Origin of the sequence: Corallibacter sp. (assembly GCF_048381695.1) — a bacterium.
Lineage (GTDB): Bacteria > Bacteroidota > Bacteroidia > Flavobacteriales > Flavobacteriaceae > Corallibacter > Corallibacter vietnamensis.
The window spans coordinates 115,343-173,013 of record NZ_JBLXHI010000006.1; the positions used below are offsets into that span (position 1 = coordinate 115,343).

The 57,671-nt window shown below is 32.0% G+C and carries 47 protein-coding genes (2 of these 47 running past the window's edge); 26 read left to right on the forward strand and 21 right to left on the reverse strand.

Features of this window, described 5'->3' with window-relative positions:
* The 5 genes from ACN5J3_RS09895 to ACN5J3_RS09915 all read left to right on the forward strand — a co-directional run.
* Positions 1-159, forward strand: partial view of a tetratricopeptide repeat protein gene (locus ACN5J3_RS09895; RefSeq protein ID WP_417289706.1) — the final stretch only. It extends 1,227 nt beyond the left edge of the window; the window shows 159 of its 1,386 coding nt (coding positions 1,228-1,386); the start codon falls outside the window, past its left edge; the stop codon is at positions 157-159.
* Between the two features lie 56 nt (positions 160-215).
* A complete protein-coding gene (locus ACN5J3_RS09900; protein ID WP_418511636.1) occupies positions 216-1,229 on the forward strand; it encodes a DUF368 domain-containing protein in 1,014 nt (337 codons plus the stop codon).
* Entirely contained in the window at positions 1,229-2,248 is a 1,020-nt protein-coding gene (locus ACN5J3_RS09905) for a DUF368 domain-containing protein (RefSeq protein ID WP_418511637.1), read from the forward strand. The genes ACN5J3_RS09900 and ACN5J3_RS09905 overlap by 1 nt, the downstream gene beginning before the upstream one ends.
* Positions 2,241-2,981 (forward strand): shikimate dehydrogenase family protein, encoded by a 741-nt coding sequence (locus ACN5J3_RS09910; RefSeq protein ID WP_418511638.1) that lies wholly within the window; start codon positions 2,241-2,243, stop codon positions 2,979-2,981. The genes ACN5J3_RS09905 and ACN5J3_RS09910 overlap by 8 nt, the downstream gene beginning before the upstream one ends.
* A 107-nt stretch (positions 2,982-3,088) precedes the next feature.
* Positions 3,089-4,984, forward strand: a complete 1,896-nt coding sequence (locus tag ACN5J3_RS09915) for a DUF349 domain-containing protein (RefSeq protein ID WP_418511639.1) — start codon at positions 3,089-3,091, stop codon at positions 4,982-4,984.
* Between the two features lie 236 nt (positions 4,985-5,220).
* Here ACN5J3_RS09915 and mazG read toward each other — a convergent pair whose 3' ends face one another.
* From mazG to ruvX, 4 genes are all read right to left on the reverse strand, one after another.
* Complete coding sequence (mazG, locus tag ACN5J3_RS09920) at positions 5,221-6,000, reverse strand: nucleoside triphosphate pyrophosphohydrolase (protein ID WP_344728702.1); 780 nt, start codon at positions 5,998-6,000, stop codon at positions 5,221-5,223.
* A gap of 136 nt (positions 6,001-6,136) precedes the next feature.
* On the reverse strand, positions 6,137-6,556 hold the full coding sequence (locus ACN5J3_RS09925; protein WP_344728700.1) for a DUF5606 domain-containing protein: 420 nt from the start codon (positions 6,554-6,556) through the stop codon (positions 6,137-6,139).
* Between the two features lie 52 nt (positions 6,557-6,608).
* A complete protein-coding gene (gene def, locus ACN5J3_RS09930) occupies positions 6,609-7,199 on the reverse strand; it encodes a peptide deformylase (protein WP_344728698.1) in 591 nt (196 codons plus the stop codon).
* A 106-nt stretch (positions 7,200-7,305) separates the two neighbouring features.
* A complete protein-coding gene (gene ruvX, locus ACN5J3_RS09935; RefSeq protein WP_418509400.1) occupies positions 7,306-7,716 on the reverse strand; it encodes a Holliday junction resolvase RuvX in 411 nt (136 codons plus the stop codon).
* A 197-nt stretch (positions 7,717-7,913) separates the two neighbouring features.
* On the opposite strand from ruvX, the gene ACN5J3_RS09940 reads away from it, so the two are divergent.
* The 3 genes from ACN5J3_RS09940 to ACN5J3_RS09950 are packed head-to-tail and all read left to right on the forward strand — an operon-like array spanning position 7,914 to position 10,544.
* Positions 7,914-8,729: a 2,3,4,5-tetrahydropyridine-2,6-dicarboxylate N-succinyltransferase gene (locus tag ACN5J3_RS09940; protein WP_417289712.1), complete on the forward strand. Its 816-nt coding sequence runs from the start codon at positions 7,914-7,916 to the stop codon at positions 8,727-8,729.
* Positions 8,730-9,788, forward strand: a complete 1,059-nt coding sequence (locus ACN5J3_RS09945; RefSeq protein WP_418511640.1) for a glycosyltransferase family 9 protein — start codon at positions 8,730-8,732, stop codon at positions 9,786-9,788.
* Entirely contained in the window at positions 9,789-10,544 is a 756-nt protein-coding gene (locus ACN5J3_RS09950) for a glycosyltransferase family 2 protein (protein WP_418511641.1), read from the forward strand.
* On the opposite strand, the gene ACN5J3_RS09955 is transcribed toward ACN5J3_RS09950, so the two are convergent.
* A complete protein-coding gene (locus ACN5J3_RS09955) occupies positions 10,545-11,306 on the reverse strand; it encodes a lipopolysaccharide kinase InaA family protein (RefSeq protein ID WP_418511642.1) in 762 nt (253 codons plus the stop codon).
* A 31-nt stretch (positions 11,307-11,337) separates the two neighbouring features.
* Positions 11,338-12,216, reverse strand: a complete 879-nt coding sequence (locus ACN5J3_RS09960; protein WP_417289716.1) for an alpha-1,2-fucosyltransferase — start codon at positions 12,214-12,216, stop codon at positions 11,338-11,340.
* 118 nt (positions 12,217-12,334) lie between these two features.
* On the opposite strand from ACN5J3_RS09960, the gene ACN5J3_RS09965 reads away from it, so the two are divergent.
* The 12 genes from ACN5J3_RS09965 (at position 12,335) to uvrB (ending at position 35,653) form a co-directional block, all read left to right on the forward strand.
* On the forward strand, positions 12,335-12,895 hold the full coding sequence (locus ACN5J3_RS09965; RefSeq protein WP_418511643.1) for an L-threonylcarbamoyladenylate synthase: 561 nt from the start codon (positions 12,335-12,337) through the stop codon (positions 12,893-12,895).
* Positions 12,896-12,938: 43 nt separating this feature from the next.
* On the forward strand, positions 12,939-14,357 hold the full coding sequence (locus ACN5J3_RS09970) for a CCA tRNA nucleotidyltransferase (protein WP_417289718.1): 1,419 nt from the start codon (positions 12,939-12,941) through the stop codon (positions 14,355-14,357).
* A gap of 7 nt (positions 14,358-14,364) precedes the next feature.
* Positions 14,365-15,399, forward strand: a complete 1,035-nt coding sequence (locus tag ACN5J3_RS09975) for a COX15/CtaA family protein (protein ID WP_418511645.1) — start codon at positions 14,365-14,367, stop codon at positions 15,397-15,399.
* A gap of 25 nt (positions 15,400-15,424) precedes the next feature.
* Positions 15,425-15,943, forward strand: a complete 519-nt coding sequence (locus ACN5J3_RS09980) for an IS1096 element passenger TnpR family protein (RefSeq protein ID WP_417289720.1) — start codon at positions 15,425-15,427, stop codon at positions 15,941-15,943.
* A 148-nt stretch (positions 15,944-16,091) separates the two neighbouring features.
* Positions 16,092-16,988 carry an ABC transporter ATP-binding protein gene (locus tag ACN5J3_RS09985; RefSeq protein WP_418511646.1) on the forward strand — a complete coding sequence of 299 codons (897 nt, stop codon included), beginning with the start codon at positions 16,092-16,094 and terminating at the stop codon, positions 16,986-16,988.
* Positions 16,989-17,010: 22 nt separating this feature from the next.
* A complete protein-coding gene (locus ACN5J3_RS09990) occupies positions 17,011-17,838 on the forward strand; it encodes an ABC transporter permease (RefSeq protein ID WP_417289722.1) in 828 nt (275 codons plus the stop codon).
* Between the two features lie 29 nt (positions 17,839-17,867).
* A complete protein-coding gene (locus ACN5J3_RS09995) occupies positions 17,868-21,170 on the forward strand; it encodes a T9SS type B sorting domain-containing protein (protein WP_418511647.1) in 3,303 nt (1,100 codons plus the stop codon).
* Positions 21,171-21,274: 104 nt separating this feature from the next.
* Positions 21,275-23,062, forward strand: coding sequence for a gliding motility-associated C-terminal domain-containing protein (locus ACN5J3_RS10000; protein WP_418511648.1), 1,788 nt, complete (start codon positions 21,275-21,277; stop codon positions 23,060-23,062).
* An 84-nt stretch (positions 23,063-23,146) separates the two neighbouring features.
* On the forward strand, positions 23,147-28,006 hold the full coding sequence (locus ACN5J3_RS10005) for a choice-of-anchor L domain-containing protein (RefSeq protein ID WP_418511650.1): 4,860 nt from the start codon (positions 23,147-23,149) through the stop codon (positions 28,004-28,006).
* An 82-nt stretch (positions 28,007-28,088) separates the two neighbouring features.
* Complete coding sequence (locus ACN5J3_RS10010) at positions 28,089-30,401, forward strand: choice-of-anchor L domain-containing protein (protein WP_418511651.1); 2,313 nt, start codon at positions 28,089-28,091, stop codon at positions 30,399-30,401.
* Positions 30,402-30,471: 70 nt separating this feature from the next.
* Entirely contained in the window at positions 30,472-33,600 is a 3,129-nt protein-coding gene (locus tag ACN5J3_RS10015; RefSeq protein ID WP_418511652.1) for a T9SS type B sorting domain-containing protein, read from the forward strand.
* A gap of 46 nt (positions 33,601-33,646) precedes the next feature.
* A complete protein-coding gene (gene uvrB / locus ACN5J3_RS10020) occupies positions 33,647-35,653 on the forward strand; it encodes an excinuclease ABC subunit UvrB (RefSeq protein WP_418511653.1) in 2,007 nt (668 codons plus the stop codon).
* On the opposite strand, the gene ACN5J3_RS10025 is transcribed toward uvrB, so the two are convergent.
* Complete coding sequence (locus tag ACN5J3_RS10025) at positions 35,650-36,051, reverse strand: TerB family tellurite resistance protein (RefSeq protein WP_418511654.1); 402 nt, start codon at positions 36,049-36,051, stop codon at positions 35,650-35,652. The two genes, uvrB and ACN5J3_RS10025, sit on opposite strands and share 4 nt — an antisense overlap.
* A gap of 262 nt (positions 36,052-36,313) precedes the next feature.
* Here ACN5J3_RS10025 and ACN5J3_RS10030 point away from each other — a divergent pair, with 262 nt between their 5' ends.
* Positions 36,314-36,574, forward strand: coding sequence for a DUF1456 family protein (locus ACN5J3_RS10030; RefSeq protein ID WP_418511655.1), 261 nt, complete (start codon positions 36,314-36,316; stop codon positions 36,572-36,574).
* A 45-nt stretch (positions 36,575-36,619) separates the two neighbouring features.
* On the opposite strand, the gene ACN5J3_RS10035 is transcribed toward ACN5J3_RS10030, so the two are convergent.
* The 3 genes from ACN5J3_RS10035 to sucC form a co-directional block, all read right to left on the reverse strand.
* A complete protein-coding gene (locus tag ACN5J3_RS10035) occupies positions 36,620-38,119 on the reverse strand; it encodes a T9SS type A sorting domain-containing protein (RefSeq protein WP_418511656.1) in 1,500 nt (499 codons plus the stop codon).
* Between the two features lie 175 nt (positions 38,120-38,294).
* Positions 38,295-40,178 (reverse strand): tetratricopeptide repeat protein, encoded by a 1,884-nt coding sequence (locus tag ACN5J3_RS10040; protein ID WP_418511657.1) that lies wholly within the window; start codon positions 40,176-40,178, stop codon positions 38,295-38,297.
* 140 nt (positions 40,179-40,318) lie between these two features.
* A complete protein-coding gene (gene sucC / locus ACN5J3_RS10045; RefSeq protein ID WP_418509382.1) occupies positions 40,319-41,512 on the reverse strand; it encodes an ADP-forming succinate--CoA ligase subunit beta in 1,194 nt (397 codons plus the stop codon).
* 193 nt (positions 41,513-41,705) lie between these two features.
* Here sucC and lysA point away from each other — a divergent pair, with 193 nt between their 5' ends.
* Positions 41,706-42,914, forward strand: a complete 1,209-nt coding sequence (gene lysA / locus ACN5J3_RS10050) for a diaminopimelate decarboxylase (RefSeq protein ID WP_417289734.1) — start codon at positions 41,706-41,708, stop codon at positions 42,912-42,914.
* 79 nt (positions 42,915-42,993) lie between these two features.
* Here the strand turns inward: lysA and ACN5J3_RS10055 are convergent, their stop codons facing one another.
* A complete protein-coding gene (locus tag ACN5J3_RS10055) occupies positions 42,994-43,986 on the reverse strand; it encodes a T9SS type A sorting domain-containing protein (RefSeq protein ID WP_418511658.1) in 993 nt (330 codons plus the stop codon).
* 340 nt (positions 43,987-44,326) lie between these two features.
* Here ACN5J3_RS10055 and ACN5J3_RS10060 point away from each other — a divergent pair, with 340 nt between their 5' ends.
* From ACN5J3_RS10060 to ACN5J3_RS10070, 3 genes are all read left to right on the forward strand, one after another.
* Complete coding sequence (locus ACN5J3_RS10060; RefSeq protein WP_418511659.1) at positions 44,327-45,085, forward strand: hypothetical protein; 759 nt, start codon at positions 44,327-44,329, stop codon at positions 45,083-45,085.
* Positions 45,086-45,199: 114 nt separating this feature from the next.
* Complete coding sequence (locus ACN5J3_RS10065) at positions 45,200-46,705, forward strand: PAS domain S-box protein (protein ID WP_418511660.1); 1,506 nt, start codon at positions 45,200-45,202, stop codon at positions 46,703-46,705.
* Positions 46,692-47,102, forward strand: coding sequence for a response regulator (locus tag ACN5J3_RS10070; RefSeq protein WP_417289738.1), 411 nt, complete (start codon positions 46,692-46,694; stop codon positions 47,100-47,102). Before ACN5J3_RS10065 ends, ACN5J3_RS10070 begins: the two co-directional genes overlap by 14 nt.
* A gap of 12 nt (positions 47,103-47,114) precedes the next feature.
* Here the strand turns inward: ACN5J3_RS10070 and ACN5J3_RS10075 are convergent, their stop codons facing one another.
* From ACN5J3_RS10075 to ACN5J3_RS10120, 10 genes are all read right to left on the reverse strand, one after another.
* On the reverse strand, positions 47,115-47,684 hold the full coding sequence (locus ACN5J3_RS10075; protein WP_418511661.1) for a hypothetical protein: 570 nt from the start codon (positions 47,682-47,684) through the stop codon (positions 47,115-47,117).
* Positions 47,685-47,687: 3 nt separating this feature from the next.
* The gene (locus tag ACN5J3_RS10080; RefSeq protein WP_418509377.1) at positions 47,688-49,091 is read right to left on the reverse strand and encodes a M20/M25/M40 family metallo-hydrolase; all 1,404 of its coding nucleotides are present in this window, start codon (positions 49,089-49,091) and stop codon (positions 47,688-47,690) included.
* A 97-nt stretch (positions 49,092-49,188) separates the two neighbouring features.
* On the reverse strand, positions 49,189-50,070 hold the full coding sequence (locus tag ACN5J3_RS10085; RefSeq protein WP_344728634.1) for a PPK2 family polyphosphate kinase: 882 nt from the start codon (positions 50,068-50,070) through the stop codon (positions 49,189-49,191).
* A 10-nt stretch (positions 50,071-50,080) separates the two neighbouring features.
* The gene (locus tag ACN5J3_RS10090; protein WP_417289742.1) at positions 50,081-51,244 is read right to left on the reverse strand and encodes a sigma-54-dependent transcriptional regulator; all 1,164 of its coding nucleotides are present in this window, start codon (positions 51,242-51,244) and stop codon (positions 50,081-50,083) included.
* Position 51,245: 1 nt separating this feature from the next.
* Complete coding sequence (locus ACN5J3_RS10095; protein WP_418511662.1) at positions 51,246-52,133, reverse strand: DUF6268 family outer membrane beta-barrel protein; 888 nt, start codon at positions 52,131-52,133, stop codon at positions 51,246-51,248.
* Between the two features lie 3 nt (positions 52,134-52,136).
* Positions 52,137-53,024, reverse strand: coding sequence for a mechanosensitive ion channel family protein (locus ACN5J3_RS10100; RefSeq protein WP_418509375.1), 888 nt, complete (start codon positions 53,022-53,024; stop codon positions 52,137-52,139).
* Between the two features lie 11 nt (positions 53,025-53,035).
* On the reverse strand, positions 53,036-54,349 hold the full coding sequence (locus ACN5J3_RS10105; RefSeq protein WP_418511663.1) for an ABC transporter permease: 1,314 nt from the start codon (positions 54,347-54,349) through the stop codon (positions 53,036-53,038).
* A 2-nt stretch (positions 54,350-54,351) separates the two neighbouring features.
* A complete protein-coding gene (locus ACN5J3_RS10110; protein ID WP_418509373.1) occupies positions 54,352-55,278 on the reverse strand; it encodes an ABC transporter ATP-binding protein in 927 nt (308 codons plus the stop codon).
* Between the two features lie 289 nt (positions 55,279-55,567).
* Positions 55,568-56,695, reverse strand: a complete 1,128-nt coding sequence (dnaJ, locus tag ACN5J3_RS10115; protein ID WP_418511664.1) for a molecular chaperone DnaJ — start codon at positions 56,693-56,695, stop codon at positions 55,568-55,570.
* A 9-nt stretch (positions 56,696-56,704) separates the two neighbouring features.
* Positions 56,705-57,232 (reverse strand): nucleotide exchange factor GrpE, encoded by a 528-nt coding sequence (locus ACN5J3_RS10120; RefSeq protein WP_344728619.1) that lies wholly within the window; start codon positions 57,230-57,232, stop codon positions 56,705-56,707.
* A 165-nt stretch (positions 57,233-57,397) separates the two neighbouring features.
* Here ACN5J3_RS10120 and ACN5J3_RS10125 point away from each other — a divergent pair, with 165 nt between their 5' ends.
* Positions 57,398-57,671 carry the beginning of a YceI family protein gene (locus ACN5J3_RS10125; protein WP_417289748.1) on the forward strand. The gene runs 401 nt beyond the window's last position, so 274 of the gene's 675 nt are visible here — the first part of the coding sequence; it begins with the start codon at positions 57,398-57,400; its stop codon lies beyond the right edge, outside the window.

Consider the following 57,671-nt stretch of genomic DNA (forward strand, 5'->3'; position numbering starts at 1 on the left):
TTGGCTGGATTATACTATACGCTAAACGAAACAGAGAAAGGCTCATTTCATTTAAAAAACGGCCTACATTTTAACCCTGAATATGCTTTTATTCTAAAAGAACTTTTCCCAAAAGTTTATAACAAACAACAAGTTAAATCCTTATTAAAAACAGATTAATAAGTCTAATCGTCTAACTAAAAATACATACCTTTGATTTTCTTAAAAATCAAACTATGCAACGACGCTTTTTAGACTATACAATCATCACACTAAAAGGTTTAGCTATGGGTGCTGCCGATGCCGTTCCTGGAGTTTCTGGTGGTACTATTGCTTTTATATCTGGTATTTATGAAGAGCTCATTGCGACTATAAGTAATATAAACTTATCTCTTTTTAAAACCTTAAAACAAGAAGGTTTTGGTGCTTTTTGGAAAGCAGCAAATGGTAATTTTATCACTGCGCTTTTAATAGGTATAGTTATAAGTTTTGTGTCGTTTATGCGACTAGCTAAATACTTAATAGAATATCATCCTGTTTTAATCTGGTCATTCTTTTTTGGACTAATTGTAGCCAGCATTTATTTTGTTGGAAAACAAATACAAAAATGGAATTTAACCACTTTTTTAGGTATTATTTCTGGAGCCGTTTTAGCTTATTACATTACAACCATTCCTGCTTCTCCTGTAAATAACAGCCCTTATTTTTTATTTTTTGCTGGAGCTGTTGCTATTTGCGCCATGATTTTACCTGGTATTTCAGGATCGTTCATCTTGCTTATTCTTGGAGCATATAAAACGTTGAGCAATGCCTTTCATGACTTTGATTTAAAAAAAATATTCATATTTGCTTTAGGTGCTCTTGTAGGTTTGTTAAGCTTTAGCCATATTTTAAAATGGTTATTTAAAAAGTATCACAACCTGACATTAGCGTTACTTACAGGGTTTATTATTGGGTCACTAAACAAAGTTTGGCCTTGGAAAAAAACCATATCAGTTATGGTTGAAGAAACAGGAGAAATAGTTCCGTTTTCTAAAGTTTCAGAATTTGCAACACTATCTGTACAACAAATACAAAGTAATGATTTTGAAACCTATAAAACTATTTTAGAAAAAAGCATATCACCTATTCACTATTCTGAATTAAATAAATACGCTGCTCAAGATCAATTAGTACCAGCTATAATATTAATGATTACCGGATTTTTAACTATTTTTATATTAGAACGCCTAGGTAAAAGAAACCGATAATGCAAAGTACTAGAACACTAACAGACAAAATCTTTTTAGTATTAAAAGGATTAGGAATGGGAGCTGCCAATAAAGTTCCTGGTGTATCTGGTGGTGTTGTAGCATTTGTTGCTGGCTTTTATGAAGAATTTATCTACTCGCTTCAAAAAGTAAATGGTAAAGCCTTTAAGCTACTTATAAACGGAAGATTTAAAAGCTTTTTCAGATATATTAATGGAAGATTTTTAAGCCTGTTATTTTTTGGGATGCTTATAAGTTATTTCAGCGTTTCAAAAATATTAGATTATTTAATTATTCATTACGAGCTCTATGTTTGGAGTGTGTTTTTTGGAATGATTATAGGCTCTATTTATTACATAAGCAAAGATTTTAAAAGCTGGAATTACAAAACAGGCTTATCTTTAATTATTGGTATTGTTATAGGATTAAGCATAAGTTTTTTAGACCCAGCAAAAGAAAATGATAACCTTTGGTTTGTTTTCTTCTGTGGTATAATAAGTGTTTCGGGGATGACATTACCTGGTTTTTCAGGGTCTTTCATACTTATTTTATTAGGAAATTACGTACTACTACTCGTAGACTCCGTAAATGCTTTGTATGATACATTTGCCAATATTTTAAGTTGGGATTTCAGCTTCACAAAAGATCCTGAACGCATAAGAATGCTAAAAGTTCTGGCCGTATTTACATTAGGTTCTATTGCCGGATTAGTAACCTTTTCTCATTTATTAAATTACATTTTAAAACATTACAAAAACATAACAACGGCTTCAATTATTGGGTTTATTATTGGCTCACTTGGTGTTGTTTGGCCGTGGAAAAAAACTATTTATAAATTATCTAATTCTGGAACAATAATTCTAGACTCTTCTGGAAAAAAAATTATTGAAAATTACCAACGTTTCATTCCAGATTTACATACCGAAACTTACTATGCTGTTGGTTATATTCTTTTAGGAATAATTATTGTTTTAGCATTAGAAATTTACGGACAAAAAACACGAAAAGTTCATGACTGATTTTGGATTATTAGGAAAAAACATATCGTATTCCTTTTCTGAAAGCTATTTTAAAATAAAATTTGAAGACGAAAACATTAAAGACACCTTTTATAAAAATTTTGATATAAAATCGATTGCAGAATTTCCTTCTATATTAAAAAACAACGCTAATTTAAAAGGGCTTAATGTTACCATTCCTTATAAAGAAGCCGTTATTCCATTTTTGGATAAAATAGATAAAAAAGCTGAAAAAATAGGCGCTGTAAACACTATAAAAATCACTAAAAAAGGAAAATTAAAAGGCTATAACACCGATTTTTATGGGTTTAAAAAATCATTAAAACCATTTTTAAAATCGCATCACAAACGTGCTTTAATATTAGGCACAGGTGGCGCCAGTAAAGCTGTTGCTTTTAGCTTAAAAAGACTTGATATTCCTTACACATTTGTATCTCGAGAAGCCTCTAAAAAGAAAGCACCTCTAACCTACAATAGCCTTACTGAAGATATTTTAAGTACACATGAAATAATAATAAACTGTACACCATTAGGAACCTTTCCAGACATAAATCATTGTCCTAACATACCTTATAAGGCAATCACAGAAAAACACATCCTTTTTGATTTAATTTACAACCCTGAAGAAACCTTATTTCTAAAAAAAGGAAAACAGCAAAAGGCCACAACAATAAACGGTTACGAAATGCTAAAACTACAAGCCGAAAAATCTTGGAAAATCTGGAATTCTTAAACCCGTATTTTTAAAATCTATTAAAAAACTAGGAACCCTTTGTAAATATTTAACTTGTTAGTATCTTTAACGCTAAAGCGAATTTAAGAACCTTAAACTTTTTTAAGATGTCAGAGCAAGATAACCTGCAAGAAGCAGATGGAAACAAAGAGCAAGAAACTGTAAATGATACAGCACAAACGCCACAACCTGAAGCACCTCAAGATGATGATGCTGTTATAAATGAAATAGACGAATCTAACGCTGAAGATGCAGAAGATGAAGGTTCTAAAGACCGTCATACTATTGAAGAAAAAGAGTATGAAAAAATGTCTATGGAAGACCTTGTTGAAGAACTTGATAAGCTTGTAAAAAACGAAAAGGTTCAAGCTATAAAAACTCATGTTGAAAACATACGCACAGAATTCAAATCAAAATTCAATGCCTTTCTTGATGAGAAAAAAGAAGAATTTTTAAATGAAGGAGGCAACGAAATTGATTTTTACTTCTCAAGCCCGTTACAAAAACGCTTTAAAGACACATACAAAGACTATAGAAGTAAGCTTAATGCTCATTACAACAACATACAATCTAGTCTAAAAAACAACCTTTCTGAACGTCTTGAGATTATTGAAGAAATAAAAGGATTGATTAATGTAGAAGAAAACATTAACACAACCTACAAACATTTTAAAGAGCTACAAGACCGCTGGAAAAATGCTGGACCAATCCCTAGAGATAAGTACAATAATGCCTGGAACAGCTATCATCATCATGTTGAGATTTTTTATGACTTTTTACATTTAAATAGAGACTTACGCGATTTAGATTTTAAACACAATCTGGAGCAAAAACTAAAAATAATAGACCGCGCTGAAGAACTTGCCAAAGACGACAACTTAAATCGTGCTTTTAGAGAGCTTCAAGTTTTACATAAAATGTGGAAAGAAGAGCTTGGTCCAGTTGGAAAAGAACATCGTGAAGAAATCTGGAACCGATTTAAAGCGGCTACAAAAACCATACATGACAAGCGCCAATTATATTTTGCTGAACTTGACAAAGTTTATGAAGATAACCTTAAAGTAAAACACGCAATAATTGACAAAATTAATGTCATTGCTGAAAAAGGCGCAAACTCACACAAAGAGTGGCAAGCAGCCATAAAAGATGTTGAAGCTTTAAGAAACGAATTCTTTAACGCCGGTAAAGTTCCTATCAAAGTAAATGAGGCCACATGGGCAAAATTTAAAGATGTTGTAAGAACTTTTAATAGAAAGAAAAACGCCTTTTATAAAGACCTAAAGAAAGATCAATACGACAACCTACAAAAAAAGCTAGATTTAATAAAAATTGCTGAAGATAATAAAGACAGTGACGATTTTGAAACAGCAACACCTTTGATGAAAAAAATTCAAAGTGATTGGAAAAAAATAGGTCATGTTCCTAGAAAAAACAGTGATAAAATATGGCTGCAATTCAAAGCAGCATGTAACCATTATTTTGACCGCTTACACGCTGCTAAAAATGCAGCAAACGCTGAAGGAAATGAAGCTTATGCTAAAAAAAGTGAGTTATTAGACACTATAAAATCCATAGAACTTTCTGGTGATAAAGATGCTGATATTACACTTATAAAATCGCATATTGATACATGGAAAAACCTTGGAAATGTTCCACCTAACAAACGCTATATAGAAGGAAAATTAAATAGCGTATTAGACGAGCTGTTTAGCAAATTGAATCTAAACAAAAATGAAGCAGAGCTTATTAAGTTTGACACAAAACTAGAAATACTAAACAATGCTCAAGACTCAAGACATTTAGATAATGAACGTACTTTTATTCGTAAAAAAATAAATGAGATAAAGTCTGAAATAAATCAACTTGAAAATAACCTTCAGTTTTTCACCAATGTTGATGAGAGTAATCCACTAGTTAAAGAAGTACACAATAACATAAATCAGCATAAAGAATCGCTGAAATTATGGAAAACCAAATTGAGTAAAATAAAAGAACTCTATTAAAAAACATTCCTTATTAAATAACCAAATCCTGCTTATTGATTAATAATCTTCAAACAGGATTTCGGTTCCTAACTAAACTAACTAAACAGTTATTTTTTCCCAACAAAAAATAACTAAATGTATCAATGACACGTAAGGTAATTTTTGATTATGCTATTAATCTACTTATGAATTTGTGTCATTGTTTTATATATACGCGTTAAGTTTACGTTTGGATCTTTTTAGATTAAAAAAAATTAAAGTTTTTTTGCTTCTTCCCAAAAAACGTCCATTTCTTCTAGGGTCATGTCTTTTAAAGATTTGTTTAAACTTCTTGCTTTTGACTCTAAATATTGGAACCTTTTTGTGAATTTTTTGTTTGTTCTCTCTAATGCATTCTCTGGGTTTATTTTTAAAAACCTGGCATAGTTTACCATTGAAAATAAAACGTCTCCAAATTCATTTTCCATAGCATCGGTATTACCTTGATCAACTTCATGCTTAAATTCTGCCAACTCCTCTTCTACTTTTTCCCAAACTTGATGCGGTTGCTCCCAATCAAAACCAACTCCTGCTACCTTATCTTGAATTCTATTAGCCTTTACCAATGCAGGCAAACTCTTTGGCACGCCTTCTAAAACACTTGTTTTCCCTTTTCCTTCTTTTAGTTTTATTTGCTCCCAATTACGTTTTACATCTGCTTCATCAGTAACTTTAACATCACCATAAATATGCGGATGTCTGTGTACTAACTTATCACAGATACTATGGCAAACATCGGCTATATCAAAATCATTAGTTTCACTACCTATTTTAGAATAAAATACGATATGCAGTAGTACGTCGCCTAATTCCTTTTTTATTTCTTGTAGATCATTATCTAATATGGCATCGCCAAGCTCATAAGTTTCTTCTATGGTAAGATGTCTTAAGGTTTCCATGGTTTGTTTTTTATCCCATGGACATTGTTCCCTAAGTTCATCCATAATAGTAAGTAGACGGTCAAATGCTTTTAGTTGATTGGCTCTTGAATTCATATAGATGTTTTAAGTTATTTTTTAAAAATTAGCGTGTTGTTTATATAGTAAAAGTACAATTATTATGAAGTTAAGTATTTGCTTTAAATAAAAAAATCCAGCTTTATTGCTGGATTTTTTTTATCTAAAAAGTATTTTATTCTTCTTCATCTGTTGTTGATTCTTCAACATCAAAATCTAACATATCATGTTTATGAAGTAAGTTATACCATTGTACAACTTTTTTTATGTCACTTGCATATACTCTGTCTTCATCATAATCAGGAAGCACTTCAAAAAAGTATTCTTCTAATTTATCTTTACTGTCTTTATGACTTATAGACGTTGCATTGGCGTTTTCTTTTTCTTTTATTTTAGTAAATACATCACGTAACGGCACTTCTTCAGTAAGTGTATAAATTGCTATTTCGCTTAAAATACTCACATTGTGATGAATACCTACAGATAATTTTCTTTTATCTATTAACGACTCAGCAACAAAACCTGTTCTGGTTTGTGCTACCATTTTATATAATCCTGGTTTTCCCGCTATTGCTAATACTTTATCTAAACTCATATACTATTTTTAAGGTGGGCAAATATATATTTTTGCAACTGTTATTCAAATATTATCGTTTCTTTTTTTGATTAGGAAAACGCATTCTATAATCAATGTTTATCTTTCCTTTAGAAATATTATTTAGCTTACCTTTTATAAGACGTTTTTTTAAACTAGACAGTTTGTCTGTAAATAAAACTCCTTCTATATGATCATATTCATGTTGAATAACTCTTGCGGCTAATCCATCAAAAACTTCGGTGTGCTTTTCAAAGTTTTCATCATAGTATTCAATGGTAATTTTAGGTTGTCTAAAAACATCTTCTCTTACATCTGGTATACTCAAACACCCTTCGTTAAAAGCCCATTCGTCACCTTCTTCTTTTACTATTTTAGCATTGATAAACACACGCTTAAAATCTTTTAAAAACTCACGTGCTTCTTCCGGCATACCTTCGTCTTCAGCAAAAGGTGATGTATCAACAATAAATAAACGTATAGGCAAACCTATTTGAGGTGCAGCGAGTCCAACACCATAAGCATTGTACATAGTCTCGTTCATATTGGCTATAAGCTCATCTAGTTTTGGGTAATCTTTAGCAATATCCTTTGCTTTAACTTTTAATACGGGATCGCCATAAGCTACTATTGGTAATATCATTTTTTGTTTTTAAAGAATTGACTGCAAAAATACAACACTTCTTTAGTATTCACATAAAAACAATCAATTTATTACGTTAAAACATACTTAAAACGCAATAATCTGACTATTTATAATGTAAGTAGTTTTGAAGAATTAAAGTCGCACTAATTTCATCAACAAGTGCTTTATTTTTACGTTGCTTTTTTGACAAACCACTATCTATCATTGTTTGAAAAGCCATTTTTGAAGTAAAGCGCTCATCGACACGTTTTATAGGAATGGCAGGAATAGCTTTTTCTAGTTTTTTAAGAAAGTTTGAGATTAAAGCTTCGCTTTCTGATGGTTCATTATTCATTTGTTTTGGTTCTCCCACCAAAAACAGCTCTACAGTTTCTTTATTTGTGTAGTCTTTAAGAAAGGTTAATAAGTCTTTTGTTTGAACCGTAGTAAGCCCTGAAGCTATTAGTTGTAACTCATCTGTTACAGCAATACCTGTTCTTACTTTCCCAAAATCTATAGCGAGTAATCTTCCCATACATTTGCAAAGGTAACATAATAAAAAAACTCTCCACTAAAAAGCGGAGAGCACATTGCGAAACTAATTATTTCCCATTATAATTAAAGTGCAACTTATTATTAAGACACTCTTTTATTTGATAGGTCACATTTTTTTTAATGTTTTTTAGCTATACAATTTTATAGGGTTATCTTTGCGAAAACCATTTTTTTACAATGAAACAACTACAACACATAATAGAAGAAGCTTGGGAAAACAGAGAGCTACTTAAAGACAAAGTAACCATTGATAGCATAAGAAGCGTTATAGATTTACTTGACGCTGGAACTTTACGCGTTGCTGAACCTACTGAAAACGGCTGGCAGGTTAACGAATGGGTTAAAAAAGCTGTCGTTTTATATTTCCCAATTCAAAAAATGGAAACTTTTGAAGTCGGTATTTTTGAATATCATGATAAAATTCCTTTAAAAACAGGTTATAAAGACAAAGGTATTCGTGTAGTACCTCATGCTGTAGCACGTCATGGTGCCTATATTTCTAGCGGTGTTATTATGATGCCTAGTTATGTAAATATTGGTGCTTATGTAGATGAAGGCACTATGGTTGATACTTGGGCAACAGTAGGAAGCTGTGCGCAAATAGGCAAAAATGTGCACCTATCTGGTGGTGTTGGTATTGGTGGTGTTTTAGAACCTTTACAAGCAGCTCCTGTAATTATTGAAGACAATGCGTTTATAGGGTCAAGATGTATTGTTGTTGAAGGTGTAAAAGTAGAAACCGAAGCTGTTCTTGGTGCAAACGTAGTACTAACAGCCTCTACAAAAATTATTGATGTAACAGGAGATGAACCTGTTGAAATGAAAGGCATTGTTCCTGCGCGATCTGTTGTAATTCCAGGAAGTTACGCTAAAGAGTTTCCTTCAGGAACTTATAATGTTCCTTGTGCTTTAATTATTGGTAAACGAAAAGAAAGTACAAACAAAAAAACATCTCTTAATGATGCTTTAAGAGAATATGATGTTGCTGTATAAATGAAGATTTTAGTTATTCAACAAAAAATGATTGGTGATGTGCTTACAAGCAGTATTCTGTTTGAAGCATTACGTGAAAAATACCCTAATGCGCAATTAGATTATTTAATAAATTCGCATACCTTTCCTGTTGTTGAAAACAACCCTTTCTTAACTAATTTCATTCATTTCTCACCTGAAGTTGAAAAAAGCAAACGAAAACTTTTTAAACTAGCAAAAAGCATAAAAAAGAATAAGTATGATGTTGTTATTGATGTGTATTCCAAACTCTCTAGCAACATCATAACTTTATTTTCTGGAGCAAAAACAAAAATTTCGTACCACAAATCTTATACAACTTTTGTTTATACTCACAATATAAAACGTTTAACTAGCACTAGCAATCCTGCTGGTTTAGCTATTGTAAACAGGCTACAATTATTAGAACCTCTAGGCATTGATATAGAAAACATAAAGCCTAAAATTTATATCACTCAACAAGAAAAAGAAACTAGTAAAGCATTTTTGAGATCTTATAACATAGATTTTAAAAAACCCCTTTTTATGATTAGTGTTTTAGGTAGTGGAGAAAATAAAACTTACCCGTTTCATCATATGGCAAAGGTGATAGATCTTATTGTTTCACAAACTCAAGGCCAAATTTTATTTAACTACATTCCAAAACAAGAACCTGAAGCCAAAGCTATTTTTGATTTATGTAAAACCAACACGCAAAATCATATATACTTTAATGTATACGGTAAAAGCTTACGTGATTTCTTGGCTATAACAACACACTGTAACGCGCTAATTGGCAACGAAGGTGGCGCAGTAAATATGGCAAAGGCTTTGAATATTAAAACGTTTACCATATTTTCACCATGGATAGACAAAGATACTTGGAGTATTTTTGAAGATGACTCTAAAAATGTTTCAGTACATTTAAAAGACTATAAACCTGATCTATATGCTAATAAAACTGAAAAAGAAATGAAACCTCAAGCCATGTCACTTTATCAAGAATTTAACCCTGATTTCTTTGAAAAACAACTCGTATCTTTTTTAAAGCACATATACTAAATGCAAAAACTAACTGCCATAATTCCTGTTGGTAACGAAATACACAATATTGAAGCTGTAATAGATTCAGTAAGGTTTGCCAATGAAATTATTGTTGTAGATAGTTTTACTAACGATGGCACTTATGAAAAAGCAAAAAGTCTTGGTGTCACAGTGTTACAACGAGAGTTTAAATATGCTGCAGACCAAAAAAATTGGGCAATTCCTCAAGCTAAATATGATTGGGTTTTACTTGTTGATGCTGACGAACGTGTAACTCCTGAACTACAAGCCGAAATTATTGATTTATTGAAAAATCCTAAAACAGATCTTGTTGCTTATTGGATAGGTAGAATGAATCATTTTATGGGTAAACGCGTACATTTTAGTGGCTGGAGAAATGATAAAGTTATTCGCTTTTTTAAAAGAGATTCCTGTAAATACGAAGATAAATTTGTGCATGAGGAAATAATAGCAAATGGTCCTGTAAGTAAATTAAAAAACAAGCTTTATCATAACACATATACAACACTTGACGCATACATTGAAAAGCTAAACAAGTATGCTACATGGCAAGCAAAAGATTACGACAAAAAAACAGGAACTTTAACGCCTTACCATTTTGTTATAAAGCCTTTTTGGGGTTTTTTTAAACACTACATTGTACAAAGTGGCTTTAGAGATGGCGTTGTGGGTTTAACCATAGGATATCTTCAAGGTTACGTAGTTTTTATGCGCTACGTAAAATTATGGTTGTTACGTAAAAACAGGAAGTAATTATTTTTTACGCCAAAAAAGCAGTTTCTTTTTTAAGCGAATTTTCCTGTAAAATTTATCTTGAAATTTTTGAGTAGAAGACCACATCAAATTAAAGATTTTTTGAAAATCTTCTCCAGAACATTTAGCATACTCATCACTCATTATTCTCACCACAGATTCATGAACACTTAAGCGCTCAAAATTCCTGATGCGTGTATTAAAAGACATATGCTTAAACTCCATTCGGTTTAAATCAACCAAATAAAATTTATAATCACCATTGTTTATCTGAATTAGGGTATTTCCTGGTGAGTGATCTAAAAAATTAATACCCTTTTTATGTAGGTTGTATGTAAACCTTGTAAATGCTCGTAAAATCTTTTCGTTATTAGGGTAATCTAAATTTAACATCAACTCTCTGTAAGTAATATCATAATCTAAATGCTCGCTAACGTAGTAACTATTTTTAAAAAGAAAAGAGGTTGTTTTCTCATAATAAGCTATTGGTTGTGGCGTGCCTACATTTAATGCCATTAATTTACTAGCATATTCAAAAGAGCGTTGTGCTTTACTTTTTCTAAAAAATTTATAGACTACTTGATTAACAAGGTTTGGTATTTTAAACGATTTTATGTTTAAAACCTTATCCTTAACCTTAAAGGTTTTAAGAGAATTTCTATCTCCACCAGACAGTAAAGTTCCTGAAGCTGAAAAATTGTTAATACAATTTTCAATATCATCTTTAAAAGCTAAAAACTTATCAGAAATTTTAATGTTCATGTGTTTTATTACTTATTTTATAGTATCTTAATTACAGTCTTATCCAATCGTTTCCAACCAAATCGCTTACATCAATACTTTGATCAGCAAACCATTGTTTTGGTGCTATTGTTATTTTGTTTTTAACACCGCTTAACCAAACAGCCCACCAAGAAAAACTACTTGCAGACATAATGAAATGTTGGCAAGAAGCCATTAACTGCAAATCTTCTTTGTATTTAATTTTTTCTGTTTCAAAATCTACAACTGTAAAGTTAGCATCCATTTTTATATTATCAATACACCATTGAGGTTCATCTGAAAATATAAAAAAATGAGGATCCTTTATATGGTCGTTAATATATGAAGAAGCTTTCTCAAAATAATCAGAACTCATAGGTACAAAATAATTATTCTGTACATAATCGCCACGCCTCATATGTACACAAACACTATTGGTTTGTTGTATTTTTTCAAGAATATTTGTTGCTTGTGGTGACAAAGGTTCTTTAAAAGAGAAATCAAGTCGTAATGAGGCTTCAGCATCTCTAAAATATTTTTCGCTTTGCCAGTAACCACTATATAACGCATTGTTTAATGGCGAATTTATCAGGTTATCATCAACCGTAAAGGTTCTTTCCTTTACTTTTTTCTTACCTAATAACTTTATTCCTTTAATTATTTCAACTATAAAATGCAGATGGAGTTTATTAAAAAAACGAATTGTTTTTGGGTTTATTAGGTAACTTTCTTCTACATTAAATATATGAAGTTGATAAGGTCTATAAGTAAACCCTTCTTTCTTTTTTACTCTTAAAATGGTTGTTAAGTCTAACTTTAATGGCGTATTTAATTGCTCTGAAATTCTTTTTCCTAAAGCATACTGAAACATTTGATTTCCTAATCCACCACGCAATCTAACAATAACCATACTTGTACAAATCTTTTAAACACGTCATTTTAAACGTATTTGTTGAAAAACATTAATTATTTAAGCAATATTACAACTTTTCTTATTTTTGCTGTAATATTTTTTTGATATTATCACCATGCAAGATATAATAAATAAAGCCTTTGAAACCTTAAAAAAAGGAGGACTTATACTATATCCTACAGATACTGTTTGGGGTATTGGCTGCGATGCTTCAAATAGTCATGCTGTTGAAAAAATTTACAAACTAAAACAACGTGCTGAAAGCAAAGCGCTTATTTGCCTGGTTGCAAATGATGTTATGCTAAAAACGTATATAAAAAACGTTCCTGAAGTTGCTTATAGCTACTTTAATAATAACGAGAAACCTACGACAATAATTTACAACAATCCGCAACATTTAGCTCCAAACTTAATTGCTGACGACAATACATTAGCAATTAGAATCCCTAATCATGATTTTTGTCTACAACTTCTTAATAAATTTAATGGCGCTATTGTTTCTACATCTGCAAATATTAGCGGTGAACCAACGCCAAATTCATTTAAAGAAATATCTTCTGACATTTTAAAAGGTGTAGACTATGTTGTAAATTTGCCAGACAAAAAAACAGCCACAAAACCATCCTCAATCATAAAATTACACGACGATGGCAGTGTGCAAACAATAAGAAAATAACTCTCAATAATTAGTCCTACTCGAAACTTGGCATTAGAAGCTCATGAATTATAAAAAAGCACTGCAACACCCTATATTCAAGACTGTTTCTCAATCAGCCAAAGAACTTAACATAGACAGTTACGTTATAGGCGGATTTGTTCGCGATTTTATTTTAAAAAGAGGCTCAGCAAAAGACATTGATATTGTTGCCATTGGTAGCGGTATCGCTTTAGCAAAACAAGTCGCAAAAAATTTACCTAACAAACCTAAAGTTCAAGTTTTTAAAACTTATGGAACAGCAATGCTTCGCTATGATGATATTGAAGTTGAATTTGTAGGCGCCAGAAAAGAAAGTTATCAAGAAAATAGCCGCAACCCTATTGTTGAAAACGGCTCACTTCAAGATGATCAAAACCGAAGAGATTTTACCATAAATGCATTAGCTCTTAATTTATCTGAAGCCAACTTTGGAGAACTATTAGATCCGTTTGGAGGTATTCAAGATTTAGAAAACAAATTAATAAAAACACCTTTAGATCCTGATATTACTTATAGCGACGACCCTTTACGAATGATGCGTGCTATTCGTTTTGCAACACAATTAGGATTTAAAATTGAAGAAGAATCTCTTAACGCTATTTCAAGAAATAGCGAACGCATAAAAATAATTACCAACGAACGCATTGTTGTAGAGCTAAACAAAATTCTAGAAAGCAAAAAACCTTCTACTGGGTTTTTATTACTTGAAAAAACAGGACTACTTAATCGTATTTTACCTGAGCTTACTGCCTTAAAAGGCATTGACGAGATAGAAGGCCAACGTCATAAAGACAATTTTTATCACACGCTTGAAGTCGTTGATAACATTTCTGAAAACACAGACAACCTATGGTTACGCTGGGCCGCTTTGCTTCATGATATTGGCAAAGCACCAACCAAACGTTTTTACAAAAGAACAGGCTGGACCTTTCATGGTCATGAATTTGAAGGTTCAAAAATGGTCTATCATCTTTTTAAGCGCCTTAAAATGCCACTTAATGACAAAATGAAATTTGTACAGAAAATGGTATTTATGAGCTCAAGACCTATTGTACTAGCAAATGATGAAGTTACAGATTCTGCTGTTCGTAGATTAGTTTTTGACGCAGGTGATTATGTGGATGATTTAATGACACTTTGTGAAGCTGACATTACTACAAAAAACCCGAAAAAGTTCAAAAAATATCACAACAACTTTAAGATAGTTCGTGAAAAAATAGTTGAAGTTGAAGCGCGTGATCATGTGCGTAATTTTCAACCACCAATTTCTGGTGAAGAAATTATGAATACTTTCAATTTAAAGCCTTCAAAAGAAATAGGTATCATAAAAGAAACGATTAAAGAAGCTATTCTAGAAGGTGATATCCCTAACGAACATGAAGCCGCCTATCAACTTATGCTTAAAGAAGGTAAACGATTAGGCTTGACCATACAAAACTAAAAAACATATGAAAAAGCATTTTCACACCATTGCCAAAGTAACGCTTGTTTTAACATATTTGGTTATTATTGCTGGTGCTGTGGTAAGAATGACAGGTAGCGGCATGGGTTGCCCAGACTGGCCTAAATGTTTTGGTTACTATATTCCGCCTACAGAACACGAACAGTTAGAATGGCATGCTAATAAAACCTACAAAAAAGGGCAAGTTATTATTGTAAACGAAACATTACAAGTAGCCAAATCAGATTTTACAACTGCAGATACATTTATAAAATCACATTGGGAAACCTATACAAAACATGATTATGCTGTTTTTAACCCAACACATACTTGGGTAGAATATATAAACCGACTATTTGGTGCTCTAGCAGGTTTCGCAACATTATTAATGGCTTTTGCATCAGTAAAGTTCTGGAAAGAAAACAAAACCATTACACTACTATCGTTTGCAATAGTTTTTGGTATGGGATTTCAAGCATGGTTAGGAAAAACCGTAGTAGACTCTCATTTAGCTCCTTTTAAAATAACAGTTCATATGGTTATGGCACTGGTAATAGTTGCTGCCATTTTATATGTTATTTACAAAACAAGCCCTAACAAAAAGGCTTTTAAGCAGCACAACGTATTTAAAAACGTACTGGTAGTTGCTTCTATACTAACACTTATTCAAATTGTGCTAGGTACGCAAGTAAGACAATTTATTGACGAGCAAAGTAAACTGCTAGGAGATGAAAATACAGACTTATGGCTAAACAATCCAACCCTTTCTTTTTACGTACATAGATCATTCTCTATTGTAGTCCTACTGGTAAATGGTTATCTATATTATTTATTAAAAAAATACAAACTCAACCATAAAAAATTAAACTGGGTTATGGGCATTCTCATCATAGAAGTACTCTCAGGAATTGCCATGGCTAATTTTAATTTTCCTTTTGGTTCGCAAAGTTTGCACCTTGTTTTAGCTAGTATTTTGTTCGGAATTCAATATTACTTAATTTTAGAAGCATTTAACGCTAAAAACAAACTACAAACTTCGTAACTTTGCACGCTTATTTTAAAAAATTATGGTTTACAGATTTAGAGTTATTCTTGACAACGATACAGAAGATGATGTTTTTCGCGATTTAGAAATTCGTGAAACTGATACCCTTGAAGATTTACACAACATCATTACGCAATCCTTTGGATTTGACGGTATGGAAATGGCTTCATTTTACATGAGTAATGATACTTGGGAACAAGGAGAAGAAATTTCACTATTTGACATGAGTGAAGGCGTAAACTCTGTAAGGCTAATGAACGAAACCACTATTAATGATGTGGTTCATGAAGCACAAACAAAGCTTATTTATGTTTATGATTTTTTAAGCATGTGGACATTTTATGTAGAACTTGCTGAAATTGTTGAAGAAGTTGAAGGTACTGATTACCCAAACCTTATGTTTGTACACGGACAAATTCCTGATCAAGCGCCAGAAAAAGCTTTTGAATCTGATGATTTTAATGATGACTTTAATGAGTTTGATGACGATCTTGATATAGAAGATTATGATAATTTAGATTTTGATGAAAATTGGAATTAATCAATTTTTTCTTTTTTATAAAAAACTTAAAAATGCATCCCACAATAATAGGATGCATTTTTTATTTTGTAACAATTCACTAATTTAATCGTCACATTAATAACCAACATTACTGACTTTTTATATCAGTAAACAAAAACCACACATTTTGGAGACCGTATTAACAATCAAAAATCTTACAAAAAAATTTGGCTATCTCACAGCTGTAAAAGACTTATCATTTACCATAAACAAAGGCAATGTATATGGTATTTTAGGCCCTAACGGTAGCGGAAAATCTACCACTCTAGGTATTGTACTTAACGTGGTAAATAAAACCGAAGGAAACTTTCACTGGTTTGATGGTAATGTATCAACCCATAACGCCTTAAAAAAAGTAGGAGCTATTATAGAACGTCCTAATTTTTATCCATATATGACAGCCTACCAAAACCTAAAACTTGTTTGCAAGATAAAAGGCGTTCCATATAGTAAGATAGAAGAAAAGCTTCAAGTGGTAGATTTATTAGATAGAAAAGACCATAAATTTAAAACCTATTCTCTGGGAATGAAACAACGTTTAGCTATTGCTTCTGCGCTTTTAAACGACCCAGAAATATTAATATTAGACGAACCTACTAACGGATTAGATCCGCAGGGAATTCATCAAATACGTGAACTTATAAAGAAAATTGCCAGCGATGGCACTACAATTTTGTTAGCCTCTCACCTACTAGATGAAGTTGAAAAAGTATGTAGCCATGTAGTTGTTTTAAGAAAGGGTGAAAAACTATATTCTGGTCGTGTGGACGAAATGATAAGTAGTCATGGATTTTTAGAGCTTAAAGCAGAAAAACAAGAACAACTATTAAAGTTTCTTGACGACAAAAAAATGTTTGGAAAAATTAAAGTAGAAGATGATTTGGTTACTGCGTTCTTGGATCAGCCTATGGATGCAAAGGCTGTAAATAAACTTATGTTTGAAAACGGCATTACACTATCACACCTTGTTAAACGAAAAGAAAGCCTTGAAGAGCAGTTCTTAAAACTAACAGACAACGTTTAATTCCAATCAAAAAACCAATCACATGTTACGACTTATAAATTTAGAATTACAAAAACTTTTACTTAACAGAACCAGTAAAATACTCATTTTTGTATCGTTTATTTTACCATTTACAGTATTAATCCTGTCTTCAATAAAAATAAATTTTTTCGGATTTTTCACACTAGAACTAGGCGAATTAGGTATTTTCAACTTCCCTATAATCTGGCATATAACAACTTTTTTTGCTTCTTATTTCAAATTTTTCTTTGCTATTGTTGTTGTAAGTATGATAGGCAATGAATACAGTAATAAAACACTAAAGCAAAACTTAATTGATGGTTTAAGCAAGAAAGAATTTATTCTTTCAAAATTTTACACCATTGTATTCTTTTCACTTTTAGCAACAATCCTGATAAGCGTTGCTTCATTTTTTATTGGCTTATACTATTCTAGTTACACAGAAGCTGCCATTATTTTTAGAGAAACCGAATTTATTTTAGCGTATTTCATAAAACTGGTTGGGTTCTTTAGCTTGTGTTTGTTTTTTGGTATGCTTGTAAAGCGTTCAGCTTTTGCGCTTGCTTTTCTATTTATTTTATATATCGTAGAGTGGCTAGTTTTTTGGGGTTCATATGAGATTTTTGGTAATTCTGAAACAGCTTTTAAAGTTAAAGGTTTTATGCCTTTAGAGTCTATGTACAAGTTGATAGATCAACCTATACAGCGTATTATAATGACTAAATACCCTGATAAAGTAGACTTAACTTACGACTATGCTGTACATTGGCAAGAAATAGCCATTGTGTTAGGTTGGACAGCTATATTTATCTTTTTATCGTTTAGATTATTAAAAAAGCGAGATTTGTGATATCTTTGATAGCTATTGCTATCAAAAAAATGAAAAAAAGATTATTATACATACTGTTAACTGTATGTACTTACACCTATGCTCAACAAGAAGCTGCTAACTGGTATTTTGGTGAAAATGCAGGAATCAACTTTGGTACAGATGGGAGTATTACGGTTTTAAATGATGGTCAGTTAAATACTGTAGAGGGTTGCTCATCTATATCTGATGCTAGTGGGAACCTCCTTTTTTATACAGATGGTCAAAGAGTTTACAACAGGAATCATCTAGAAATGAGTACTTTTCTTTTAAAAGGAGATGAATCCAGCACGCAATCTGCTATTGTTGTTCCAAAACCTAACGACCCTAATATTTATTACATATTTACAGTTGGCTCCAATCAAACCACAAATGGTTTGAACTACTACACTGTAGATATGACACTTAACGGTGGACTTGGAGGTATGGTTGGAGCTGAAACAGAGCTTCTTGAAAGATGTTCTGAAAAAATATCAGCTGTATTAAAAGATTGTCAATCAGGTTCTATTTGGGTTATTGCCTTATCAAATTTAAACGGAAATGGAGTAAGCACCATGAATACATTTCATGCTTTTGAAATTTCAACTACCGGTGTAGACACTACACCTGTATCTACAAGAATTGGCACTTTAAACATTACTGATTTACGTGGTTACTTAAAACTGTCTCCTAATGGAGAAAAACTTGCTTGTGCCAGCACTAGCAATGGTTTACATATATTTGATTTTGATACTGATACAGGACATGTAAGTAACCCTTTGAGATTAAATATTTCAGGGACAAACAATAAACCTTACGGTATTGAGTTTTCGCCAAACAGCAACCTTTTATATGTAACCTCATCCAACGATTTTTTTGGAACTGGAGATCATGATCCAAGAAATCATCATTCTGTATTAACACAGTTTAATCTCGGAACAACAGATATACAAGCTTCTGAATTACCTATAGATAGGCAAGATATGTATAGAAGTGCTTTACAATTAGGTCCTGATGGCAAAATTTATAGATCTATGTCTTTAACTTATAGCCGTGGTGCTCCTTATTTAAGTGTTATAAACAATCCTAACACTTTAGGAGTTGGATGTGACTATCAAAGCAATGCTATAGATTTAGGCACAAATAATTCAACACAAGGCTTACCGCCTTTTATAGCTTCCTTTTTTGCTGAAGACATAGATATTATTAGAAATGGTAGCGAAACTACATTTTTACCTTTATGTACAGGGGACACATACACTTTAGAAGCTGACAATATCCCTGACGCCACCTATGAATGGACTTTTAATGGTAATATAATCAGTGAAAATGATTATGATTTGGTCGTATCTCAAAACGGTATTTATGAGGTTACTATAAACCTTAATGATGGTGGATGTGGAATTTTAGAAGGTAAGGCTATCGTTGAGTATTTTGATTATCCAGTTGCTAACTTAATAGACGACATTTCTATTTGTGATGATAACAACGACGATACTTGGTCTTTTGATTTTACAAGTCTAAATATTGATGCTTTAGGCACTCAAGACGCTTCAATTTATAGCGTTCATTATTTTGAATCTGAAGCTGACGCTAATAACAATGACAACGAAATTATAGGCTCTTATGAAAACACATCAAACCCGCAAACTATTTGGTATAGAGTTGATAACGATGGAAATCCTAATTGCTATGACTTAAAATCTTTTATCATTAGGGTTTTAAACACGCCAACTGCCAATGATCTGGAAGATCAAGCAGTTTGTGATGATGATACTGATGGAGATAATACAAACGGTCAGGTTGAAATTAATCTGACCAACTTTAATGATGATATCTTAAATGGTCAGAATGCCGCAGATTACAATATAACTTATCATTCGTCATTAAACGATGCTATAAATGGCTTTTCTGATTTACCTCTTACTTACTATAATCAAACTCCTTTTTCTGAAACTATTTTTACTAGAATAGAAAACAAAGAAAATGAAGACTGTTTTGATACAAATTCATTTAACATTATTGTAAACCCTTTACCTGTTGTTGTAAACACTTCGCTAATACAATGTGATGAAGATGGCATTAACGACGAAATAACGACCTTCAATCTAAACCAAATAATTGATGATATAACAGGTGGAAACACGAATTTATCTACAACTTTTCATGAAAGTTTAACAGATGCCCAAGACATATCTACTACTGCTGTAAATGCTGATGCTTTTACTAATAATGCTAACCCTCAAATTATTTACGCCAGAGTAAAAGACGACAATACAGGCTGCTTTAGCATTGCTAATGTAACGCTACAAGTTAGCACCACACAAGTTAATGACTATATTGCTAACCCTGTATGTGACGAACTTAATTCTGAAGATGGTATTAACTCCTTTAACCTAGATGATTTTACCACAGATATACAAACTCAAAACAATATCACATTTCCTGTTACTTATTACAGCTCTTATAATGATGCTTTACTTGAGCAAAACGAGTTAACATCCCCTTATACTAACACGCAACCGTATAATGAAACTATTTATTTTAGAGTAGAAAATGCTAATGCCTGTTTTGGTATAGGTGAAGCTTTATTAACAATCAATATGCTTCCTCAATTAGAAGACGACGAGACTGTTTTGTATTGCCTTAATAATTTCCCATCAAGCAGACCTATAGATGCTGGAATTGTTAACGATAATCCTAATAACTATTTATATAACTGGTCTTCTGGTGAAAACACTTATGAAATTATGGTAAACACCGTTGGAACTTACACCGTAACGGCTACCAACATAAATACAGGTTGTTCTAAATCTAGAAATATCACTGTAAACCCATCAAACATTGCTACGTTTGACTCTATTGAGGTTATCGATGCTTCTGAAAACAATACTATTACAGTACTTGTTTCTGGTGAAGGTGATTATGAATATGCTCTTTTTGACCAAAACGGAATTATCACTAATTACCAAACAAGCAATACCTTTACTAACGTTTACCCTGGTATTTATACCGTAAGTGTAAAAGATGTTAAAAATGATTGTGGTATTGTAGAAAACAGTGTTTCTGTTATTGGGTTTCCTAAATTTTTCACACCAAATGGTGATGGCACCAACGATACTTGGCAAGTACAAGGTATTTCATCTATGTTTCAGCCTAATTCTAAAATTCTGATTTTTGACAGATATGGTAAGCTTTTAAAACAATTAGATCCTCTTGGTCCTGGTTGGGATGGAACTTACAATGGTAACGTTTTACCTGTTAGTGATTATTGGTTTTCTGTAACTTTACAAGATGGAAGAACTTATAATAATCACTTTACTTTAAAAAGATAAACATTAAAATTTGTACATTTATTTAGAAATATAGTTTCTAATTATTAATGTATCGTAACTACATAATCTTTGCCTTTTTATTCTTTGTTTGCATAAATAATGGATTGTGCCAAGACATAGATCTTTTTCAGCAATTCAATGGCCGCTATGATTATACTGCCATAGGTAACACTCTAAACCCAGAAGAGAATAATATTGTTAGAGATTTTTGTGAAATCCTTCCTGAATCTGAAGCTCAATTAACCATAAACAGTAGTCATACCATTGTTGCTGCATATTTATATTGGGCTGGTTCAGGTGCTGGTGATTTAGAAATTAATTTTAACAACCAAACCATTAACGCTGAAGAAACCTACACTATTGACTATGAAGACCCTAATTATGGTACCCTAACCTATTTTTCGTGTGTTGCCAATGTTTCTAACTATGTAATATCACAAGGAAACGGAATCTATGAATTTTCAGGATTAGATATTTCAGACACATTATCATCAAATTCTGGATATTGTAATAATAGAACAAATTTTGCAGGTTGGAGTTTGTATGTTATTTATGAAGATAGCAGCTTACCCATAAATCAGATAAATATTTTTCAAGGATTAGAAATTATAAATAGAAACATTCAGGAAAAAGTAATCTTGTTAGAAGACATTAATGTTTTAGATAATATTGGTGCTAAAATAGGATTTCTAGCTTGGGAAGGTGATTCTCTTTTAAATTATGGCGAATCGTTATTAATTAATAACAACCTACTTTCTAATCCTCCTTTAAACCCATCTGATAATGCATTTAACGGCACAAATAGTTTCACTAACTCTAACACGTTTTATAATTGTGATTTAGATGTTTATAATGTTCAAAATAATATTGCTATTGGAGATACATCGGTTGAAATCAAACTAACCACAGGAGGTTTTGATTCTAATGGTATTTTTCAAGCAGATTTAATTATCTTAAACAATATCATTACTGTATTAAACATACAGTTACCAGATGCAACCATTTCTATAAACGATACAACTGTTTTTTGTAACAACAGAGATGTTGAAGTTGACTATACTGTTTCAAATTTTAATAGCACAGATATATTGCCTAACAATACGCCAATTGCTTTCTATGCAAATAACGAATTAATTGCGCAATCGTATACTCAAAACACGCTTAATGTTGGAGCTTCAGAAAGCAACACCATACAGATAACTATTCCTGAAAATATTCCGTTAGACTTTACATTAACCGCTGTTATAGATGATGATGGAACTGGAGTTGGTATAGTTACAGAACTTAATGAACTGAACAACACATCTCAAAACGATGTCTCATTAATTCCATTTCCTGAAGTTATTGATTTACCTGACTTGAGTAATTGTGATGAAGGCTTTGATAGTGCTCATTTTGATTTAACACACTTATTAAACAGTATAAATTATGACACAAACTTTAATGTTAGTTACTATACAACTTTAGAAGATTTATATAATGATAACAATGAAATTCTAACACCAACAAACTACAAAAACACTCAAAACCAACAATATATATACATTAAAATAGAAAATTCAATTTGTTTTGATATCTTTAGGAGTAAATTAATTGTAAAAAATTGTCCGCCATACATCCCCGAAGTTTTTACCCCAAACAATGATGGCTATAATGATTGGTTTAACATACAAGGGCTCTATAATATTTTTGAGAATCACAAACTATTAATATATAACAGATACGGAACATTAATCTTTGAGGGTAATAACACCTTACCATGGCAAGGTAAAGCTAATAAAGGTCTTAATAACAAAGGAAAGATTTTACCTGTAGGAACCTATTATTACATATTACATCTTAACGATTCAAACTACAAACCTATGACTGGATGGGTTTATTTAAATAAATAACAAAATGCATTTAATCGTGTTTTTTTGCGTTTAATCTGTATTTTAGTTATTTTGTCGCGCGTTTAAACATAAATTTAACTAAAGTTGACAAATCTAAACAGAACAAAGAGTACGTCTTTCAAAAGCTTACGCTACATATACGTAGTGATTATGGCGTTAATTAGTCACGTATTTTATGCCCAACAAATTCAGATTGTTGACAATTTATCTCCTTCACAGTTAATTGAAGAACACCTAGCTGTTGGATGTGTAGATGTGTCTGATATTACATCTAGCATAAATGGTAGCGTAAACCAGATAAGGAGTTATGGTTATTTTGAAAGAGGCTCATCAAACTTTCCTTTTGAAAACGGAATTGTACTATCAACAGGTTCTGTGATAGCTGCTGGAAATACACAAAACACAATTGCTCTTAGCGAAGGCAATATAAACTGGGGAACTGATAGCGATTTAGAAAATGCTCTTGAAATCACAAACACGCTTAATGCGACCTCTATAGAGTTCAACTTTACTTCTGTTACAAATCAAATACAGTTTAATTACATATTGGCTTCAGAAGAGTATTATGCAAGTTTTCCATGTGATTACTCTGATGGATTTGCGTTTCTAATTAAAGAAGCAGGCTCAACAGAGCCCTATACCAATATAGCTGTAATTCCTGGCACCAATACATCTGTTAACACCAATACAATTCATGAAGAAATAGTTGGAATTTGCCCTGCTCAAAACGAAGCTTATTTTGAGGGTTATAATATTGGTGACACTAACTTTAATGGCCGAACAACGGTTATGACAGCTACTGCTAACATATTACCCAATGTAGAATATCACATTAAACTTATTGTAGCAGATCAAACTGATGAAAGTTATGACTCTGCCGTATTTATAGAAGGAAATAGCTTTAACTCTTCAGTTGATTTAGGATCAGATATAACTACATGCGCTGATAACACAACACTAAATGCCGATATTGATAATAACAATGCTAGTTATGAATGGTATTTTAACAATGGACTAATTAACGGAGAAACAACGTCTTCTCTTAATGTAACTGAATCTGGAGAATACAGTGTATTAATTCGTATTCCGTTAAATAATGATTTTTGCGAAATTGAAGATTCCATTCAAGTAAACCTAAACGATGCGCAAACCTTAAGTGGTATAACTAACTTTATACTTTGTGATACTGCCGAAAATGATGATATAAGAGTTTTTAATCTCGACCTAAAAACACCTGAAATATTGGCATTATTAGCACCAAGTAACTATAACATAAGCTATCACTTATCTGAAAATGATGCTATAGAAAACAATAGCCCTCAATCTTCATTAATACAAAACTCAAGCAATCCGCAAACACTTTTTGTTAGAATTGAAGATAATGATAATGGGTGTTTAACGTATTCACAATTTGATTTAATTGTAAACCCTTCTCCTGAAATTGTAGAGCCTGAACCTCTAATAATTTGTGACCCTGATGCTGTAAATGGAGGTACTCAAGTAGATTTAACACAACTCAATGATGAAGTTTCTAATAACAATCCTGATGTTTTAGTAACGTATCACTACTCTCAAACTGATGCTGATTCTGGCGACAACCAAATCAATTCAATCTTTGTCAACACAAACTCTAATCAAGAAGTTTTTATAAGAGTAACAAACCCTGATACAGGTTGTTCTGATACAACATCTGTAAATATAACTATTTTAGAAACACCTCAAATAAATACAGATCCTCAATCAATTAATGCTTGTGAGCAAGATGATGATGGCTTTGAAACCTTTGATTTATCTTCTGTTATAGATGATATTTTACAAGGCTTAACAAACGTAACAGTAACATTTCATACTACAAACCAAGATGCTCAAACAGGAGACAACCCTATACAAGATATTACCAATTATGAAAACACCACGCCAAATGTTGAGGTAGTTTATGTTAGAGTTGTAAGTGATGATAATGACTGCCCTGCTATATCTAACGTGACTCTTTATTCTAATATATTAGAGTCTGAAACCAATATTAGAAATTTTTACAATTGTGATGATGCTAGTAATGATGGCATTAGTAACTTTAATTTGACAAACATAGCAAATACGATTATAAATGGGCTTCCAAACACAACAGTAACGTTTTACGAAAACGAGCAAGATCAACTTAACGAAACCAATGCTATAGATCAAAACATACCATATCAAGTTACTTCATCACCACATACATTATATATAACCATATCAAATGATGATTGTACGCACCTAAACAGTATAAATCTAATTATAAATCCACCTGTTTACATACAGCCTTTAAATCCTGTTGATTACTGTGATATAGATGATGATGGATTTACATCAATTGACTTAAGCACTTTTGATACTTATTTTGGTGAAGGTATTGCTGATCCTCAAGTAAGCTATTATTTAACTCAACAAAATGCTGATGATCTAGAAAATGCCTTACCGCCGTTTTATACGAATACATCAAACCCACAAACACTATATATAAGTGTAAGAAGTGGTTCTACAGGCTGTAGAGATACTGCTGAAATACAAATAAATGTAATTCCAGCACCAACAGTTTCACAACCTAGTGATATTATAATTTGCGATGAGGATCAAGATGGTTTTCACATAGTAAATCTTGATGATAAAATTTCTGAAATGGTAAGTGATACTACAGACTTAAACATCTTATTTTTCACCTCTTTATATGATGCCAACAACAACATTGACGCAATTGAAAACACTGATGTATACAATGCAAATACGCAAACTATATACTCTAGAATTGAAAGTGATATTACAAGTTGTTATGCTATAGCTGTATTTGATATTATAGTAAATACCGAACCCTATTTTCCAGAAATAAGCAATTATAGCAATTGTGAATCTGACGGAAACCAAACAGCTGAATTTTTATTTATCAATAAAGATGAAGAAATATTAGACGGACAAACAGGTAAACGTGTTTTATACTTTACTGAAGAAAACCACGCCATAAACAGAACCAATATTATTGACAAAACAGTTGCTTACACAAATACATCAAACCCACAAACCATTTATGTAAGAACTGAAAACATCAGTGATATTTCATGTTATAACACAGCTTCTTTTATAATAGATGTTGGCTCTAACCCTATTTATAACACACCTTTAGATCAAGCTGTTTGTGACGATATTTCTAATGATGGCCAAGAAATATTTGACCTTTCTATTGTTACAGACCAAATATCTCTTAATAGTCCAGAAAACCTAACTATCACATACCATAGAACACTAGACGAAGCCAATAACGCACAAAACAGCTTGCCTCTTGACTTTGCTAACGAAGAAAACCCTCAACAAATATATGCGCGTATAGACAATGGAACTCACTGCTTCGGTATTGCAGAATTTGGTCTACAAGTGATACAAGTTCCTATAGTAAATTCAGCTCCAGAGATTGTATTATGTGATGACGATTATGACGAAATAACAACTTTTGACTTAACTGTTTCTGAATCTGAAGTTTTAAATATAAGACAAGATGATATTGCAATTAGCTATCATGCCGATTTAAATGATGTTGAGAACCATATAGAAATTCAAAATTCAAACGCCTATAATAACACTAGCAACCCGCAAACAGTGTATATAAAAATAACCAACACGGTCTCTTTATGCTATGTTTCAGTTCCTATCGACTTACATGTTAATATACCTCCTCAAATATTAGCACCTTTAGTTCAAGTTTGTGAGCCAGATAACCTAACATATAATCTGTCTGATGCCTTACCTACTTTAATTGGAAACCAGCAAAATATAGAAACCACATTTTACGCAAACCTAACCAATGCAGAAAATGAATCAAATGCATTAGATACTAATTACACTTATACTTCTTATAATGACACAATTTACGTTAGGGCTGAAAACACATTAACAAATTGTGTACAAATTTCATCATTTAACTTAATAATCAACCCTACTCCAGTAGCACATTCTGCTCCTAACCTTGAAACCTGTGATGATGATTTTGATGCTATGCACCTATTTGATTTATCAGATCAAACACCTATTATATTAGGCAATCAAAGTGCAAATCAATACACCGTTTCTTATTTTGAACTAGAAGAAGAAGCTATAGATAATGTAAACGCTATTCAAGATTTAAATTATGTGGCTTATGATAATCAAACACTATATGCAAGAATAGAAAACAATACAACAAATTGTTTTAGCATAACATCTTTTGACATTTTTGTACACAGAAAACCTGAATTAAATATTCCAGACCAAACAGTTTGTTTAAATAGTTTACCTTTAGTCGTTTCAGCCGATACTGGCTTTGCCACAGACTCCTATCAATGGTCTACAAACGCTACAACACCAACTATTGACATCACACAAATAGGCACCTATTCTGTAACTGTCACTACACAATATGGCTGTTCAACATCAACTACATTTAATGTTATTGAATCAGAGCAAGCAACCATTGAGTTTACTGAAACTGTAGACTTTTCAGACCCTAACAACATTACTGTCACAATAAGCGGCATTGGAGATTATGTATACATTTTAGACGGAGGCGCTCCTCAAGAATCTAATACTTTTTACAATGTAACGTTAGGACCACACACTATTGAAGTATATGATTTAAACGGATGTGCTTCTGCAATAAAAGAAATTGTTGTGGTTGATGCGCCTTTATTTTTCACCCCAAATAATGACGGACAAAATGACGTTTGGCAAATTACAGGAATAGAAAAACTAGAAGGGACAATCGTTTATATTTTTGATAGATATGGCAAACTACTTAAAACATTAAGTCATACATCAATAGGCTGGGATGGTACTTACAATAATAGTCCTATGCCCACAAGTGATTATTGGTTTTTAGCAAAAGTAAAAAAAGATGAAAGTGAATTTGAAGTAAAAGGTCACTTTACATTAAAAAGATAACTCTTTTTTTATTACGGCTTTAACATTCTTAACCAAGAGAAAAACGCTATTATTGGTTATATTTGCACCCCAATAAAAAGTAATGAAAAAAGGCATATACATCCTTATATTTTTATTATCTGCTTACACATGGTCTCAAAATGTACAAGTAGACAGTCAAACATATACACCGCAACAACTCATTGAGGATGTTTTGATTGATAGTGATTGTATTACAAATGTTACTGTTACAGGTGTCGTAGGTGGAAACTTTAATGACACCGACCAAAGTTATGGTTATTTTGATGCCACAGGAACTGGGTTTCCTTTTCAAAGAGGTATTGTTTTAAGTACTGGCAGATTATCCAATGTACCTGGACCAAACACTTATATAAGCGATGATGACGCCCCTAATTGGACAGGAGACAATGATTTAGAAAACGCATTAAATGAATCAAATACCTTAAACGCTACAATTTTAGAGTTTAATTTTACTTCAAATGCTGATCAAATAAATTTTCGCTACTTATTTGCTTCCGAAGAATATCAAGAAGGAGACAGCAACACCTGTAGATACTCTGACTTATTTGGATTTTTAATTCGCCCCGTAAACCAACAAGAGTATACTAATATTGCTTTAGTTCCAAATACACAAACTCCTGTTAAAGTTACAACTGTACATTCAGGAATCCCTAATGGTTGTGACCCAATAAACGAAGCTTATTTTGGAGGTTGGAACAATGCTAATGCTCCTATAAATTTTAACGGACAAACAGCAGTTTTAACAGCAACGGCTAATATTATTCCTAATCAAGCTTATCATGTAAAACTTGTTATTGCTGACGAGCAAAACTATCGTTATGACTCGGCTGTATTTTTAGAAGCCGGAAGCTTTAGATTAGGAACAGATTTAGGTCCAGATAGACTTATTGCTACAGGAAACCCACTTTGTGAGAATGAAACCTTGGATGTTGATGCACAAATGCCTGGCAATAACACTTACAGGTGGTTTAGAAATAACGCAGAAATCGTTGGTGAAACAAATGCAACTTACACAGTAGCACAAGAAGGTGTTTATGATGTTGAAGTTACACTACAAAACAACTGTATCGCTTATGGAACTATAACTGTTGAATATAGCCAACCTCCAGTAGTAAATAATACCACATTAATAAATTGCGATGCAGATCAAAATGGCTTTACAGTTTATAATTTATTTGATGCATCAAGAACCACTATTCAATCTCAAGACGGATCTATAACAGGCTTCTTTACAGATAGAAATAACGCCATACAAAATACTGATAATATTACGAACCCTACTGCTTATGAAAATACGCAAATTTTGCAAACAGTTTATGCGCGTATTGAAAATAGATATGGTTGTTTTGCTATTGCAGAAGTAACTTTAGACACTTCAAATAACACCGTAGTTATTCCTGATTATAACACTTGTGACGACGAAACTGCTGATGGTATTACCAGTTTTAATTTAAATGAGGTTCAAAACACCATTGAACCTTTGGTTCCTAATGGCGCTTCTATTGTTTTTTATTCAAACGAAAATGATGCCTACGTTAATCAAAATCCATTAAGCAACTCATACACCAACAGTAATCCTTACAGCGAAACTCTGTATGTAAAAATCACAAATAACAATGCCTGTTACTCTGTGAGTGAAGTTGTTATACATATTAATGAAAATCCTGACTTATTACCTGATGAAACGATTTTATATTGTTTAAATGATTTTCCTACATTCACCTATTTAGACGCAGGAATCACCAACGGATCTAATAATAATTACACATTTACCTGGGAGAAAGACGGAACTGACCTGAACACCAATACGTCACAAATTGCAATTAACGAAACAGGTGTCTACACTGTAACGGTTACCAACGCCAATGGGTGTTCGGCAATCAGGACTATAACTGTCACACCATCTAACATTGCAACCATTGATGATGTTTCTATTATTGAAGCTTCTTCAAACAATTCAATAACCATACATGCATCTGGAGAAGGTGATTATGAATACGCATTAGATAATAGCTCTTTTCAAGATAGCAATATATTCACAAACGTATCTGCTGGTTTATATACCATTTTTGTAAGAGATAAAAACGGTTGTGGTCTTATTTCAAAAGATGTATCTGTGCTTGGTTTCCCTAAATTTTTCACACCAAATGGTGATGGCGATAATGATACCTGGAAACCTATAGGAATCACTTCAAACCAATTAACTATCAAAATATTTGACCGTTATGGCAAACTAATTAAAGAGTTAAATGCTTCTGAAAATGGATGGAATGGCGTTTTCAATGGTCAAAATATGGCTAGTGACGATTACTGGTACCACGCTGTTTTTCAAAATGGTAAGGAATATTTTGGTCATTTCTCTTTAGTACGATAGTGAAAGTAACACAGGCTTAACACAAACTCCCTAAAATATTTACTATTTTTGCCAGCCAATTATTTTTTTAATGAAACGAATCGCCTTCTTATCTGCAATTATTTTTTCAGTTTTATACACAAACTTAAGTGTTGCTAAATCAAACATTTGTCCAGCTCCTATAGTAACTAACTTTTCACCAACTCAAGGTCCAGAAAACACATTAGTTACAATAAATGGATCAAACTTTAATGATGCTGCTTCTGTTTTTTTCGATGGAATTTCTACTTCTTTCTCTATTATAAATGATAATGTTATAGAAGCTTATGTTCCTGCAGGAATCAGTAGTTCATCAATAATTACAATTACAAGTTCAGGAGGTTGTACGGGAAATGCTGCAACTGACTTTACCTTTCTAGATTCACAATGTAGTACTGCAGACGCTTATATTTCTGAAATTTATGATGCCTTATCAGGAAGTTATGCTGTCATTGAGCTTTACAACCCAACAAGTTCACCAATAGTATTAGACGGAATTTATGTCATTGAACGTTATGGAGATATTGGAAACACTACTCCAAGCCATACCTACAATGTTTTAGGTACTATCCAACCATTAGACACTTTTATTATCATATTAGGTAGTGGTTCAGATTGCCCATCGCTAACTGCTGATTTTACTGTTTCCACTGGAATTAATGATAACGATGAATTTAAACTTTTAAAAAATGGTGTACTAATTGACATTGTAAATGCTCCAGGAGAAAGAGGTTACAGTATTATTAGAAACCCTGATGCAGCTGTTAGTCAAACCACTTTTAACGGTAGTGATTGGACTATAAATTCTGAAGAAGATTGCTCTGATTTAGATTCACACACTGCTAATCCTATTCCTGATAACACGCCTACTGTAACTCAACCTAACTCTCAAGAGATATGTGAAAACGGTTCTACAACATTTTCTGTATCTATTAATACTGGTGTTTACACTTATCAATGGCTTACACTTGATGCTTCAGGCAACTGGGTTAACGTTACAAATAACGCTAATTATTCTGGAGCCAACACTAGCACACTAACAGTAAATAATGCACCTACAAGTTTTGATGGAAATCAATACTATTGTGAAATGACATCTGCAACATGTGATTTGGTAAGCATGGCCGTACAGCTTAATGTAAATAATCCTCAAGTTGATACACTTGCTGATTATACAGATTGTTCTAGTTATACCTTACCTGCACTTACAAATGGTAATTACTTTACACAGGCAAATGGTAATGGTTTACAACTTAATGCTGGCGAAGTAATTTCTTCTACACAAACTATTTATATTTTTAACGAGGTTGGTACTGCACCAAATACTTGCTCTAGTGAAAGTAGTTTTACGGTAACCATTTCTGGAAATCCGCCTGTAGATACGCTTGCTGATTACTCTGATTGTTCTAGCTATACGTTACCTGCACTTACAAATGGTAATTACTTTACACAGGCGAATGGTAATGGTTTACAACTTAATGCTGGTGAAGTAATTTCTTCTACACAAACTATTTACATTTTTAATGAGGTTGGTACTGCGCCAAATACTTGTTCTAGTGAAAGTAGTTTTACGGTAACCATTTCTGGAAATCCGCCTGTAGATACGCTTGCTGATTACTCTGATTGTTCTAGCTATACGTTACCTGCACTTACAAATGGTAATTACTTTACACAAGCAAATGGTAATGGTTTACAACTTAATGCTGGTGAAGTAATTTCTTCTACGCAAACTATTTATATTTTTAACGAAGTTGGTACTGCACCAAATACTTGTTCTAGTGAAAGTAGTTTTACGGTAACCATTTCTGGAAATCCGCCTGTAGATACACTTGCTGATTATACAGATTGCTCTAGTTATACGTTACCTGCACTTACAAATGGTAATTACTTTACACAAGCAAATGGTAATGGTTTACAACTTAATGCTGGTGAAGTAATTTCTTCTACGCAAACTATTTATATTTTTAACGAAGTTGGTACTGCACCAAATACTTGTTCTAGTGAAAGTAGTTTTACGGTAACCATTTCTGGAAATCCGCCTGTAGATACACTTGCTGATTATACAGATTGCTCTAGTTATACGTTACCTGCACTTACAAATGGTAATTACTTTACACAAGCAAACGGTAATGGTTTACAACTTAATGCTGGTGAAGTGATTTCTTCTACGCAAACTATTTACATTTTTAACGAAGTTGGTACTGCGCCAAATACTTGTTCTAGTGAAAGTAGTTTTACGGTAACTATTTCTGGAAATCCGCCTGTAGATACGCTTGCTGATTATACAGATTGCTCTAGCTATACGTTACCTGCACTTACAAATGGTAATTACTTTACACAAGCAAACGGTAATGGTTTACAACTTAATGCTGGTGAAGTGATTTCTTCTACGCAAACTATTTACATTTTTAACGAAGTTGGTACTGCGCCAAATACTTGTTCTAGTGAAAGTAGTTTTACGGTAACTATTTCTGGAAATCCGCCTGTAGATACGCTTGCTGATTATACAGATTGCTCTAGCTATACGTTACCTGCACTTACAAATGGTAATTACTTTACACAAGCAAACGGTAATGGTTTACAACTTAATGCTGGTGAAGTAATTTCTTCTACGCAAACTATTTACATTTTTAACGAGGTTGGTACTGCGCCAAATACTTGCTCTAGTGAAAGTAGTTTTACGGTAACTATTTATACTTCGGTTGATTTTAGCTTAAACGATTCTAATATTTCAATAAATGACAACAACCTTATTGTAAACATGTCTAATACAAGTATTAATTATGAGTATGCAGTTGATAATTCTAACTTTCAAACAAGTGCATCTTTTTACAATCTTTCACCTGGAACTCATACGCTTTATGTTCAAGATAGTAACGGTTGTATCATAAAATCTTTAAATTTTGAAATTAAGGAATCTAATGACATTCGTATTCCGTTATTTTTCACACCAAATTTTGATGGTCAAAATGATGTTTGGCAAATAACAGACAACAAAAACACGATTAAAGAAATTTACATTTTTGATAGATACGGCAAACTTTTAAAACAGGTTTCTCCAAGACTTAAGCGTTGGGATGGTAATTACAATGGATACCCTATGGAAACAAATGACTATTGGTATCTTATTACTCTAAAAACAGGTGAACAGCTTAATGGTCATTTTACTCTAAAGCGTTAATCTTAATTAAGTAGGAAGCGCATTTATTTTTATGTAATTTTGTTGTATGAAATTCAAGATAAAATCAGAATTTAGTCCAACAGGAGATCAGCCTCAAGCCATAAAAAAACTAGTTAATGGTATTGAATCTAGCGAGCAATACCAAACACTTTTAGGTGTTACTGGTTCTGGAAAAACATTTACAGTTGCTAATGTTGTTCAAGAAGTACAGCGACCTACGCTTGTTTTAGCTCATAACAAAACACTTGCTGCACAATTATATTCTGAATTTAAACAGTTTTTTCCTGATAATGCAGTTGAATACTTTGTGTCATACTATGATTATTATCAACCAGAAGCTTACATTCCTGTATCTGGCGTTTATATTGAAAAAGATTTATCTATAAACGAAGAGATAGAAAAAATGCGATTAAGCACAACATCTTCGCTACTTTCAGGGCGACGAGATGTTCTGGTGGTTGCATCTGTGTCTTGCTTATATGGTATTGGTAACCCTGTAGAATTTCAAAAAAATGTTATTTCTATTGAGCGTGATCAAGTAATATCACGAACAAAACTTCTTCATAGACTGGTTCAAAGTTTATATTCTAGAACAGAAGCCGATTTCAACCATGGAAACTTTAGAATAAAAGGTGATACTGTAGATATTTTCCCTAGTTATGACGATCATGCTTTTCGCATTCACTTTTTTGGTGATGAAATTGAAGAGATTGAAGCCTTTAATGTACAAACCAATGAAGTCATTGAGAAATATGACCGTTTGAATATTTACCCAGCAAATATGTTTGTTACTTCGCCTGAAATATTACAAAACGCCATAAAAGACATTCAAGACGATTTAGTTAAACAACATGATTATTTTAAAGAAATAGGCAAACATCTAGAAGCAAAACGCCTTAAAGAGCGTACCGAGTTTGACCTAGAAATGATTAGAGAATTAGGCTATTGCTCTGGTATTGAAAACTATTCGCGCTATCTAGACGGCAGGCAACCAGGCTCAAGACCTTTCTGTTTATTAGATTATTTTCCTGATGATTACCTAATGGTTGTTGACGAAAGTCATGTGACTATCTCTCAAGTTCATGCTATGTATGGCGGCGATAGAAGCCGAAAAGAAAACCTAGTAGAGTATGGTTTTAGACTTCCTGCTGCTATGGATAATAGACCGCTAAAGTTTGAAGAATTTGAAGCCTTACAAAATCAAGTGATATATGTAAGTGCAACTCCAGCCGACTATGAATTGCAAAAAACCGATGGCGTTTATGTTGAGCAAGTTATCAGACCTACTGGTTTATTAGATCCTATTATAGAAGTGAGACCAAGTCTCAATCAAATTGATGATTTAATAGAAGAAATACAGCAACGTGTTGAAAAAGATGAGCGTACGTTGGTTACAACACTTACCAAACGTATGGCAGAAGAACTTACCAAGTATCTTGATAGAATTCAAATTCGTTGTCGTTATATACATAGCGATGTTGATACACTTGAGCGTGTAGAAATTATGCAAGACTTAAGAAAAGGATTGTTTGATGTATTAGTTGGTGTTAATTTACTTCGAGAAGGTTTAGATTTACCCGAGGTTTCGTTGGTAGCCATTTTAGATGCTGATAAAGAAGGTTTTTTACGTTCAGCACGCTCATTAACTCAAACTGTTGGTAGGGCTGCTAGAAACCTAAATGGTAAAGCCATTATGTATGCTGATAAAATTACAAACAGCATGCAAAAAACTATAGATGAAACTAACTATAGACGTGAAAAGCAAATAAACTATAACACAAAACATAACCTAGTTCCTAAAGCTCTCAACAAAAGTTTAGACAGTGCTTTATCTAAAAATTCTGTTAGTACTTACAGTTATGAATTAGAAGCTGCTAAAGCCGCAGAACCAGAAAGCGAATATTTATCTAAAAGTGAGTTAGAAAAGAAAATTCGCGAGAACAGAAAGCATATGGAAAATGCTGCCAAAAACCTAGATTTTATGGAAGCTGCAAAATTTAGAGACAAAATAAAAAGCTATCAGGAAAAACTAGACGTGCTAAAAGCTAATTAGTTGTATTGTACCTTAAAAATATCAATTAAAACATCTGGTGGCACAACTTTATTAGGAAAACTATCCATTAAATAAAGCACCTTGTTTATTGACTCATGGCTTAAACCCATACGCAAACCATAATTAAAAAGCTTTGTTATTTCCTTATGAGATTTTTCATTATCAATATTCATCAATAAAACCAACCTATGAAACTGAACAATACGTTCACTATGAGAGTTTAAATGAATATAATTTATTGGATTTTCAATGAGATAATCAAAGTCTTCTCGGCTTATTTCTAATTGTTTTGTTATAGCCAATAAAAAATTATATTCAATAGGCTTTAAATCACTTTCATTTTTTGCAAATGAAATCATTTCAGACAATAAACTTAACTTTTCTACTCTATTAATCATACTAAACAAAGGATTAGCAATTACTTTTTATAAAGATACAGAGATAGAATATTTGATAATCCCTTATAAATTGTAACTTGTCGAAAATTACATGGTATTTCATCGTTGTTTTTTTACTTTAAATTAAAAACAATATTTAAAACACTGATTTTAAGTTGCTTAAATCAAAAATACATTTTATCGACTTTCATTTCATAAAAATGTCATTTTCGATGAAATGCACATGGTAATTTATTCATTATAATAGCTTTAAATTATAATTATGACAAACAATGATATTTTTAAGAAACTACGAGTTGCTTTACAGTTGCGAGATGACGAAATTGTAAAGATTTTAGAACTGGTAGATTTCAGAATTTCTAAAAGTGAATTAGGTGCTTTTTTTAGAAAAGAAGATCACCCTAAATACAAGGAATGCGGTGATCAAATTTTAAGAAATTTTTTAAATGGGCTTGTAATACATTTACGAGGTCCTAAACCAGATAAAAAACCAAAACTTACACCACAAAAAAAGAGCAACTAAACAGTTGCTCTTTTAATTAAATAACTACTTTAAGTATTAAACTGCTTAATTTTTAAGCACCTTAAAAGTTTTTGTAGCATTCTCAACTTGCACTTTAACTAAATAACTACCTTTTGATAAATGATTCATATCAATACGTACTTCTTTGAGAGTATTTATTTGTTTATCTACACACAACCTTCCTGTGATATCAAAAACACGTACTGAATTAATTTTTGAATGAGACACGCTCTTTATAAATAAGCTATGAGTTGCTGGGTTTGGATAAACTGCTAATTGATTTTGTAAAACATTGTTCTCTACTGTTAATGTAGAATGGTCTGCATAGGTTTTTATTACACCTGTAATACCATTAGGGTTTTGAGTATCAGAACTTGTAAATAATACGTTTCCTTCACTATTTAAAGCAACTGATTGGCCACTACTAGCATCAACACTATCATCGTATTCACCAGATTGAATAACCCAATGATTAACGCCTTCAATTTGCCCGCGTTTGTATAGGTAAACTCTTGGCGACGAACTAGAATTAAAAAAACGTGCACCAATAGCCATAAACAACCCATCATTATTTAGAGATAAAGAACTACCAAACCTATCACCATTAGTTAATCCAAAAATATCTCTAAAATATGTGTAACTTACTCCATTAGAATAATATGTTTTTACGTAACCAGGAACACCTGTTCCTAGCCTAGTTCCAGCTGCCAGTATACCTCTGTTTCCGCTTAATGCTAAAGTATTACCAAGTCTATCATTCGCTTGAGAGCCTTCAGCATTAAAAACTCGGTTCCAGTCACTCGAATACTGATAAACGGATATCTGCCCTCTACTCTGTCCGCTAGTTGTACCGTTAATGTTATGATAAGGAGCACCTACAGCTAAATAATCTCCATCATTATTAAAATCTAATGTGCTACCAAAATTCTCTCCAGTAACAAGACCTTCTAAAGTGCTTCCTAATTGAAGCCAATTGCCAGAGTTGTTTTCGTATACTTTTACTTCACCAGTTCCTGTATTGGCTCCAGGTATTCCTACAGCTAGTCTTGTTCCGTCTGCATTTAAGCTTATACTCCTTCCTAAACTCACACCAGTAGATCCTCCAATAAAGTCTGATCCTAATTGTGTCCAAGTGCCAGAAACATTTTGAAAAACACGTACATATCCAGAATAAGTATTGCCGTTAGGACTTCCTGAAGGAGCTCCAACTACTATAATGTCTCCTGTAGCATTAATATCAACAGCGTCTCCAAAATAATCGCCAGCCTGAAGACCAACAATATCATTTCCTATTTTCTCCCAGCTATTATTACTATACTGATAAACTGAAGCTTTTCCTATATTAGCATCGGTTCCTGTAACGCCATCATATCTTGGTGAGGTTACTACAATGGTGTTTCCATCAGGGCTTACTGCAAATTTATTTCCGAAGTAATCTCCCTCTATTCCGTCAGGGTCAAAAACATCTTCCCTATAAGTTGTAAATTCTTGTGAATAAATAAAAAGTGGCAACATTAAGGCATAAAAGAATAATTTTGTTTTCATAAAAGTTTGATTTATTGATTAATAGTTAACCTACTAGCAGCTTTTTTTATACCACTAGCAGGTTGTGCAAATCAATGTTAAAATCAAACTATTGAGAAATTTTTGGGGTCTACAAATGGGCTACAAAAAACACAAACCTCTATAAAACAACCGGTTAAAAACTAAAAACACCTTACTACATTTGGTATAAGAAATTCTTTAGATCATCTTCTTTTCCAAGATTTAGTTTCTTTTTTAATCGATATCTGCTCATTTTCACACTTTTAGGAGTAACGTTTGTTAGTGTAGCAACTTCTTTTGTTGATAAATTCATACGAATATATGCGCAAGATTTTAGGTCGTTATTGGTAAGATTAGGATATTTTAAGTTTAATGTTTTGAAAAATTTGGGATGAACATTATTAAAGTGTTTTTGAAAAGTAGCCCAATTATCATCAAAATTTAAACCTTGTTTTATAATACTATTCAATTCTTTTATAAAACTAGACTTTGAGGCTTCATTATCGCCAAATGCTTTTACTTTATCGCTTAAATCTTCTAACAGTTTATTTTTTTGTAACGAACTCATTGTTAATGAGCTTAACTCTACTGACTTTAACTCTAGTTCTTTTTTCTGAAGTTGCGCTTCAAGTTCTGATGCTTTTTTTTCTTTTATTAAAAGAGCTTCTTTTAGTTGAAATGATTTTCTTCTTATTTTATAACGATTGTATAAAAGGATAATTGTAACAACTAATAACAATGAGAATACAATTGCCCAGTTTCTATAAAGCTTAAACAACGCTACTTCTTTATCTTTTTGTATAGAATCTGTTTTTAAAATTTGAATCTCTTTAGCTTTTTTCTCTGCTTCATATTGCTCTTGGTAAAAAGCGACTTTTTTTGTTAAGTCATTTTTAAATAAGCTATCTCGCGATGCTGCATAAAGTTTAAAATTATGATAAGATTTTTTGTAATCATTCAATTGATGATAACTATCAGTAAGTCCTTTATATGCATCTACCTGATATGGTAATGAACCAGATAATTTTGCATTGATTAAGGCTTGATTGTAAAAACGATTTGCTTCGCTATATTTTTTTTGATTAAATAATAATGTTGCTAAATTGATTTCTGTTAGGGCTGAATTTTCTGTATCCTTAATATCAGAAAACAACTTATTTGCTTTTGAGTAATAAACCATTGCTTGATCAATGAGGTCTTCACTCTTACTTATATTACCTAAATTTGAATAAATACCTGCTAAAGAACGTTTATCATTCATTTTTTTGGCAAAATCTAAATACTCTAAATAATATAATTTTGATTTTTTATAATCACCTATTTGATAATAAAGTGTTGCTAAATTATTAATTGAACTAGCAATCAATCTTGGGTTCTTTATTTCTTTTCGTAAATCATAAGCTTCTTGTAAGTAAGCTAATGCTTTATCAAAACTTTCTAAATCTTTATAAAGTAACCCAATACCGTTTAACGCATCTGATGTTTCCTTTTTTAAACTGTAGCTACGGTAAATAGGTAATGCTTTAAAATAATAATCCAACGCCTCTTGGTAATTCCCTTTTTGCCTATTTAATGCTGCTATATTATTATAAGATCGTGCCGCAAATGAAGAGTCTTTAAGTTTTAATCTATAAACAAGCGATTTTTTATAGTTATACAAACTAGAGTCTACAATTCCCAATCTTTGAAAAAGCACACCCATATTATTGTATGCATCGCCTTTTTTTCTTGAATCTGAAGCAGGAATACTTTGTAGTGATTTTTGCCAATAAACTCTAGTACTATCGTATGCTCTAGTATAAAAATAAGCAGTTCCAAGATTTTTATAAGAATCTGCTAACCCTGATTTATAATTAAGCTTTTCACTTAAAATAATAGCGTCTTGAAGATGTTTAAAAGCTAATGCTATATTTGTGTTGAAAGATTTTCTTCCTATTTCATTTAGCAACTTTACTTTACTCGTATCATCCTTAATAGTTTTAAGCTCTAACAGTAAAGAATCAACTTGAGAAAAAACAGATGTTGTAGCAAATAATAATATAAAAGCAATCTTCTTCATAATAGTTGGTTGTTTAGTGCTTCTAAAATAGTTTAAATATTATAATTACACCAAAAAACACTATAACAGAGTGCTTTATAAAAAAAAGAGCAACTATTTAAGTTGCTCTTTTTTTAATTATATTAAGATTATCTTATGTATTAAGACAATACATCTTGTACTTTATCTGCAGCTTCTTGAAACTCTGTTGCACTTAATACATCAAGTCCAGAGTTATCAATTAATTCTTTAGCTATATCTGCATTTGTACCTTGTAAACGTACAATAATTGGAACTTGTATAGCATCTCCCATATTCTTGTAAGCATCTACAACACCTTGTGCTACACGATCACAACGTACAATACCACCAAATATGTTAATTAAAATAGCTTTTACGTTAGGGTCTTTTAAAATAATTCTAAAAGCAGCCTCAACACGAGCAGCATCTGCAGTACCACCAACATCTAAAAAGTTAGCTGGCTCACCACCTGCTTGCTTAATTAAATCCATAGTAGCCATTGCTAATCCAGCTCCGTTTACCATACAACCAACGTTTCCATCAAGATCAACATAGTTTAATCCTAATTGACCTGCTTCAACTTCAATAGGGCTTTCTTCTCGTAAGTCACGTAATTCAGCTAAATCTTTATGTCTGTATAATGCGTTATCATCTAAAGTTACTTTAGCATCTACTGCCATTATTTTATCATCACTAGTTTTTAAAACTGGGTTGATTTCAAATAAAGAAGCATCAGATTTATCATATGCTGTATATAATGCCGTAACAAACTTTGTCATTTCTTTAAAAGCTATACCACTTAAACCTAAATTAAATGCTACACGACGTGCTTGAAAAGGTAAAATTCCTGTTGCAGGATCTATTTCTTCTGTAAAAATTAAATGAGGTGTTTTTTCAGCAACTTCTTCAATATCCATTCCACCTTCTGTTGAATACATAATCATGTTACGACCATTACCTCTGTTTAATAATACAGACATGTAAAATTCATTAGGTTCTGAATCGCCAGGATAATAAACATCTTCAGCAACTAAAACTTGGTGTACACGTTTACCTTCAGCAGAAGTTTGAGGTGTTACAAGGTCCATTCCTATAATTTGACCAGCAATATCTTTAACTTCGTCTAGGTTTTTAGCAAGTTTAACTCCGCCACCTTTACCACGTCCACCTGCATGAACTTGGGCTTTAATAACGTGCCATCCTGTACCTGTTTCTTCAGTTAATTGTTTAGCTTTTTCAACTGCTTCGTCTGCTGTTTGGGCAACTAATCCACGTTGAATACGTACGCCAAAACTGCTTAATAATTCTTTTCCTTGATATTCGTGTAAATTCATCTTGTTTAAAGTAAAATTTTAGTTCAACAAAAGTAAATAATCACATTTACTTACCCTAATATTTGACAACTAAAAATATTTTAAATATCACTGCATTTGTTAAATAATTAACAAGATGTTTTAATTTTGTAATATTTAGCAACATTACTTTTTAATAGGTGATTATAAAATATCTTTGACAAAAAAGATTTTCATGCAAAACAATCAATTACTAGAAATAGCCAAGGAATTTGGCAGCCCATTATATGTATACAATGCTGAAACAATAAGCAATCAATATAAAAGATTGACGAGTGCTTTTAAAGGTGTTAAGAATTTACGTATTAATTATGCTGTTAAGGCTTTATCTAATGTTTCTGTATTGAAGTTCATGAAAAAATTAGGTTCAAATATTGATACAGTTTCTATTCAAGAAGTTCAATTAGGACTAAAAGCAGGCTTTGAACCAGAACAGATAATTTTTACACCTAATGGCGTTTCTTTGCAAGAGATTGAAACCGTGGCAAAACTGGGTGTGCAAATTAACATTGATAACTTATCAATTTTAGAACAGTTTGGTACAGCTTACCCTAAAACGCCTGTTTGCATTAGGATAAATCCGCATGTTATGGCAGGTGGAAACACCAATATATCTGTGGGACATATTGATAGTAAGTTTGGTATTTCAATTCACCAAATACCACACATATTACGTATTGTTGAAAACACAAACATGCATATTAACGGCATTCATATGCATACTGGTAGCGATATTCTTGATATTGATGTGTTTTTATATGCCAGTGAGATTCTTTTTGAAACTGCAAAAAACTTTAAAACATTAGAGTTTATTGATTTTGGTTCGGGATTTAAGGTTCCTTACAAACAAGGAGACATTGAAACAAACATTGAAGAGCTTGGTAAAAAATTAACCAAACGATTTAATGATTTTTGTAAAGAATATGGCCGAGAGTTAACTCTTGCTTTTGAGCCCGGTAAATTCTTGGTTAGTGAAGCTGGACAATTCCTTGTACATGTAAATGTTATAAAACAAACAACATCAACCGTTTTTGCCCAAGTAGATAGTGGGTTTAATCATTTAATAAGACCTATGCTTTATGGCGCTCAACATGATATAGTAAACATATCAAACCCTAATGGCAGAGAGCGTTTTTATAGCGTTGTTGGCTACATATGCGAGACAGACACTTTTGCTAATAACAGACGTATTTCTGAAATAAATGAAGGTGATATTCTTGCTTTTAAAAATGCTGGTGCTTATTGTTACTCTATGGCTTCAAATTATAACTCTCGTTATCGCCCTGCTGAAGTACTTTGGTACAAAGGCAAAGCTCACTTAATTAGAAAGAGAGAAACTTTTGACGATATCATAAACAATCAAATTGAAATTGTTTTAGATTAAAATATTTTAATCCAAGAGAAAGCAAAAAAGCGTTCCCCTCTATAGAAACGCTTTTTTGTTTATATAAATGTTTTGAAAATTATTTTTTTATGAATTTTTGAACATGTTCTCCGCTTTGTGTTTTAATTGAAGCTACATATATTCCTGTTGCTAATTGATTTACTGAAAGTGTCGCACTATTTTCAGACATTAAAACAACTCTTCCATTTAAATCAGTAACCGTAATAACTTGAATGGCTTCTTGTGATTTAACTTGTAAAACATCAGTAACTATACTAGGAATAATTCTTACTTGACCTGAAACAACAGAAGGTTTGTGAGTACTTAAACTTAATGGTAAATAGGCTTCCATTATAGTCTCATTAACACTAAGTAAATTAACAACAAAGTTATTGGTTCTAAATACTAAATTATCATCGTTATTATCATAATAATAATATGAAGTTTGTGTTGCAGGAACACTTCCAAAAAACGGTACAACTAGCGTTAAGCTCTGTTCTATTTTTAATCTTGTAACACTACCGCTATAAGCACCTTCTCCTATATCATTCATATTTAATGTACCATAGGCATCTACACTTACTTGCAGCGTTCCTGTAAAAGTACCTGAAAATGTTGTGTATGTAAATGACCCTGAAACAGGATCTGAATTAGATGCATTATAACTCATAGGAAATGAACCTACTAAAGCATTATTTGTGTAATTTAATACCAAATCATCTCTTTCTACTCCTGTAAGAGAAACTGCTCCAGTTTCTATTTTTTGAAAAATTTTATTTGTATTTGCAGCATTACTCACATCTGTAATTGTTAAAACACTTGTTGTTCCTGGGTAAGAAGAAAGCTCTGAAGTTGTTGGAGTTACATAAGTATCTTCATTTACAGTTCCTGCAGTTGCAAGGTCGTTAAAATTCCAGGTTAATCCAGCTCCAGAAGCGCTCTGATTTACGGCACCACTTGATGTCACTACAGCAAATCTTAATCCATTTGCACTGTTAAAATTGTTGATAGGAGCTTGAGAAAAGCCATAAATTGAAATTAAGAAAAAGGCAATAAGTAGTTTTGTTTTCATATAAATAGTTTTAATCAAAACTATAGAAAACAGAATGTGAGTTACAAAAAAAAAGACCATCGTAATAAATTGACGATGAACGGCATAGACCTTCTAAAATTCATATCAAAACATAAATACATTTTGTATTTGTTATAAAGAATTCCTAATTTTATAATCGAAAACCGAATAAGGACTTTGATTAATAGCAAAAAACAAAGACTTATGAATTTTCCCTCAACAACATTAGCTTTTCTCAAGCTAAAAAACAGTAAAAAAGCGCATCACTTACTACGCTTTATAAACGTTACTTATTCTCCCAATGTTTTCGTTTCATTTTTAATTTAAAGAGATTTTAAAAATGAAAAAGCTCGGTATCATTGGCCAATTAGGAGATGTAAATAATTACATCATTCAGTATTTTTTAGATCAAAATTTTCAGGTAAAAATGTCTGTTGATAGTGTTTCTCAAAAAGACTATTCATCAGTAAAAAAAGACTTTTACTTACAACACTGCAAACTTGACATAACTAATATTGAAAGTGTAAAACGTTTCATTTTTGATTGTGATATTATTATTTACAACGACTTAAACCCATTTATAAACACCAATAATATTCCTACTGAATTATTACTTAAACCTTCATCTGAAATAATAAAAAACATCCTTGAAGCTATTTCAAAAACACCTACAATTGAAAAGCTTATTTTTATAACATCTACAAAAACCTCAAAACAGACCAATCATAATACACCTTTGAAACACACATGGTATAACTTGAATGATGTTATTTTAAACACTAAAAATGACCTGTTTACTTCATCTAAATTTTTGGCTAATAAAACTTTGTCTGCTTTTATTGATAATACTACTGATTTAGCATATGAGATAACAAAAATATCACTCTGTGATATATCTAACCAATTACATTCTGAAAAGGAAACAATTGCTAGTACTAATCTTCAAGTAAGTCAAAACTCAAAACAAACATTAGCCCTGATTGCCAATATAGCTCATAATGCGACATTAAATTACGGTAAACACGGCGAAAACTTCTTGATATACACACAAAGTTCTTTGGTTAAAAAAACTCAATTACCAATACCCTATAACAATTAAAATTTATATATAATTAACTTGTTTTGCTTAAGTTGACACCTTGCATAATTAGTTATTTATAAATAGATTTGTAGTATTCCCTTAAAAATTATTTGCCCTAAATTAATAGAATAAATGAATATTCAAGACTTTGATGTAAATGACTCTACTCAAGTTCTCAATTTTATACAAAAAGCCGCAAAAATTGGTACTTGGCATGTAAACCTAGAAAACAATGAGGTTTCATGGAGCAAATTAACCAAACAGATTCATGATGTAAGTGAGGACTATAGCGTAAATATTGACGCTGCCATAGGTTATTATAAAGAAGGTTTCTCTAGAGATAAAATAACATATTGTTTTAATTGCTGTATCACAGAAAAAAAACCCTTTGATGTAGAGCTAGAAATAGTAAGTGCCAAAGGAAGAGAAAAATGGGTTAGAGCGATAGGTTTTCCGGTAGTAGAAAATGACAACTGTATAAAAGTACAAGGACTATTTCAAGACATAACCGAAAAAAACAAAACACTACAAAAACTAGCCTTAAAAGAAGAGCAGTTTAGAAAAACATTTGAAAGTACCGCTATTGGTATGGCTATTGTAAGTCTTGATGGCAGATGGCTAAAAGTCAATAAAAGCTTAAAGAACATGTTAGGCTACACTAACGATGAGTTTACATCTCGAACATTTAAAGACTTAACTCACAAAGACGATTTAGAATTAGGGCAAAAAGAATTAAAACAATTACTTCAAAAAGAAGTTTCGAGTTTTAAAATTGAAAAAAGATATATCCATAAAAACAATGATGTGATTTGGGTATCTTTAAGTGTATCACTTGTGAGTAATGACGATGGCATTCCTTTACATTTGGTAGCTCAAATAAATGACATCACACACAGAAAACAATCAGAGAGAAAAGTAAAATCACTATTAGATATTACAAAAGACCAAAATTCAAGACTATTAAATTTTGCACATATTGTTTCTCACAATCTTCGTTCGCATTCAGGGAATTTAGAAATGCTATTAGATTTAATGAAGTTTGAAGAGCCAGAAGCTACAGATAACAGCTACTTTCCATTAATAAACACAGCCGTAGATCACTTAAGTGAAACTGTAGAGAACTTAAATCAAGTTGCTATAATAAACACAAAAATTCACGAAGACCTAACACCTATAAACCTTCATGATGTAGTAAACAAAACAGCAAACAGCGTAAACGCTTCAATTATTGAAAATAATGCAAAAATCAATAATTTGGTAAACCCAAATCAAATTATACACACAATACCTGCTTATCTTGATAGTATTTTACTAAACTTTTTAACTAACAGCTTAAAATATAGAAAAGAAAACGCAGACCCAATTATTACTTTTAAAGCCGACACGTCAAAAGACAGTGATAACAATCCTATTTTAATTCTAGACATAGAAGACAATGGTGTTGGGATAGATTTAGACAAGCATGGCAAAAAACTTTTTGGCATGTACAAAACCTTTCACAAGCACAAAGATTCAAGAGGATTAGGCTTATTTATTACTAAAAACCAAATAGAAGCCATTGGCGGCAAAGTTTTTGTAAAAAGTAAAGTAGGAATTGGCACTATTTTTTCATTACATTTAAGGTATGAAAAAAGTTAATATTACATACATCATAGATGATGATCCTATTTTTGTGTTTACGGCACAAAAAATGTTGAAATTTGAAGATTTTTGCTATAACTTTTCAGTGTTTCATAATGGCGAAGATGCTATAAATCATTTAGCTCCATTAATGAAAGCCAACACAGATCTTCCTGATCTTATTCTATTAGATTTAAATATGCCTATTATGGATGGTTGGCAATTTTTAGATGAATTTATAAAAATAAAAACCACTAAAAAAATTACAATATACATTGTAAGCTCCTCTATAGATCCTGCAGATATTGAAAAGGCAAAAACATATCAAGAGGTTTCAAACTATGTAATAAAACCAATTACTAGAGAAAAAATAAAGTACATTTCTGACGAAATGAAACAGCAAATCGCTAATTAAAAAACTTATTTATTACTTTGTTTTTACTTTTCCCGTAAAGTGATTAAAAGAAGAGCTTATAGGGTTTCCAGATGCACGCCTAAATGATGCTATTTGTCCGCAATGCCAAATAGCATCAGATATTGGACCATTAATAGCATTCCAGTAAGGAAAAACTTTTCCTTTACCAAAGTTAATATTGTAATCTGATAAGTCATCAGCTTCTCGTAGTATATCTGCTGCTTTTTTAAGATTTAAAAGCGTTTGCTTTCTAATATCAGCATAAGCGTTATTAGAGTTATCTACTTTTTTATGCTCTTGTTTTAATGCAGCACTTAAAATCACTTGAGATAAATCAAAAATATGAGTAAGTGTCTCTCCTGTTGAGCGTGACTCTGCATCAATTTTATAAGAAAAATCTTTATCCTTTAAACCTTCAGTTGCCCAATAAAATCTAAAACCAAAACCATCAATTTGTCTGGCAGCTACTGTTCCTGCTGTAAAACTATTGGAAGCTTCTGGTATTTCATGGTATGGTAACGCTTCTTGAGCATTAGTAGCTAAACATGCTAGCAAGAACATTGCTGGTATTAAGTTTTTCATTTTTTAATCTTTGATTTGGTTTGAATTAGAAATTGGTGCGATTCCGTAAGTATCAAATAAATACACCAACGCTGTCATTGTTGCTGCTCCTAGCTCTAGTTCTCGTTTGTTTACATGTTCAAATGTATCATTTGCTGCATGATGATGATCAAAATAGCGTTGCGAATCTGGACGCAAACCAGCCAATACATTGGTTTCTGTTTTTAATGGGCCTACATCTGCTCCGCTTCCTCCTTGTTCAAAATAGTGAATTAAATAAGGTTTAAACAATGGTTTCCAACTTTCAATTTTTGAAAAAACAGCATCACTACAATCAAAACTAAAGCCTCTTGGAGTAAATCCTCCAGCATCACTTTCTAAAGAAAAAATATGATTTTCTCCTTTTTGCTTTGCTACTTCAGCATATTTTGTTGCTCCACGAAGTCCGTTTTCTTCATTCATAAATAACACGACTCTAATGCTTCGTTTTGGTTTAATACCACTTTCTTTTAGCAATCTTAATACATCCATAGATTGCACTACGCCAGCACCATCATCATGTGAGCCATCTCCTAAATCCCAAGAATCAAGATGACCTCCAACAATAATATACTCATTAGGGTATTGACTTCCTGTAATTTCACCTATAACATTATATGATTGTACATCTGCTAATTGGCGACATGATTGACTAAAGAAAAACTTCACATTTTTATCTAATGCTAACATGGTACTTAATGTTTCGGCATCATTTGTACTAATTGCAGCAGATGGAATACGTTTAGAGTTTGGCAAATCGCCGTAAGTCATACTTCCTGTATGTGGAAAATCATCTAAACGTAAATTCATAGAGCGCACAATAACACCAACAGCTCCAAGTTTTGCAGCTTCCATAGCACCTGCATAACGCTGATCTACACAACCACCATAAGCTTCAAAAGTTTGTATTAAATCGGCTTGCATTGGTCTATTGTAAAACACTATTTTGCCTTTAATATTAGCTTCTCCTAGCTTTTTAAGTTCTTCTATTCCCTGAACCTCAACAACATTTGCTTTTAATCCGCCATAAGGTGTCGCGATTGAGCCGCCTAACGCACATATATTTACCGTTGTTGTTTTACCAGGACCTGTCTCTATGTAAGCATATTCTGGAGCGCCACGCACCCATTTTGGTACCATAACAGGTTGTAACCATACTTTATCTAATCCTAATTTTTCTAATTCTTCTTTAGTATAAGCTACTGCTTTTTCAGCATTTAGCGATCCTGACAAACGACCACCTATTTGGTTTGACAAATAATCAAGCCACTCATAACTTTTACCATTTGTTAATGATGTTGTATAAATAGTTTTTAAAGCTTCAGCATCGGTTTGTGCTGATATGTTTATTGTAAAAAGAATAAGTAGGAGTAATAAAAAGCGTTTCATTAAATAAAATTTAAGTTTTAAAGATACTATTTATGATGTACGAAATTCTAAAATAAATTATAAAAAAATCCTGTTTATAGAAACAGGATTTGCAATATCATTCACTTTTTAATTGCTCTTTGTAGATATGTAGTTTTTCTTTAATAGCATCATCTAGCTCTGGCTCTACAATATCTTTGTATGTTTTTAGTGTATCTAGTAAAATTTTTGCGACTATATATCTAGCCGTAGGTTTATCATCAGCTGGAATTGTATACCAAGGCGCATGTGGTTTTGATGTTCTATTTATAGCATCTTGGTAACATTCTTGATATTGATCCCATAATTTGCGTTCTTTTAAATCTCCTGGTGAAAATTTCCAGTTTTTCTCTTCCTTTTCTAAACGACGTAAAAGCCTATCGCGTTGCTCATCTTTTGATAAGTGTAAAAAGAACTTAAAGATAATTGTACCATTATCAGCAATGTGCTTTTCAAAATTATTTATTTGCTGAAAACGTTCATGCCAAAAAGCATCGTTTACATCTTCAACAGTATGTATATTAGGCAAGTTTTCTCCCAAAATATATTCTGGATGCACTCTTGTCACTAATACATTTTCATAATGTGTTCTATTAAAAACGCCAAACTTTCCGCGCGCAGGAAGTGCAATATAATGACGCCATAAATAATCATGCTTTAACTCTAACTCGGTTGGTACTTTAAAGCTATGAACTACCACTCCACGAGCATTAAGCTCTTTAAAAACCTCTCGGATCATACTGTCTTTACCTGCTGTATCCATACCTTGAATACAAATTAAAACAGCATACTTACCATGAGCATACATGGTGTTTTGAATTTTTGCTAAATCTTTACATACATCTTCTAATGCATCTTCAATTTTATCTTTATCAGCATCTAAATCGTAGTTTGTGCTAATATCTTTAAGATGGATGTTTTGACTAACTTTAAAATCGTTGATGTTTATATTTTTTTTCATAACGCGTATGTTATTTTGAAGCAAAAAGTTTCACATCACTTTCGCTTACTTCTTTTTCACCTAAAATAATAAGACGTTCTACCACATTACGCAATTCACGAATATTTCCTGTCCAATCGTACTCTTGCAGTAATTTAATAGCTTTTGAAGAAAACTCTTTTTTTGCATTTCCTTGTTCTTCTGCTATTTTGTTTGCGAAAAAATCAACTAAAAGAGGTATATCTTCTCGTCTATCATTTAATGCAGGAACTTTGATTAAAATAACTGCTAAACGGTGATATAAATCTTCTCTAAACTTACCATCTGCAATTTCTTTTTTTAAATCTTTATTGGTTGCTGCTACAACGCGTACATCTACTTTAATGTCTTTATCATTACCAACACGTTGAATTTTATTTTCTTGTAAAGCACGTAATACTTTTGCTTGCGCAGAAAGACTCATATCACCTATTTCATCAAGAAAAATGGTTCCTCCGTTTGCAGCTTCAAACTTTCCAGCTCTATCTTTTACAGCACTAGTAAAGGCTCCTTTTACATGCCCAAACAACTCACTTTCTATAAGTTCTGAAGGAATTGCGGCACAGTTAACTTCTACTAATGGACCTTTTGAGCGATTACTTTTTTCATGCAACCAATGGGCTACTAATTCTTTTCCGGTTCCGTTTGGTCCAGTAATAAGCACTCTAGCATCTGTTACTGATACTTTTTCAATCATCTCTTTTATGTGAGCTATGGCTTCACTTTCGCCAATCATTTCATAGTTTTTGCTCACTTTCTTTTTTAACCGCTTATTTTCTACAACAAGTTCCTTGCTGTTTAGCGCGATTCTCACAGTGTTTAACAATCTGTTTAAATCTGGCGGTTTCGATATATAATCAAATGCACCTAGACGCATTGTATTTACTGCTGTATCTAAATCTCCGTGTCCAGAAATCATAACCATTGGTGTTTCTGGTTTTATTTTCTTTACGGCTTCAAGAACTTCAACACCATCCATTTTTGGCATTTTTATATCACAAAGCACCAAATCAAAATCGTCCTTCTTAATGGCTTCAACTCCTTTTAAACCATCTTCAGCTTCTTCTACGATATATTTATCATTTTCTTCTGAAAGAATTTTTACAAGTACACGTCTTATTGCTGCTTCATCTTCTATTACTAATATTTTTGGCATATTATATCTTGTATTTTAATCCGGTTCTTAAATATAAGGTATTTACGTCATCTAGAGTAAATACTTTGTCTTTGTCTTTATTACGTAGTATGTTTTTTTGATCTAAAGTATAGCCTGAATACATATAAAAAGCAAAGTGCTTTGTAAAATAATATTCATATCCTAATCCTAATACTATAACGCGTAAAGAAACGTTTTCTACAACTTGATTATTGACAGTTATTTTATCTTGTACATGCGCATAATAACCATCTAAACTTATGAATGATTGTAGTACATTTTTTTCGTTAAAATAATATTCTATATTGGCTTTAGGAACTCCCAATGTATATGCCCAATGTGAATTAAGCTTTCTAAAATAACTTACAAAAGGTAATGGGAAAGGCAATCCTGATGTACTATTGTAGGTTAAACCAATTATTAATCTATTTGGTTTTTTTGCTGTTTCGTCTTTTGTTTTATCATTAATAGCGTAAACGCCTCCGTTTATAAAAAAATCAGATCCGGTTATTTTTGATTTTAATGTTGATGCGATTCTAGGTGTTACTTTGGCTCCAAATCGCCATTTTTCATTATGCTTAAAGGTATAGCCAATGGTAGCATCTATAATATGTACTTGGTTTATTAGACTTCGATTAAAAGGATAATGGTCTTCAAGGTCTATAGCTACATTATTGTATTCGGCACCAAAAACAAGATAATCATCTTCAGAAATTTCAATAGGAATATTAAAAAAACCTCGAAACCTACTATAGGTATCTTCGGAGTTTTTTTTGGGTATGAAAGAATATTCTAACCTAGCTAAATTACTTAATTGTGCTTGTAAAGTAGAACAAAGTACTAGGGTAAAAAGAATTAAAACGTTTTTATATGCTTTACTTAAACTCACATGCTATTTTTTTGGATCTATAATATGAATGTCTCTTTGTGGGAATGGTATAGAAACATTATTTGCTCTAAATAATTTATCTATTTCAAAACGAATGTCACTTTTTGGGAAGTTAGATTTAAAACTGTCATTAAGTGTAAAAACTACTTTAAAGTTTAATGAACTATCTGCAAAATCTGTGAACAAAACCGTTGGTTCTGGGTCATCTAATACGTTAGGGTGATCATTTACAGCCTGTAGTAATAATTGCTTTACTAATTGAACATCACTTCCATAAGCCACACCTACTGAAACACTTTCTCTTGTTGTTGTTCCGTTTTGTGTCCAGTTATATAAGCTATTTGTTAAATACAAATGGTTAGGTATTACTAGTACTTTATTGTCTATTGTAACGGCTCTGGTTGTTCGTAGTTTAATTTCTTCAACACGCCCTATTTTATCTTCAATTTCAATAATATCTCCTACGCGTAAACTTTGATCTATTAAAATAAAAACACCAGAGATAATATCTTGAAATAAGGTTTGCAATGCTAAACCAATACCTATTAATAAGGCTGCTGAAGCAGCAAAAATGGCTGTAACATTTACTCCAACAGCATCAAAAACAATTATTAAAACCACTAAATACACAAGCCATCTTGCAAATGAAAATACGGTATTAAATTTTGCTTTATCCTCTAAAGGCAATCGCTTTACGTAAAGTCTTTTTATAAAGTTCAGTACAATGGTTGTTATAATATATATAACGCCAACTAATAATATTAGGCCTATTGTAATCTTTATAGTTTTTTCTTCGTTTTGATATAAAATCGTACCTAAAAAATCTATAATTGTTTCCCAAATGCCACTTTCTGTAACTACTTCTTCAATATTATCTAGTTTCTCTTCCATTTATTTTCCAATTAATATTTAATCCATTTAATAAGTTCTTTATAGCTAGGCTTTTTTCCATACATTAAAATTCCTACTCTATAAATTTTTGCTGCAAACCATACGGTAAACATAAATGTTCCTACTAGCAACGCTAATGACACTAACTGTTGCCATATTGGTACGCCAAAAGGAATTCGCATTAACATAACTACTGGCGATGTAAACGGGATGAAAGAAAACACGGTAGAAACGGTTCCATGTGGATCTTCAATAACAGTAAAAATACCAATATATACAGCTAGGATTAACGGCATAAGTATTGGAAACAAAAACTGCTGTGTATCTGTTTCATTATCTACTGCGGCACCTATTGCTGCATACAAAGAACTATATAATAGATATCCTGCAATAAAAAATAATACAAAGGCAAAAATTAAATTAGTAATTGGTAAATTATAAAATGCATTCATAATATTCTGTACCATGGCTGTAGAATCAGGGTTATTTACCGCTTGATTCACGAGTTCTTGTTGTGCTGAATGAGATTGGGCAAAGTCTATTCCGAAAATTGCAGAAACTATAACCATTAAAAAAACACCTAATATTAGCCAAATTACAAATTGAGTAATCCCTGCTAAAGATGTTCCTATAATTTTGCCTAGCATTAACTGTATTGGTTTTACAGAAGATATTATGACTTCTATAATACGACTTGTTTTTTCTTCAATCACGCTACGCATAATCATGTTACCGTAAATGATAATAAACATAAATAGTAAATAGCCCGCAGCACAACCAAAAGCTAATTTTACAACACTATCTATTTTTGAAGTTTTTTCGCCAACAAAACTTTCTTGAGCAATATCTACTCGTACTTTTGAAGACTTTATCATTTCTATATCAACGCCTTCATCGGCTAATTTCAAGTCAGTAAGTTGCTTTTCTAATTTACTTTCTAAATCACTCATTAAGGTAAGTGATGGTGCTTCTTCTGAATAAAATTTTATATGTTTTGACAACGTACTTACATCACTGTAATTCTCAATATAAAGTAATCCGTAATGATCCTTTTCTTCTGCTTGTTTTTTTGCTTCAGCAAGTGATACGTTTTTAAGTATATTGTATTTTGTTGTTTCTGTATCTGTAAAAGACGATTCTATAATACCAGACTCATCTAAAATTGAAATAGTACGTTCTGTATTATTATTTAACTGTGATAAATAAGCCACAACAGCAATTAAAACAATCATAATTATAGGACTTAAGATTGTCATAATTAAAAATGACTTGTTTTTTACTTTTGTTAAATACTCACGTTTTATTATTAGTGATAAATGGTTCATAACTAGTTATTCTTTACGGCTTGAATAAAAATATCATTGGCACTTGGTATAAGCTCTACAAAATGAGAAACTTCTCCTTTTGATGTTAAGTAGCTTAATAAATTGTTTGGCGTTTGTTGATCAGTAATTTTCACATTGAGTTTTAGCACATCTCCTAGTGTTTTAAAACTCGCAGGAGAAACAATAAAGTTTTGAGCCAGCTCTTTTTCTAATAATAATTTGTCATTTGTTTTAACAGCTATTTCAAACGTATTGGTTTTGTATTGCTGCTTAATGTCATCTAATCGTCCATCAAGAATTTTGTTTGACTTGTGTATTAAAGCAATATGATCACAAAGCTCTTCTACAGATTCCATTCTATGTGTTGAAAAAATAACTGTTGCTCCATTATCTTTTAAACGTAATATCTCGTCTTTGATTAAATTTGCATTTATAGGATCAAAACCAGAGAAAGGCTCATCAAAAATCAACAGTTTAGGTTCATGAAGTACTGTTACTATAAATTGAATTTTTTGGGCCATTCCTTTAGATAGCTCTTGTATTTTTTTATTCCACCAGTCTCCTATCTCTAAACGTTCAAACCAGTATTTAAGTCGTTTTTTTGCTTCTGCTTTACTTAATCCCTTTAGTTGAGCTAAATACAATGCTTGTTCACCTACTTTCATAGATTTATACAACCCACGTTCTTCTGGTAAGTATCCAATATCTTTAATATGATGAGTTGCTAAAGGCTCTCCATCTAGCAAAACTTGCCCTGTATCAGGCATAGTTATTTGGTTAATGATTCTAATAAGTGTAGTTTTTCCTGCTCCGTTAGGTCCTAAAAGCCCAAAAATACTGCCTTTAGGCACTGTAATTGAAGCATTATTTAAAGCTGTAAAATCTCCAAATTTTTTAGAAACTGAATGTGCTTCTAATAAGTTGCTCATAAACGACTATTAATTAATTTTTAATTCAGGTAAATATATTAAATGTTGGAAAGGTAGTATAATAAACTATAAAATAATATAAAACAAAACCCATCCTTAAAACTTTAATTTAAAGGATGGGAAAAAATTGCTATGAAAAAGAAAAATTACCACTATTAAATAAATAGTGATAAACCAAATATAGTGTTTTTTCCTAAATAAACAGAGACCTTGCAAAAAAAGGTTTGTCGTAAACAACAAAAACCCACTAAATTAGTGGGTTTTTGTAAATAAAAATTCATTTTAATTTTTAAGAAAACATATCTTTTACTTTCTCAAAAAATGATTTATCGCTTTTTTCTGGTTTAGGAGAAAAGTGCTCGTCTTCTCTCATAGACTCAAAAAATTCTTTTTGCTGTTTGTTAAGCGTTTTTGGTGTCCAAACATTTACATGAACTAGTAAATCTCCTTTACCATAACCGTTTATTGAAGGGATACCTTTTCCGCGTAAGCGTAAAATTTTACCAGACTGAACACCTGCTTCAATTTTTATACGCACTTTTCCTGTAACAGTATCTATTTCTTTTGATGTACCTAGAACAGCATCAGGAAGGCTAACGTATAAATCATAATGTAAGTTATCTCCTTCTCGTTGTAATGTTTCGTGTGGCTCTTCTTCAATTGCCACAAGTAGGTCTCCTGAAATACCATTTCCTGGTGCTTCATTTCCTTTACCTGAGACTTTAAGCTGCATACCATCTACAACACCTGCTGGTATTTTTATTGATACTGTTTCTTCTTTTGATAACAAGCCATGAGCATCTGCTTCGTCTGGTTTTTTATCTATAATTTGTCCTGAACCATCACAAACATTACAAGCTGTAGCTGTTTGCATTCTACCTAAAATGGTATTGGTAACACGCGTAACTTGACCAGAACCATTACATGTTGTACAGGTTTTGTATGTTGTTCCGTCTGCTTGAACTTTACGGCGAACTTTAATTTTCTTTTCTACACCGTTTGCTATTTCGTCTAGAGTAAGTTTAACTCGAATACGAAGGTTGCTACCTTTTACTCGACGTTGACCACCGCCAAAACCGCCACCAAAACCAGAAAAACCGCCGCCTCCGCCAAAAGCACCGCCAAAAATATCACCAAACTGGCTAAATATGTCATCCATATTCATGCCTCCACCGCCAAAACCTCCTGCACCTTCAAAGGCTTGGTGTCCAAATTGGTCATAACGGGCTTTTTTATCGGCATTACTTAAAACTTCATAAGCTTCTGCAGCTTCTTTAAATTTTGTTTCAGCCTCTGCGTCGTCTGGGTTTTTATCAGGATGATATTTTAGCGCTAATTTTCTATATGCCTTTTTGATCTCTGTAGCTGATGCACTTTTATCTACTCCTAATATTTCGTAATAATCTCGTTTTGCCATGTGTGTATTTTATTGTCCTGTAACTACTTTTGGAAATCTTATAATTTTATCGCCTAGTTTGTAACCTTTCTCTATAACGTCTATAATTTTTCCTTTTAAATCATCATTTGGCGCTGGTATTTGTGTTATTGCTTCATGAATATCAGCATTAAAAACATCTCCTTGATTAAGCTCTATTTCTTCAAGTCCTTTTGCTTTTAGAGTTGTTTTTAATTTATTACTTATTAGCTCAACACCTTTTAGCAATTCTTTTTCTTCTGTTTTTGCTATTTCAACATATGCTCTGTCAAAATCATCTATAACAGGTAAAAGCGCCAACATAACTTCTTGGCTTGCTGTTTTAAATAACTCTACGCGCTCTTTTGATGTACGTTTTTTGTAGTTTTCAAACTCGGCAAAGAGTCTTAAAAATTTATCTTTTTCTTTATTTAACTCTTCTTGAAGTTTTTCTTCAGTAGTTTGTTCGTTTTCTTGATTTACTACTTGTTCTTCTGCTTGCTCTACAGCAATATCTTCTTTTTTATCTTTCTTGCTCATTATGTACTTAAATTGTTATAATAAATACTAAAACTTTAATTGGCAAAAGTACTGCCATTATTATTAAAATGCCATAATGTCATAAAATATTTTTAGGAGTTTTTATAAGTGTTTTAATTGACAATTCATTATTTTTGTTAGATAACACTAAAACACATATAACTCATGAAAAGAAAATTTTTAACTGTTTTCACTATTGCCTCTATTGCTTTTGGTTTAACTAGTTGTAAAGACAAAGCTCAAGAAGCTAATACTAGCGAAGCTGAACCTGCTGCTGTTAGCGAAAGCGTTTCTCAAAAATACGTTACTGATGTTGCTCAATCTTCAATAGAATGGAAAGGATTTAAACCTACAGGCACGCACAACGGAACTGTAAGCATTGACACTGGAGTTTTCCAAACAAATGATGGACAATTACAAAGTGGAACTTTTTTAATTG

Excerpts from the sequence above, each read along its gene's own strand:
- ACN5J3_RS09900 (WP_418511636.1), top strand. The coding sequence starts at position 216 with ATGCAACGACGCTTTTTAGACTATACAATCATCACACTAAAAGGTTTA.
- ACN5J3_RS09905 (WP_418511637.1), top strand. The coding sequence starts at position 1,229 with ATGCAAAGTACTAGAACACTAACAGACAAAATCTTTTTAGTATTAAAA.
- ACN5J3_RS09910 (WP_418511638.1), top strand. The coding sequence starts at position 2,241 with ATGACTGATTTTGGATTATTAGGAAAAAACATATCGTATTCCTTTTCT.
- ACN5J3_RS09915 (WP_418511639.1), top strand. The coding sequence starts at position 3,089 with ATGTCAGAGCAAGATAACCTGCAAGAAGCAGATGGAAACAAAGAGCAA.
- mazG (WP_344728702.1), bottom strand. The coding sequence starts at position 6,000 with ATGAATTCAAGAGCCAATCAACTAAAAGCATTTGACCGTCTACTTACT.
- ACN5J3_RS09925 (WP_344728700.1), bottom strand. The coding sequence starts at position 6,556 with ATGAGTTTAGATAAAGTATTAGCAATAGCGGGAAAACCAGGATTATAT.
- def (WP_344728698.1), bottom strand. The coding sequence starts at position 7,199 with ATGATATTACCAATAGTAGCTTATGGCGATCCCGTATTAAAAGTTAAA.
- ruvX (WP_418509400.1), bottom strand. The coding sequence starts at position 7,716 with ATGGGAAGATTACTCGCTATAGATTTTGGGAAAGTAAGAACAGGTATT.
- ACN5J3_RS09940 (WP_417289712.1), top strand. The coding sequence starts at position 7,914 with ATGAAACAACTACAACACATAATAGAAGAAGCTTGGGAAAACAGAGAG.
- ACN5J3_RS09945 (WP_418511640.1), top strand. The coding sequence starts at position 8,730 with ATGAAGATTTTAGTTATTCAACAAAAAATGATTGGTGATGTGCTTACA.
- ACN5J3_RS09950 (WP_418511641.1), top strand. The coding sequence starts at position 9,789 with ATGCAAAAACTAACTGCCATAATTCCTGTTGGTAACGAAATACACAAT.
- ACN5J3_RS09955 (WP_418511642.1), bottom strand. The coding sequence starts at position 11,306 with ATGAACATTAAAATTTCTGATAAGTTTTTAGCTTTTAAAGATGATATT.
- ACN5J3_RS09960 (WP_417289716.1), bottom strand. The coding sequence starts at position 12,216 with ATGGTTATTGTTAGATTGCGTGGTGGATTAGGAAATCAAATGTTTCAG.
- ACN5J3_RS09965 (WP_418511643.1), top strand. The coding sequence starts at position 12,335 with ATGCAAGATATAATAAATAAAGCCTTTGAAACCTTAAAAAAAGGAGGA.
- ACN5J3_RS09970 (WP_417289718.1), top strand. The coding sequence starts at position 12,939 with ATGAATTATAAAAAAGCACTGCAACACCCTATATTCAAGACTGTTTCT.
- ACN5J3_RS09975 (WP_418511645.1), top strand. The coding sequence starts at position 14,365 with ATGAAAAAGCATTTTCACACCATTGCCAAAGTAACGCTTGTTTTAACA.
- ACN5J3_RS09980 (WP_417289720.1), top strand. The coding sequence starts at position 15,425 with ATGGTTTACAGATTTAGAGTTATTCTTGACAACGATACAGAAGATGAT.
- ACN5J3_RS09990 (WP_417289722.1), top strand. The coding sequence starts at position 17,011 with ATGTTACGACTTATAAATTTAGAATTACAAAAACTTTTACTTAACAGA.
- ACN5J3_RS09995 (WP_418511647.1), top strand. The coding sequence starts at position 17,868 with ATGAAAAAAAGATTATTATACATACTGTTAACTGTATGTACTTACACC.
- ACN5J3_RS10010 (WP_418511651.1), top strand. The coding sequence starts at position 28,089 with ATGAAAAAAGGCATATACATCCTTATATTTTTATTATCTGCTTACACA.
- ACN5J3_RS10015 (WP_418511652.1), top strand. The coding sequence starts at position 30,472 with ATGAAACGAATCGCCTTCTTATCTGCAATTATTTTTTCAGTTTTATAC.
- uvrB (WP_418511653.1), top strand. The coding sequence starts at position 33,647 with ATGAAATTCAAGATAAAATCAGAATTTAGTCCAACAGGAGATCAGCCT.
- ACN5J3_RS10025 (WP_418511654.1), bottom strand. The coding sequence starts at position 36,051 with ATGATTAATAGAGTAGAAAAGTTAAGTTTATTGTCTGAAATGATTTCA.
- ACN5J3_RS10030 (WP_418511655.1), top strand. The coding sequence starts at position 36,314 with ATGACAAACAATGATATTTTTAAGAAACTACGAGTTGCTTTACAGTTG.
- ACN5J3_RS10035 (WP_418511656.1), bottom strand. The coding sequence starts at position 38,119 with ATGAAAACAAAATTATTCTTTTATGCCTTAATGTTGCCACTTTTTATT.
- ACN5J3_RS10040 (WP_418511657.1), bottom strand. The coding sequence starts at position 40,178 with ATGAAGAAGATTGCTTTTATATTATTATTTGCTACAACATCTGTTTTT.
- sucC (WP_418509382.1), bottom strand. The coding sequence starts at position 41,512 with ATGAATTTACACGAATATCAAGGAAAAGAATTATTAAGCAGTTTTGGC.
- lysA (WP_417289734.1), top strand. The coding sequence starts at position 41,706 with ATGCAAAACAATCAATTACTAGAAATAGCCAAGGAATTTGGCAGCCCA.
- ACN5J3_RS10055 (WP_418511658.1), bottom strand. The coding sequence starts at position 43,986 with ATGAAAACAAAACTACTTATTGCCTTTTTCTTAATTTCAATTTATGGC.
- ACN5J3_RS10060 (WP_418511659.1), top strand. The coding sequence starts at position 44,327 with ATGAAAAAGCTCGGTATCATTGGCCAATTAGGAGATGTAAATAATTAC.
- ACN5J3_RS10065 (WP_418511660.1), top strand. The coding sequence starts at position 45,200 with ATGAATATTCAAGACTTTGATGTAAATGACTCTACTCAAGTTCTCAAT.
- ACN5J3_RS10070 (WP_417289738.1), top strand. The coding sequence starts at position 46,692 with ATGAAAAAAGTTAATATTACATACATCATAGATGATGATCCTATTTTT.
- ACN5J3_RS10075 (WP_418511661.1), bottom strand. The coding sequence starts at position 47,684 with ATGAAAAACTTAATACCAGCAATGTTCTTGCTAGCATGTTTAGCTACT.
- ACN5J3_RS10080 (WP_418509377.1), bottom strand. The coding sequence starts at position 49,091 with ATGAAACGCTTTTTATTACTCCTACTTATTCTTTTTACAATAAACATA.
- ACN5J3_RS10085 (WP_344728634.1), bottom strand. The coding sequence starts at position 50,070 with ATGAAAAAAAATATAAACATCAACGATTTTAAAGTTAGTCAAAACATC.
- ACN5J3_RS10090 (WP_417289742.1), bottom strand. The coding sequence starts at position 51,244 with ATGCCAAAAATATTAGTAATAGAAGATGAAGCAGCAATAAGACGTGTA.
- ACN5J3_RS10100 (WP_418509375.1), bottom strand. The coding sequence starts at position 53,024 with ATGGAAGAGAAACTAGATAATATTGAAGAAGTAGTTACAGAAAGTGGC.
- ACN5J3_RS10105 (WP_418511663.1), bottom strand. The coding sequence starts at position 54,349 with ATGAACCATTTATCACTAATAATAAAACGTGAGTATTTAACAAAAGTA.
- ACN5J3_RS10110 (WP_418509373.1), bottom strand. The coding sequence starts at position 55,278 with ATGAGCAACTTATTAGAAGCACATTCAGTTTCTAAAAAATTTGGAGAT.
- dnaJ (WP_418511664.1), bottom strand. The coding sequence starts at position 56,695 with ATGGCAAAACGAGATTATTACGAAATATTAGGAGTAGATAAAAGTGCA.
- ACN5J3_RS10120 (WP_344728619.1), bottom strand. The coding sequence starts at position 57,232 with ATGAGCAAGAAAGATAAAAAAGAAGATATTGCTGTAGAGCAAGCAGAA.